The organism is Streptomyces sp. NPDC088246 (assembly GCF_044741025.1).
Classification (GTDB): Bacteria; Actinomycetota; Actinomycetes; order Streptomycetales; family Streptomycetaceae; genus Streptomyces.
On the sequence record NZ_JBIURV010000021.1, the window covers coordinates 55,182 to 111,323 of the forward strand.

Below are 56,142 nucleotides of genomic sequence, written 5' to 3' on the forward strand. Positions count from 1 at the left end.
GCCGCCCTCTACGGTGGAGAACCGAATGCCTACGCGGTGGCAGGGGAGAGGGGAGAGGTGTGCGCAGGGTTCCGCCGGAGATGTTCCGTTTCACCACGGGGGAGAGGTCCGACCTCTACGGTGCCGTGCTGGACGCCTTCGGCGCGGCCGGCGAGCACCTGGAGACGGCGCTGGGGCTCGACGACGTGCGCGGGCGGCTGCGGACGGTGGGGTGGCTGGCCGCGGTCGAGGACGAGGAACTGCACGACGTACTGAAGAAGCTCGTGGAGTGGAAGCTCCTGGACCGGGTCCACAACCATGCCGAGAACTACCGCACGGCCGAGGAGTACGAGCGGCGCAACCTGCACTACTCGCTGACCCGCCGGGGCGAGGCCGCGCTGGCCGGAGTGCGGCACGCGCTGGAGGTGCTCGCCTCGACAGGGGCGCTCCAGACGGCCGTACTGGAGGCGATTGCCGACCGGCTCGACGAGCTGTGCCTGCTTTCCGCTGAACCTGTCTCGGCCGATCGCCGGATCTTCACGACGCTGCGCGAGCTGGAAGGGCACCTGGAGGCTCTGGTGGAGAACACCAAGGCGTTCAACGCCGAGCTGCAGCGGCTGCTGCGCGCCGAGGGCGCCGATCTGGAGGTCTTCCGGGAGGTGAAGGCCGCCACCGTCGCGTATCTCCAGGAGTTCCTGGTCAACCTGGACCGGCGCGGGCAGGCCGTCGCAGCCGCCGTCGTCCGGGTGGAGGATCGCGGTGTCTTCCTCCTGCGCGAGCGGGCCCTGCGCGGCGCCGAGCTGCCACCGGTGGCCGGCGAGGACCCCGCGCCCGGCTGGCTGGAGAGCCGGCGGGCCCGCTGGGCCGGTCTGCGGGCGTGGTTCCTGCCGGACGACGCGGCCCGTCCTCGCATCGAGCAGCTGCACGACATCGCCCGTCGGGCCATCCTCTCCCTCCTGCAGGTCCTGGAGCGGATCAACGAGTCGCGGCGCCGCTCCTCCAGCGCTGTACAGGACTTCCGCGAGCTGGCGCGCTGGTTCGCCGCCGCCCCCGGAGAGGAGGACCTGCACCGGCTGTGGGCGGCAGCCTTCGGCCTGGGCTCGGCGCGCCACGCCCATCTCGCCCACTTTGACCCGGAACTGATTCCCCCGGCGCTGTCGTGGTCCCAAGCGCCGCCGGTCGAGGTGTCGGCGCTGCTGCGCACCAGTGGACGGACCGAGCGGTTCACCCGTACGGCCAAGGTGCGGGACGTTGCCGCTGTCAAGGCGGCGCGGGCCGAGCGGGCCCGTGCCCAACGGGCGGAGCTCGCGCTGGCCTGGCGGGACCTGGCGACAGACGGGCCCGTGCGGCTGTCCTCCTTCGGTGAACTGGATCCAGCGGTCTTCGAGCGGCTGCTTGAGCTGCTGGGCCGTGCCCTGTCCGTCGGCCCGGACACCACCGGGCTGCGGCGCGCGACCACCGGGGACGGCCGGGTGGAGATCACGCTCTCCCCGCCGCCCGACCACCGCACCGCCGTGCTGCGTACCGCGAAGGGCGTGCTGGCCGGGCCGGACTACGTCGTCCGTATCACGGCGGCGGACGGGGCCGGGGCATTCCCGGCCCCACGGAGCTCCGTGCGAGGGGAGGTGGCGGGATGAGTACGCTCGCCAACCAACTGGCGGCCGCCGAAAGGGAGGAGGTGGCCCGGGGCATCCGACTGCTGCTCGCCCGTCCGCTGCTCACCGAGGCGGCCGACCCGACGGGCTTCGAGCTCGTGCGCCGCCGCCGCGAGCCGCTGGCCAAATGGTTCGACTACACCTGCGGCTGGAACCTGGTGGTGGAGCCCAGGCGCGGATACGCACGCCTTGCCAAGATCCGAGCCCGCGCCGACGCCTCCCGTCCCGCCCGCAGGTCGCGTTCCGGCCGGGCTCCGTTCGACCGTCGGCGTTACGTCCTGCTGTGCGTGGTCGCGGCTGAGCTGCTGTCCATGCCGATGACGACCATTGGACTGCTCGCCGACCGTGTCGTCCAGGCCACGGCGGCCGATCAGGCACTGCCCGGGTTCGACCCGGTGCACCGGCCGGAGCGGATGGCATTCGTGGACGTCCTCAAATTGCTGGAGTCGTACGGCGTGCTTCGCGCGGTGGACGGTGCCACGGAGGCGTACGTCGAGTCGGCCGAGGCCAAGGTCCTCTACGGCGTGGACACCACCCTGCTGATGCGGCTGCCCGTCGCGCCCGTCGGCGCCTCTGGACTGGCCGTACCGCCGGACGAGGTGCCCGCCCGCTTCGAGGACCTCCTCACCGGCATCGTGCGGGAGCGGCGCTACGGCGGCGCGTCCGAGCCGGTCGGCGCGGCCGGTGGCGGGACGATCGAGGAGAAGGCGCCGAGCGCGACCGCCGCCACGGAACCCCAGCGCAATCTGTGGCTGCGCCACTCGGTGCTGCGCCGCCTGTTCGACGACCCCGTCGTGTACCGCGCGGACCTCACCGAGGACGAACTGGCCTACGTCACCTCCCTGACCGGCCGCCAGATCCTGCGCCGGTCGGTCGAACAGGCCGGTTTCTTCCTGGAGGAACGCGTCGAAGGTTTCCTGCTCGTCGACCCGGACGCGATCGCGACCGACGTCCGCTTCCCCGACGACACCTCCACCGCCCGGGTTGCCGCACTGCTCCTGCTCGAACCGGTCTGTGCCGCGCCCGCCGGGCTGTTCCCCGAACAACTCGCCGAGGCCGGCGCGGACCTGCTGCGCCGCTTCCCCCGCTGGGCGAAGGCGTACCAGTCCCAGGACGGCGCGGCCCGACTGGCCGACGACGCCGTGCGCGTACTGCGGGACACCGGGCTGATCCACCAGGTCGGGGGCCGCGTCGTCGCACGCCCGGCCGCTCACCGCTACCGCGTCGCCGAGGCCACGAGCGCGGACGCGGGCACGAGAGCAGGACAGAGGAAGAGCGTGAAACGGCGCGACGTGACGGACACCGCGGTCCCGCACGGCGGTCCGCACGAAGGAGACGAGCAGTGAGCGTGACAGAGCTTCCCGCGCCGCGACGCCACGAGCGTGCCGCACCCGCGGAGTCGGCGGAGGCGGCCGGCCCGGACGCACAAGCGCGACGGAGCCGCTGGCAGCCACACCGCGCCGGCATTCTCAACGTCTGGCGGTACTACGACGAAACCTTCACCTTCCACCAGGGCCGCCTGCTGCTGCGCGGCCAGAACGGCTCGGGCAAGTCCAAGGCCCTGGAACTCCTGCTGCCCTTCCTCTTCGACGCCAGCCTGCGCCCCAACCGCCTCTCCACGTTCGGCGGCTCGGAACGCACCATGCACTGGAACCTGCTGGGCGAGGGCGCCTCCGGCAAGACCCGGGTCGGATACGTGTGGCTGGAGTTCCGCCGTACCGGTGACGACGGCGAGGACCGCTGGTTCGGCTGCGGGGCGCGTCTGCAGGCGAGTGTCCACACCAGCGGCGTGCACACCGCCTACTTCACCACCGGCTCCCGGATCGCCCGCCCCGGCGGCCTGTCCCTCGTCAACGAGGCCGGACAGCCCCTGACCCGCGCCGCCCTCGCGGAGGCCCTGCGCGACCATGGTGACGTCCACGCCTCGGCCGCCGACTACCGCACAGCAGTCCGGCGCGAACTCTTCGCCGGCATGGGGGAACAGCGCTACGAATCACTCCTGTCCGCCCTTCTTCAGCTGCGCCAGCCCAAACTGTCCGAACGGCTCGACCCCTCCCTGCTCTCCACTCTTCTCTCCCGCGCCCTGCCCCCACTGGGCGAGGGCGAGATCGCCGAACTTGCCGAGGGCTTCGAGCGGCTGGACCGCCAGCGCGAGCACCTCAAGCGGCTCGACGACGAGGTGGCGGCGGCCGAGACCGTCGCGTCCCGGCAACGCGGTTACGCGCGCCGGGTCCTGCGCGCCGCCTCGGCCACGCTGATCTCGGCCACCACGGAGATGGACAACCTCACCCGCATCGCCCGTCTCAGCGCCGAGGAACACGCCAAGGCCCAGGAGGAGCGGGAAGTGGCCGAAGTGCGGCGCGAGGAGCAGGCCAGGCGCGCGCACGCCCTGGAGGAGACCATCGAGGGCCTGCGCGACAGTGACGCGTACCGGCACGGCGAGGAGCTCGACCGGCTCCGCCGCCGTGTCGAGGAGACGGCGGCCGACGCCCGACGGCAGCGCGCCACCGCCCGCACCGGACGGAACCGGGCGGAGGAGGACCGACGGCGTGCCGACGAGGCCGCGGGCCATGCCCATGCGCTCGACGAGCACGCCCGCGAAGCCGCCGAGGGGGCGCACAGGTCGGCACGGGCAGCGGGTCTGGAGTCCGTCCACCACGAAGCGAACGCGCTGCTCGACGCCGTACGCCCGCCGTCTGGTACGGCAGTTCCCAGAACGGGCACCGGCCCGTCCCAGGCCCTGCCCGCTTCCGGCGAAACGGGCGAGAACCGGGCCCGGCAGGCGCGCCGGCTGCTGCGGGGCGCGGTCACAGCCCGGCGGCAGCAGGTCGATCTCGTCATGGAGGCGATGGGCGGGCACGACCGGGCGGTCCGGGACCGGGTCGCCGCCGAGGAAGCGCTCGAACAGACCCGCGCCCGCCTCGCGGAGGCCATCGCAGGGCGCGACGAAGCGGTCCACGCCTGGGACGACGCCCTCTCCGTACAGGCGGGGCGGCTGCGCGTCTGGGCCGAGGGGTGCACGGAACTCCGGATCGCCGACCCGGAGGAGCTGTCGGCCCGCGCGGCGTCCGAGACGGAGGTGGCAGCTCTGGTGGAAGCCGGCGCGCGCCCGGTGGAGCAGGAGATCGCGGAACACGAGGCCACCGGCCGAGCCGCGCGACGAAACTTGCTGAACGAGCGCGACGGGCTGGCGAGGGAAACGGAACGGCTGCGTCAGGAGACCGACCTCCCGCCCTCGGCGCCGTTCACCCGCACCGCGGACCGCGCCGTGATGGCGGGCGCGCCGCTGTACCGGCTGGTCGCCTTCCGCGAGGACGTGCCGCTCGCCGTGCAGGCCGCAGTGGAGGCGGCGCTGGAGGCGTCGGGCCTGCTGGACGCCTGGGTCGGCCCGGACGGCGGACTCACGATGCCCGGCCACGACACCCGCGTCGAGGCCGCGCTGGCCCTGCCTGCCCCGGGGCCGAGCCTGCTGGAGGTACTGCGGCCCGAAGAAGGCATCCCGGTCCCGGCGGAGACGGTCACCCGCCTGCTCGCCGGCGTCGCCTACGGTGCGTGGCTTCCCGGCCGGCATCCGGCCGCCGTGTCCGCCGACGGTGCCTGGCGCCTCGCGTTCGCCACGGGTACCTGGAGCAAGCCGGAGCCCGCCCACATCGGCGCCCTCGCCCGGCAGCGCGCACGACACCGCCGGATCGGCGAACTGACCGACCGGATCGCCGGAACGCACGCCTCCCTCGCCGCCCTCGACGACCGGCTGCGCGCCCTCGCGGCCCGACGCGACCGGCTGGACGATGAGCGGGCGGCCCGCCCCGACCATCGCGAGCTCGATCAACGGCGCCGCGCCTGGGACCGCGCCGAGGACCAGGTGGCGGCCCGGGACGACGCCGTACGCGACGCGGCCGAGCGCCTGGAGCGGACCGAGACCGAGGTCGCGGCCGCGTTGCGCGTGCTCAGCCGCCGGGCGGCTGAGCACGGCCTGCCCACGGACAGCGGCCGACTGCGCGAACTGTCCCGCGCCATCGACACGTTCCGGGACACCGCCGATCTCTGGGTGGACGCCCGGCTGGGCGCGATGGCGGTCGCCGACCGGGCGCGTCAGCTCGCGGCGCAGGCGGACCGCTCGTACCGGGACGCCGAGGAGCAGAACACGGCCGCGACCGCCGCCGAGACCGAGGCCGAGGGGGTGAGGGTACGCCTGGAGGCGGTGGAGGCCACCGTCGGTGAGGACTACCGGCAGGTGGTCGCGCGCGTCGCTGAGGCACGGTCCGCACTGCACCGGTGCCGTGACGAGGCCGAGCGGACGGGCGAACTCCTGCTCCGTCTGGAGGGGCGTATCGGAGAACTGCGGGCCGTCAGCGAACGCGACGCCGAGGGGCGGGAGCATGCGGTCGACGCCCGGGACGGTGCGGCGCGCCGGTTCCGGCATCTGTGCCTGACCGGGCTTGCCGAGGACGCCGGCATCGTTCTGGAGCTCGGTGCCGAGGGCGGTGCGAAGGCCATACTGGAGGCGGCCCGTGCGGCCGCGGCCACCTGGTCCGGTGTTCCGCACGCACCGCGCAACCTGGGCGACGCCGCCACCCGTCTCTCCGAAGCGGTCCACGAGGCCCGTCGGCACCTCGGAGCCCGGGCCGACCTCGACCTGGAGCCGGACGAAGACATCCAGCTCTTCACCGCCACCCTGGACGGCGTACGCGTCGGGGCGACGGGCCTGTTCAGCGAGCTGACGCAGGAGCGGGACCGCAGCCGGGACGACATCACCGGCGCCGAGCGCCGCCTGTTCGACCAGATCCTCACCGGTGACATCCGCCGCCACCTTGCCGCCCGGATCCGCCAGGCCGGTGAACTCGTCGACCGTATGAACGGCCACTTGGAACGCGTCCGTACCGCCTCCCGCGTCGCCGTCCAGCTCGTGTGGCAGATCCGCCCGGATCTCCCCGAGGGCACCCGCACCGCCCGCGAGCTGCTACTCAAGGATCCGGGCCGGGTCACCGACACCGACCGGGAGGCCCTGCACGCCTTCTTCCGCGCGCGGATCGAGGAGGCCAAGAGCAGCGACACGGCCGCGAGCTGGGAGGAACAACTCGGCGAGGTGCTCGACTACACCGCCTGGCACCAGTTCACCGTCCGCCTGGACCGTGCGAACGGGGCCGGCTGGCAGCCGCTGACCAAGAAGCTGCACGGTGCGCTGTCCGGCGGCGAGAAGGCCATCGCCCTGCATCTGCCGCTGTTCGCCGCGGTCTCGGCCCACTATGAAGCCGTGCCCCAGGCGCCCCGGCCGATCCTGCTGGACGAGGTCTTCGTTGGCGTCGACACCGTCAACCGCGGCCAGGTCTTCGCGCTGCTCACCGCTCTCGACCTGGACCTCATGCTCACTTCCGACCACGAGTGGTGCACCTACGGAGAGCTACCCGGCATCGCCGTCCACCAACTTCTCACCGGCACGGACGACGACGCCGTCACCAGCGCCCGCTTCGTGTGGAACGGCATCGACCTGGAGGCGGAATGACACGTACGGGACCGACCCCGGGGGAGCGCACCCTGCGCCGCCCCGAGCTGCGCCCCCTGTGGCAGACGGTCCACGACCGCCTCTCCTCCGGCCGGCCCGTCACCCGCGTGCGCCTCGGACCGCTCGACGACGCCCAGCGTGAAGCTCTCGCCGACCTCCTCGGTCTGGGCCGCCTGCCGGATGTCCGGCCCTCCGTCGCCCTGGCCCGCCTGGAGGTGGCAGTCACCGAGCTCTGCGGCCGTACGGTACGCGAAACCGTCACCGACCTGGTGGGTCCGCTGGCCGACCGCGCGACCGAGCGGCGCCGTCAGGAAGACGAACGAGCCGGACTCTGGGCCTGGCTGGATGCCCACGACATCGTGCGGGCCCAGCCCGCGCTCGCCGACTGGGCCGCCTCCTGCCGGGCCGCCGGACTGGTTGGCGGCTCACCGGGACGCACACGCGCCTTGCTCACCGACACGCTTGCGGTACTGGCGGCGCTTCCCGCCCACGCGGAGCCGCTGCCGGTCTTCGCCGCACGGGTGGTGAGAGGTGATTCCCACGCGCTCGACGACGGCACCCGCCTGTCCTCCCTCGTCCTGCGCGCCCTGGCGGCCCTCCATGACACCGACCCGCCGCAGTCCGCCGCGGACCGGCGCGCCGGGTGGACCCGGGCGGGCGTTGCCGACGACGAACTGTCCGCCACCGTGCTCACCGCCGGACTGCTACCGGGCGGCGACGGGCCGCTCGCCCGAGTGGCACGCGTGTGCGCCGAGGCCGGTCAGGCCGCCAGTCTGACCCTGGCCCAGGTACGCGCCCCGGGCGGGCTCACGCTCGGCACCCGGCCCGCCGCCGTCGTCCACGTCGTGGAGAACCCCAGCGTCATGGCCCTCGCGCTGCGGCGGTTCGGACCGTCTTGCCCGCCCCTCGTCTGCACGTCCGGCTGGCCCAACAGCGCGGCCATCCATCTTCTCCGCCTGTTCGCGGACCACGGTGCGATCCTCCGCTACCACGGCGACTTCGACGGTGAGGGCATCCGCATCGCCGCCTATGTGCTCGACAAGACACCGGCCCAACCGTGGCGCATGACAGCGGCGGACTACCGCGCCGCCGTCGCCCGCCTGACTGGAGGACCTCCACCCGGCCGCCTCACCGAGGCGCCCTGGGATCCGGAGCTGACCGTGGCCATGGCCGGCCACGGCATCACCGTTGTCGAGGAACTGGTTGCGGACGTTCTTCTGGATGACCTGGAGGATGTCGGTCGTGCGGACATGGCCTGAGGGAAATGACCGCGAGCCGCGGATGTCATTGCCGGTGATGGTGTTGAGGTCGGTGCAGACGACCCCGTCGAAGCCGTACCGGCCGCGCAGCAGGCCGGTGATGACGTCCCGGTTGAAATTGGCGCCGTCCTCGGACAGGCCCGTCCCCGAGGGGATCGCGTACGCGGGCCTGATCTGCGCCGTTCCGGCCTCGAAGGGGCGCAGGTGGTGCTCGAACGAGCCGCCGGGGAAGTGCTTGGTCATGCAGGCGATGCTGTCCGGCCCGATCCGCTCCCCCTGGAGTCCTCGGATGTAGGCGGCGATCATCCGGCACGCGCGGTCGGCGTCCTTGCCGAAGGTGCCGCTGATACGGGCCCATCGCGGTTCGGTGGCGAGGTCGGCCATTGGGTGGATGGCGACCCGAATCCCGACGGCGCGCAGTTCCCGGCCGATCAGGGCGGCGTACTCCTCGACCAGCGCGGGATCGTCGGTCGCCGCGAGGCCGATCGGCTCGGGGCCCGCGCTGAAGCCGCCGCCGATGTGCGCGGTGGCGGGGTTGGCGGTGAAGCCGTGCCGGGGGTCGGAGGAGAGGGTGACGGGGATGCCGAGACGTTCGGCTGTGGCGAGGTCCTGGACGTGGTTGTTCCACTTGGCCATCGTGCGGGCGTCGGGGACGGCCATCATGGCGAAGGCGGTGAGGCCCCGTTCGATGATCGGTTCGGCGTCGGACAGGACCGTGGCACCGGACAGGGCCGGACGGGCGTTCCCGGCGAGCATCCGCCCGTGGCACATCAGGGCGGCCTTCTCGGCGAGGGTCATCCGGCTCACCAGGTCCTCGACACGCTCCTCGACCGGCAGCCGGGGGTCCTCGTAGGGCTCCATGGCGCCGTTGTGGTTGAGGTCGCGGAACGGTGTGCCGTCGTGGTGGCGGGGTGGCGCAGCGTCAACATACCCGTTGGGTTTGCCCGGTCTCTCGGGGGCGGTTTCAGGCGGCCCCTTCGACGCCGCACCATCAGGGGGCGCGCTCGGGCCGGAGAGCGCTCTTGTCCCGGCGCCGGCGTCGATGAGAAACGGGGCGTGGCGGACTGGCCGGCACGGGACGTTCGGCAGGAGGAGACAGGAGAGGTCAGCAGTCCCGCGATGACGGCGAGGTGGCGATTGAGCCAGTTGACGAAGGGCATTTGGACCAGATCCTCCGTCCCGGACCTGCGGATGGAGAAGGGAGAACCGCGGCCATCAGGATGAACGAGAGTGCCGCGCGCCGTCGGATAGTCGGGGATCCGCAGGAACTGCGTCTGGATGGCGTTTTCGATCACGGGCGTCGGTGGAGCCGAGGAGTTCGGCGTTCACGTGGTCACTGCAGGCAGGGACGAACGCCGGCAACGTGCCGGAAACCACGCCCGGCACAGCGGAAGGAGGTCTCGCGGGAAGGTTGTACTGAGCAGGACCAGCAGCCGGAGGGTCCGCCTCGACCGGCGCACTGATCAACGCCGCACGATGAGCGGCACGTGGCCTGTCTTCTTATCCGATCAGACGGCCTACTGTTAAAGAATGAGCAAAGTTGAGCATGAGACCGGTCCCCAGGGGCTGCTTGTGTGTCCAGTTTGCAAGCACCCCGTGGCCCCCACCATCACGAGGCGGCACAAGACTCTTGGAGTCTTCGTGCCCGTGCGGGGCCCGGGCCCCTGCCACAACCCCGGCTGCCCCGAATACCTGGAGGAGCCGGAGCGCAGTAACCCCCAGGACCACTGTGATCAAGACATGACATCCCCGACGGGCGACGTTCGCGACCCTGGAGAGTGACTCGCGGTGAGCGTCCGAATCCCGGACTCGTCATGCCGATGACCAACCTGACCCCGGGCAGGCCAAGAGAACGCGGAAGACGCGGTGACGGACCACCGGTGATCGGCTACCTCGTCTGGGTCTTGCATTTCAGCGCCATCTCGGGGTATCGCCGCGGGAAGCCCCAAAGGGGCTATGGGGTGATCTTGAAGCCCTGACCGCCCAGCCCCTCACCCGTTCGGCTCAACGTCGTCGGTAGTGATGTTGGACTGTCGTCTGGCCCTGGGGCGGGATCGTGACCTCGATCGAGCGAACCGCCTGTCCGTGGTTCAAGCGGCTGATCACCGCGTATGAGCTGCATCTGTTCTTTCGCCGACCCGAGGTCGCCTGGAAGTGCGTGGGAGAACTCCTCGCCGCGCCAGGGTCCCGCCACTACGGAGAAGTCGTCCGTCTCCTGCGTGATCCGGCAGCGCTCGCCGAGCGGGACGGCACCGTGAGCGCATTCACCGAGCGGTACGGCCAGTTCATCACCGTTCATCGGACGAGGAAGGCTCTGATGCGTGATCTCAGAGCCAGGGGACCGGTCACCGCCGCCTCATCGCCCTTACCGCCGCGCCGGACTGAGACCGCCTGCCCCGGCATCCAGTTGCCGGGCGGACGGTTCAGGACATCGCGGTGCGCCCCACCAGCGGCACGCCACTCGCGCCATCTCACAACACCCGCTCCGCATCGAGCACGCGGCGCACCATCTCCCGTGCGAGCGCTACCCGCCGCCACTGCGCTTCCCCTGCCTCCGCCATGGTCTGCAGATCGAGGCGTTCCAAGTCGTGGCCGCCGTCGGTGTCCATCAGCACCGCTGATGGCGTGCGCGCACCCGCTGCCGCTGCCGATCGCCGCGCCGTCCAACCGGGCGAAGTCGGCCTGGTCGTCGCGGTCTCACTGAGCGCGCGCATCGCACGGGTCTGCCGCTCAACCGCCTCCGTGATGGCCGGGGCCGGCCGACGGCCGCATGCGCTATAGTTGATCTTGGAAGTTCGCCGCAACTCACGGCGAATGACGCTGCGTTGGTGGTCCAAGGAAAGACGCCCCGCTTCCTGCGGGGAAATGCAGGTGCAAGGCCTGCCCAGCGCTCGTTCACGAAGCCCTTCCCTCCACCGGGGGAGGGGCTTCGTCACGTTCCCGCATGCTCTGGAGAACTTCCGCGCGGCCTTTACCCACAAAGACCCCACGACAGCAACCGCGAGGCGCGCGGCACCGTGATCTACCAGGTCCGGCAGGTCGAGGCCCACCGCGCCCTCGGCGACATCAACGCTGCTCTCGACCTGGGGCACCAGGTCATCGACACGATCGGCGGTGTCGACTCCGCCCGCACCACCAGCGCACTCGAAGAACTCCGTGGACAGTCGCCGACCACCGGTACACCCCTGTCGTGGCCGACTTCCTCGCCTGCGCAGCCTGACCCCACCTGTCCGGTGCGCCGGGCCTGGGCCCGTACTCGGCTCGGCCGCCCGGACCGTCGGCGCCGATCTCCGTGATCAGCATCGCTCCCGTCTCACGTTCCTCGTCCGTCCAGCCGGGCACGTCTACGAGCAGAGCGTCTGGTCCGGCAATATCTTCGAACCACCCGACCAGACGCCATAACGCCCGGCACCCAGACCACCGGGCCACCCGGCCACCCGGCCAAGGATCTCAAACACTCACTGCTGTCCGGGGCCGAGGTCGTCGTGGTCGGCGCCATAGACCCGGCGCCGCATCAACTCGTTCATGCCCGTGTCCGGCAGAACAACCTCGGCCGCCCCCTGCGCGCACGGGCCGGACGCGGCGATGTTGCCGACGGTTCCGTTCGGTGCGGGCACCGGGGCAGGTGAGACCACCCCAGTGCCGACAGCCCACCTCTGCCGCGGTGGCAGCGCGTCTCAGCGGACCGTCACGTTGAAGACCGGCGAGGCCGTGGTGCCACTGACGATGCGCAGGTCGTTCTTGCCCCTCAGCCCGAGCTTGACGCCGAGCGAGTAGGAGCCGTCCCGCGAGATGCTCGTGGACGCAGGCAGGCTGACCCACTTGCCATGCTGCTTCTGCTGAAGGGTCACCTTGCTGCCAGCCTTGAGACCGGTGGTCTGGCCCGTGACCCGGAACAGCTGCCAGGCGCGGACGGAGGACACCGACGGCTTGGCCGTGATGCCGGCCTTGGCGGGCACGGCTTTCTGCGCGATGGCGACAGGGGTTGCGGTGTGTGCGGCCGGGGTTGCTGCCATCGCGGTGCCCATAAGGGCGAGGGAAGCCGCGCCGAGGACACCGACGACGGCGATGCGCAGGGAGTGCTGCTTTGAGACCATCACAGATCTGTCCCTTTCTATGGTGAGAACAGCCTTTCGCGCCAAAGGGCACCTACGTGTCGATTGGCGTAGTCACTAGAAACGACGGCACAGCGGAGGCAGGCGTTCATCGGGACTTTGTCGCTGTCTTGTAACAGCCGAGCGGGGCAGGGGGTGATGGCGCCTGGAAAAGCTCGGCGGCGAGGTGGCAGCGGTCGGTACTCCACGACCTCGTCACGCCGGCGCTGGGCGACCCAAGCGGCCCGCACATCGCAAACTTGAACATCGGTCAGAGCTCCCGGGCGGACCTCTGTGCGCGCTCGACGCGTGAGCGATGCGGCCCGCCGCTTGGTGTCGCGCACCGCGCGTCGGGTGTCCCTGTTGCAATCGGGGCAGGTGACGTAGGACGGTTGCCGCGGCGAGTTCTTCTTGCGTTTCTGGGCCTTGAGCTTGCGTTCGTCCACGATCGTCCGCAGCCGCTCGTCGTGGGGGCTGACATCTAGTGCCTGATTCTTGCCTACTCATGTGCAGAGTTTTGTGCGGTGATCAGCACGTATCGGATCGGCGAGTTCGCGCAGCGTGTTGGCCGCTCCGCTTCCACCATTCGCCGGTGGGAGCACGAGGGTTGAGGTTCCCCCGAGATGCGGGGAAAGGGGAAAGGTGACAGCAGGTCAGATGGGTCTCATGAGAGGAGCCCAGACGATGCCTGCCCCGAGGAAATATCCGCTGGAGCTGCGTGAGCGTGCGGTGCGGATGTACCGGACCGCCGAGCCGAAGCCCGTCATCCGCCGCATGGCCGAGGAACTCGGCATGCATCACGAGGCCCTGCGCAACTGGATCCGCCAGGCCGAGGCCGACGCCGGCGAGCGGGACGACCTGCTCACCACCGAGGAGAAGGACGAGCTCGCCCAGCTGCGGCGCGAGGTGCGGGAACTTCGCCGGGCGAACGAGGTCCTGCGGACAGCCTCGGCTTTTTTCGCCGCACAGCTCGACCCGACCCGGCCCAGGTGACCGCGCTCGTCGACGAGCACCCGCACCTGGGGGTCGAGCCCGTACTCCGGGAACTCCACATCCCCTCCTCCACCTACTACCGCTGGCGCCAGGCCGGCTACCACCTGCCCACCCGAGCACTGGAGATGCAGGCCAAGCTTCACCGTTGGACGGTGGCCGATCCCGGCCGCCGGTTCGATGACCTGTTCAACTTCGTGCACGATCCGGCGACGCTGTTGGTGGCGTTCGACCGGGTCGCGGGCAACCGGGGAGGCCAGGCTCCCGGCGTCGATGGCCTGACGGCCACCGACGTCGAGGAGTCCATGGGTGTTCCCGGGTTCCTGAACGACCTGCGGGCCGCCGTCAGGGACGGTTGTTCCGACCCCTGCCGGTGCGGGAACGCAGTATCCCCAAGCCGGGAGGTTCGGGGAAGGTCCGCAAGCTCGGGATTCCGACGATTGCGGACCGGGTCGTTCAGGCGGCGCTGAAGCTGGTGCCGGAACCGATTTTCGAGGCCGACTTCAAGCCGTTCGACGTCATCCGCGACGTGTAACCTCACCTCCAGAAACAGCGTCAGGTCACCACCAGCGCGGTGATCCTGGAAATCGACCGCAAGTTCCTCTATCGCGTCTTCGTCGGCGGGGCGTGACGCCGACGCTGAATGACGGCGGCGGCGGTGGCGGCGCACTGCAGAGCAATGATGCCTCAACAGCGGGTCCGGGGCTCTCGGGCTGCTCCATGACGAAGCCCCCGAGCCGGCCCCGGCCGTGGCAGACCGGCAACCGGAGCGGGTGAGTTACAGACGGTGCACGGTGTGCAGGGTCCTCGCGTAGGTTCCTGTACCGTCCAGGAGCGAATTGCCTCCCAGATCGGACATGGTGGGCCCATTGCCGGTCTTGCGGCTCGACAGGAATCGACGCCCACCGCCGGCGTCCCTGCCGAGGTAGATGCCGACGTGGTCGACCGTCACTGTCGCTTCATCGTCACCGGAGTCGGCATTGAACAGCACGAGGTCACCGGGCTGCAGCTGCACCGCGGCCGGTGGAGCGGTGCCGTCGGTCCGGTCGACAAGAACACCAGGCGCGTAGTCGGCCATGTCCCGGGACTTGCGTGGGATCCGGGTCCTGGAGGTGTCCTGGCCCGCGGCCATCGGTACACCGCAGTGGAAGCCGTAGACCATGCGTGTGTAACCCGAGCAGTCCAGGTTCCCGACCTGCTTGCTGGAGGGGCCTGTGTAAGTGCCGTCGGGGAAGGTCCAGCCCAGATTCATGTACTCGTGGAAGTCGGCGCCTTCGTACCGATATCCGTGCGGGTCCAGATAACCGTATCCCGCCTCGCCAAGCACCTGCTTGCCCTGGACCGGGCCCGCCCCGCCCGTCACCGCGGGCGCGCCCGCGAGGAACATCGCCGCATGCGCCAGCACATCCGGAGCGGTGGAACCCGCCCACCCACGGATGATCTGCTCCGTTGCCGGGGTCCACGTGCCGTCGAAGGGCTGGGGCAGTACACGCACCCAGTCCGTGTGCGTGACACTCACCGGCTCCTGCCACGTGGCGGCGTCCACCTGGAACCGGCTGACGGTGAGCCGGACCGGCAGGCTGGTACAACCGGAGTTGGCCAGCGCACGCAGACCCACCCTGCCCGTGGCGAAGGTGGAGTCAGTGACATCGACGGCCCACGGCGACGGCTCGTCGAGAGCAGAGCGCCAGGCCTTGACCCGGATACGGGCACCCTCACGGCGCACCCGGATCGTCCAGTCCGCTTCCGCCGGCACGCCGGTGGCGAGCGTGAGCGCCGCGGTCAGCTGGGTCACGGTGTCGGAGACTTCCTTCTCGACCCGCAGCTCAACGTTGCCGGAGGTGAGGAACGACAGTCGCGCCCGGTAGTTGTTGTGGGTGTCCTGGTATCCGAAGGACAGCGCGTATGAACAGGCCTGACCAGTGGGTACCTTGTCGAAACGGGCGACGGAGCGCACATCGACATCAGTGATCCGGTCGTCGCGCAGGCTGGCGTGGCGGCTTGAGTTGTCTGTGGTCAGAGCAATGATCCCGGCGCCGGGGGTTACGGAGTAGTCCGTTTCGGCGGGCCCGAGTGTGGACCAGCTGCCGCCCCCGGGCGAGGTGCCCCAGTACTGGCGCTGCGTCATCGGTATGGTCACATCGGGCAGGCTGCGCCGGAAGTCGTCGACGAACGGCTTCTTGTTCTCGGCGAACGTCCTTTGCGGGCCTGGCAGTACAACGGTTCGCGCTCCGTGGGTCAGCAGCGCGACACGCCGACCGCCGGATGTGACCTCGGTCCTGGCAGGGCTTCCCGTCAGCACGGTGGCGGTCAGTGGATCACTGAGTGTCACCTGGGTGAAGTAGGAGGCGTCCAAAGGCGCTAGGGTGACCGAGGAACGAGCCGTGGTCAGACCCGCCGAGGCCGCCAGGGGCGCGACAGCGGGCGACGTCTCGGCGGCGTGGGACGGACCGGCGGCAAGACCGGTGAACGGAACGGACGCAGCAGACGCTGCGAACGCAGCAAGCAGGCTGCGTCGGGATGTGTGAGACATGCCTACCATGATCGCTCTCTTTCCCGGGTATCCCTGTCCATCGCCCCCCGCTTAGCTCAATACCGTTCAGTTAAATGCTTCTGGGTTATCTTGGGGGATGCCGCGTTCTGGTTGGGTGAAGCCGTCTTCTGATGTCCGGTTGTCGGATTTGGTGTCTGTGGGGTTGCTGACGCGGGTGTTTCCCGCAGATGTGGTTGACGCGGCGATCAAGGAGGCAGGGCGTACTGAGCGGCGTCACCGGTCCTTGCCCGCGCGGGTGATGGCCTACTTCTCGATGGGGACGGCGCTGTATTCGGATGGCTCCTACGAGGATGTGTTCGCACAGCTCACGGATGGGCTGTCGTGGGCGTCGGGGTGGTCGGAGTCGTTCACGCCGCCCTCGAAGTCGGCGATCTTCCAGGCCAGGGCCCGCCTGGGGTTCGAGCCGGTGCGGGATCTCTTCGTGCGGGTCGCGCGTCCGCTGGCGGGGCCGGACACGCCGGGGGCGTGGCTGGCCGGGCGTCGTCTGGTGGCGATCGACGGGACGTGCCTGGACGTGGCAGACACGGCAGCCAACGCAGAATTCTTCGGGCGGCCCGCTTCCAGCAGGGGGGAGCGGTCCGCTTTTCCGCAGGCCCGCCTGGTGGCATTGGCGGAATGCGGCACCCATGCCGTCTTCGATGCTGCCACCGGCCCGTGCAGCGTGTCGGAGATCGAGTTGTCCCGGCAGCTCGTCGGCCGGCTGGAGCTGGGCCAACTGGTCCTGGCCGACCGGGGCTTCTACGGGTTCACTCTCTGGCAGCAGGCCGCCGCCACGGGCGCGGATCTGCTCTGGCGAGTGAAAACGAATCTGCGGCCCCGGCATCTGGAAACACTGGCCGATGGGTCCTGGCTGGCCCGGATCGTCCCGACGTCGGGCACGAACCGGACCACGACAGAGCCGCTCACAGTCAGAGTGATCGACTACACGGTCGATGACGGCCGGGACAACCCCGAGGAATACCGGCTGCTGACCACGATCCTCGACCCGGCCGAGGTCAGCGCCGAGGACCTCGCAGCCGTCTATGCCCAACGATGGGAGATCGAGACAGCCTTCGACGAACTGAAGACCCATCAACGCGGGCCCCGCACGGTACTGCGCTCCAAAGCCCCCGACCTTGTCCAGCAAGAAATCTGGGGACACCTGTGCTGCCACTACGCCATCCGTACCCTGATGGCTGACACCGCCGCGCACACCGGCCAGGACCCCGACAGAGTCTCCTTCGTCAAGGCCCTCCGCATCGCCCGCCGTTCAGTCGCGCAGGGCGCATTTTCCCCCTCCGGGCGCTGACACGGCCGACGCGGCATGGTGTCACGCCATCCGATGGCTCACCCAACACCTCAACCCACCCCGCCGAAAACGCTCACACCCGCGAGTCGTCAAACGCAAGGTCCTGAAATGGGCCGCGAAACGCTCCCACCGCACACACTGGCCCAGCCCAAACACAGCCCCCACATCGCCATCGCGCCCACTAACTGAACGGTATTGCGCTTGGCCTTGATCCACCGATCTGATGGCTGGTTCCGGTGATGCGGCTGGCCGAACGGTGTGGGCTGCCGGACCTGGTGACGCAGAAGGTGAAGCTGAGCGGGACGACGAACGGCGCGGGTGCGTCGGCGGACGTCAATGTCAGCAGCATCGTGCCCGGCATGCCGGCGGGCGCGGACAGTATCGACGACCTCCATATCCTGCGGGACGGCGCGATGCTGACCCTGTTCCAGGGGGTCCGTGCGCCGTCCACGCTGGGCACCTTCCTCCGTTCGTTCACCCACGGTCACGCACTCCAACTCCAGGCTGTCCACCGCAGGTTCCTCGGTCAACTGGCCGCGCACGCCTCGCTGCTTCCCGGCTCCGACGAGAAGGCGTTCATTGATGTCGACTCCACCCACAAGCGGGTCTACGGCCGGGCCAAGCAGGGCGCCGAGTACGGCCGGTTCAAGGGCATCCGCACCCTGCACCCCCTGCTCGCCACGATCTGCACCCCGCATTCCCGGCCGGTGATCGCCACAGTACGGATGCGCCGCGGCAAGGCAGCCGATTCCCGTGGGGCCCCGGCGGGATCTACGGCTCGCCCCGCGTGCACGCCGACCTCAAGCGCGAGGGCGTCCACGTCGGCCGGAAACGGGTCGAGCGGCTCATGCGCGAAGCCGGTATCGCCGGCATCAGCCCCCGCAAGACACCCGCTCGCCTTCATCCCAGCCGATCCCGTGGGACCAGCGGCAGCAGAGCTCGCATCGTCTCCTCGGGGTCGGGGACGGAGATCGCCAGTCGGCTGAACGGTGCACCCCGGCGCAGTTCCACACACAGCACTGGCCTGCCGACCCGTACCAACGCGAAGTCCTGTCCCTCCTGGAGATGCCGGATACCCGCGCACAGCCGTCCGGGAATCCAGGTGCCCCGACCGCACTCACCGCGAAGCGCACGCCACCAGTCGGGCTCGACATAGAGCCGGCGCAGCGCCGACGCCGGAACCCGCACATCGCGGTGGCGTGCCGCCGCCTTCTCCCGCCAGGACAGGCCAACGACGATATCGGTGCCCTCGACTACCACCCGCGCCATGTTCTCTCCCTCTTTGTGGTGCTGCGAGGTTGGCGCGGCCTGGTGCCTGGCGATCTTCAGACCCGTTCCAGGTCTGCACCGCGCCATCAGATCTTCCTCAGCACGACACGCTGAGACAGTCACCCGATGCCGATGCCGATGCCGATGCCGATGCCGATGCCGATGCCGATTCCTGAAGACTGACCCCGTAGGCATCCGGGTTGCGTTGCCGGGCTCAGTCATGCACGGCCATGACACGTCGATCGGGCGTCGAGGGCTTTCTTCAGCCTCCGACTGCTCCGGGACAGTAGATCCCACCTCAGGCATATCCGACGGCTCCCATCCCGTCGTCCGCAGGGCCGGCCAGGACACGAAGGCCCGCTACGGCCGCACGGGCCCGTGCGGCCGTGGAACCGACCTCATCCATCACACTCCCGCAGATTTTTCACCGCAGTGCCCTGCCGACGATGGAGTCCTCTCGCCGCGGACTTGTCCGGGACGGGGCGTCTCGCGTCGGTGGGTTCGGCTGCGCTGCTCGGCCGCGGGATGCTGGGTTTGATGTCCTTGCAAGCTCCGCCCCGTACGTCGTGTCCCATCGGATCTCTGCTACGACCTGCTGCTGCAGCCGCTGTCCTGGGTCTCGGCGGAGTCTGCAGCCTCCGGAGTATCTGCTGCGAAGTCCAGGCCATCGCCGCTGGACAGACGCGTTCGTTTGGGTTTCGATGGATATCTGCTGTACTTGATGAGCGGTCATGCGGCAGAGGGCGGCCGGGTCCCCGGTCACATGTCGGCGCGTGGGGTCCGGCCCGCCGGTGCGGGGGGCCACGGGCACGGATGCCGTCACGGCCGGCCGAGCCGGAGCCTCGTTGTGGATGTGCATGAGAGCGGCATCCCTCCGCAACGCGGCAGGGTTTCCGTCACCGGTCATGGCTCTCGTCCTTGCGTTGTGCGCCACCGAACTTCTGGATGAACGCCGGGACGAAGCTTTCAGGCCAGGCGCGTCCGGCTTGTGATCAGGATATCCGGAGTGACATAGCGCATATCTGCATGCTCGGGTGTCTGCCCACTTACCGCCCGCGCCGAAGCGGTTACCCATCGAATACCACCAGCCGCTCAGCGCGGAACAGCCGCGACCTGCCCCGGGATGGAATCGACAGTGATCCAGCCGAACCCCTCGCGCCGCCCTGCGACTTCTTCAGTGGTCAGGACCAGAGGGTGCCCGGCCGGCCATGAGCGCAGACGGGTTGTTTCGAGAGGCGACCGGAGTCTTTAGAGGGGAACCTGGAACCACGGGCGGCTGTGCTGGACCCGGGAACGGGAAGTGGGGTGGACTTGGCCGTACGGGTCGCACAGTTGGGTGGAATGGTGACTGCCGTCTGCTCGACCAGTTGCTCGCGCGGCGCAAACGATTCTGTCCTGCCCGCGGCTCACAGGATGGCGGAGCTGGGGGTCGGATGTCCATCTGTGGTCAGGACGAGCGCCTGAAGTGAGTGCTCACTGACCGTGACATCGTGACCAAGATTCTGGCGGCCGACAAGGATCCCGTGGCACCCACTGCTGGTGAAGTGGCTCAGGGCCAAGCCGTCACCATCGGCGCGGACGACGAGGCATGGGAGGTCCTGCGCACGATGAGTACCCACAAGGTGCGTCGGCTGCCCGTCGTCGACGGCCATACCCTGGTCGGCATGGTTGCCCAGGCAGACGTCGCCCGCGTCTTGCCCGACCCGGCCGTCGGGGGACTTGCTTGAAGCGCTGTCCAAGGACTGACCGGGCGGATGCACACCCGACCGGCAAGGAGGTGTCCCCACCATGGACCGAGGAAGCAGCCGTCTCAGCCCCCACGAGGACGATCAGCGCAAGCATACACTGCAGGGGCTCCTGCGGTCCGGCCACACCACCCGCGCAAACGAGGCGTACGACCCCGAGCCTCCCGCCGACGACGACGTGCGCGTTGACCCGGGCGGTCCCGTCCCCCCACCTGGTGAGGAACGAGAGCGAGCGCGCGCCGAGGCCGAGGCCGAGGAACTCAGAGCTGAACTCGCGCGTCGCCTGAGCCGCGCGGTCTTCCCTGCGGACCGTGCGTCCCTCTTGCGCACTCTTTCCGGCGCGTACGCTCCGGACGCGCTGATGGACGCGGTGCGAGAACTTCCCGTGGACGACCGGTACGCGAACGCTGGAGAGATCACAAGGGCACTGGGATACCGGCCACGTGTCTGAACCTCGCCGGGGCAGGCAGTGCTGTCGCGCACGGACGAAGCGCTCATGCGTACGCCGCCCAGCGCCGAGACGCCGGACTGGTCACCCAGGGACCTGAGCCGACTCTTGGCGGGGCAATTCATGCGAGGTATATGGATTGACTGACTGCGGTGTGGATCCCGGCTGCCGGGGCACCCCGGTTGCCCAAGGCAGGGCATGGGTGACGGCCCTGGCCTCGACCTGCTGGCGATCACCCACTTCTTCGAGGTCTACACGGGCCTGAAGCCCGGCAAGTTCGTCGAGGGAACCCCCTGGGAAAGCCGCGACAAGGCGTAAGCGGAGATCGCGGCATCACGGGAAGGCGCCCACAGCCCAGCTCTCGGCAGGTCCGTGTGAGCTGCGACGGTCTTCCGTGCTTCCTCGTCTGGAGGAGAGCCGTGAGCATCTGCAAACGGGCCTGCCCCTCAAGGACAGGCTCAGGCCCGCGCGGCGGCTTCGTAGAGATCGAGCAGCCGACCGCGCGTCGCGTGCAGCCGTCGGGTGAGCACCATGCCGACCCATTGACTGATCGCGAATCCGAACTCGGGGTCCGACCGACACAGCGCCCGGACCTCGGGGGCGTCGAATTCGTAGGCGCGGACGGGGCTCAATGTCTCGGCGCCCAGTTCCCACTCGAAGGGCGGGAAGAGCCAGGACAGTCCGACCAGCTCGCCCGGCATCAGCGTTTCAATCTCCGCGCGACGACGATGAGGAAGCTGCGCATCGAGGGTCACCGCCCCGGTCTTCAGGATCCAGAAGCGGTCGGCGATGGTGTGTTCCTCGAAGAGCCGCCGTGCCGCGGGGAACAAGACGTTGTCGGCAAGGCTCAGGAGATGGTCACGGTGTGTGGGCGGCAGAGACGTGATCTTGAGTGTGGTGGTCATCGGAGTACTCCTCCGAGGAGTGGCTCTGTGTGGAGAGCGGAATCCCCATGTCGCCCAGTGGATGCGCTCACTGCTGCAGTACACGACTCCGTGGGAGGCGACACACGAGAAAACGCCCGGAGCGCGTCGGCTTGTGCGGTCACAAGGTTCTGGCGACCTCTCGTAGAGGAGTTGTTCCCCGCCACGGCAGAAGTACGCGAAAGACCGGACCGTGACGCCCCACCTGAGCCGGGTGTGGCGACGTGCCGGCCAAGCGACCACGGCCCGAACCCTGACCATGAACGCGCGGAGCAGGTCGCTGGTTCGCTGAGCTGAACAGACTGCTTCTGGAGGTGGCCGGGGGGAACGAAGAGCAGATGGCCGGCGTTGCGCTGCTGATAACGGAAGCCGGGAGTGTACGGCCCCGATGCGCGGGCCGGCTATGAGCCGCACATAAGCAATCGGGAACGGTGGGACTGGCGAGGAGCGACTCCTTCAGCCATCGGGCAGGACCGAGCGGTGATCCGACGGCCGAGTAGCGATACTGCCTTCGGGGCCCTCGTTCTCCTGCTGGAGGGCGGAGGTCTTGTGCTGTCCGACAGCCCTGTGATCGAGCATGCGAACGATTGTGTCTCGCGGCTGAGCTGCTCCGTTTCTCGGAGCGAGTCCGCGCGCGGGACCACGCATCGCTACCCGCCGCCGACGGAAAGAAGAGGGAGAGCGCCCGGCCGTGCCTGCCGCACATCAGCCCTCCACCCCGGACTGGGGTGGTCGAGCAGGTCGTCGTGAAGGCCGCCGAGCGATCATCGGCGTTCACCGAGGCTTCTGCCGGCCGTCTGGCGCATGGGTCAAGGCCAACACTCGCGATCAGGCCGCGAACCTGCTCTCCGAGGACAGACAGCGTCCTGGCCTGCAGGCCATGCCGTTCGGATGCTGCGCTCGACCTGCTGTGGTGCGTTGTGTCTCCATATGCGATCACACCCGCCTTGCGTGAGGATCGGATTACGGGCGGTGGTCCGGTTGCGCCCCGACCCCTGTGCGGGGTCGGCACCCTTCCCCGGTGCTCCGGTCCGCTTCCCGGCCCACACCGCCGGGGGCCGGTCGCGCCGGCGGCGGAAGAAAGGAATCCAGGCACCCCGGAACTGCTCGGCATTCCCTCCGCTGTTCCGGACTGCCACGATCACCTCAAGTGGCGGCAGATGGTGCTGGGCAGGAAACAGGCCTGTGGCGTACTCGTCGGGGTCGCGATCCAGGGCTGAGGCGTCGACCGTTCCGTCGCACACCATCAGCAGCGTCACCAGGTCGGCGGGCAGGCCCACCCCCTCCGCTCCGCACCGGCCTTCGAGGTGGTCAAGCCGATCCCGCAGGACGTTCTGCAGCCCATGGCCGAGGACGCCTTCGACACCGACGAGAAGCTGAAGCTGATGTCCGCCGTCCAGGATGTCGTCGAGCGGGACCACACCGACGGGATCCCGTTCAAGGACGTGGTCGAACTCGCCAAGTCCTATGTCGCCCACTACGAGCGTGACCACTGCCGCGCCTGGAAGACAGCCAAGCCACTGATCTCGAACGAATATCTGAGCCAAACGCGCACGAACCACTTCGCCCAGCTGGAGAAGGCGCTGAACGAGGCCGAGCCCAGCGGCGGATCCTGCGGTCTTTCCCGGCTGGTGCGGACGGTGACGCGCAGGGCGTGGCTGCCGGGTGGTGCCTGGGGCGCCGAAGCGCCCAAGGGTGGTGGCCGGCGCCGGTGCGGAGACCGGGAGGTACTGGGCGCGATCATCGTCATGGCGACCACGGGCTGCACCGGGTACGGTTCCCGCCGGTGTTCGGCCCGTCCGGAGCCACCGCGCACTGCTGGTTCGCGGAATGGTCGTGAGCCCGGATATGGGCGAAGCTGCAATATCTGGTTCTGGACGAGTTCGGCTCCGAGGCGAACTGGACTGGCCGAGGTGTGCGATCCAATCGGTCAACATGCGGGCCCTCAAGGGGGACCTGACGGGCCCGAAGCCTGGATCGGGGTCCAAGCGGTTGTCAACTCGTACAGCCGAAGTTCCAGCTCGGTCCCTGCCCGAGCGGAGCCAGGACAACGGACCGAGATTATTGACGTGCACACGCCTTGACTGGCGGTCGCAATCGCACGCACCGTTGCTGGGCCGATCTTTCCGAGGGGGGTACGTGAACAGCAAGCTGCTCGGCGCGTCTACGGTCCTGGCCCTCTTGGCTTTGGTGGGCGCCTTGCCGGTGCCTGCCTCCTCCGAGCCACGGCCGGCACGTACCCTGCCGCTGGGCGCCGTCGGCTTGACCGAGACCCGCAGCACGCGGACGCTGCAGCCCGGTGTCACCCTCACGCGGATCGTGCGCGGTGCCGACGCCCCGGCGCTTGCGTGGACGGTCGAGGTTTCCATACCCGGCGGTGCCACCTCGCCGGACCCCGACGCGCCGCCGACGGCGCTGAAGGACCGGGCGAGCGCCGACGAGCTGACTGCCGACGTTCAGGGGGACGGCTTCGACGCCCGGGTCGAGGAAGTCACGACTCCGGCCGTCGCCGACTACGCCGGTGGAACGCTTGGGTGGCGGGTGCGGGTCGGGCAGTTCGACTCGCAGTCCGCCGCCACGGCCGAGCTCACCCGGCTGAGAGGGGCCGGGTACGCCGGGTCCGTCGTGTACACCGGCTGGGACGGCAACCCCGAGGACCGTGGCCCGTGGCGGATCGACGTGCTCACCATCGACCCGGACCGGTTCCGCGGCGGGCTCAAGGCGTCGTACGGTCCCGATCTGGAGAACCGCGAGAAGACCAGTGAGCTGGCGGCCGCGGCCGGCGCGACCGCAGCGGTCAACGCCGGGTTCTTCGTCCTCGACCCGCGAGCCGGAGCACCGGGCGATCCGGCCGGCGTCGGCGTCTACGACGGCCGGCTGCTGAGCGAGCCGGTCAACGGGCGCCCCGGCCTGGTGATGCGCGACTCCGGCCGGCACAGCAGGATCACCCGCCTCACCTGGAAGGGGCGGGTCGTCGGCCGGGACGCGTCGCAGCCCCTGGACGGCATCGACCGCGTGCCGGGCTTGATCAGGAACTGCGGCGGCACCGCCGACGACACTCCGACCTCGCTGCCCCTGCACGACGTGACCTGCACCGACCGCGACGAGCTCGTCGCCTTCACGCCTGAATACGGTCGGCAGACGCCTCAGGGCGACGGCATCGAGGCCGTACTGGACACCCGCGGACGTGTCCTGGAGCTGCGCTCACCACGCGGCGGACCGCTGCCGGTCGGCGGCAGCTCCGTGCAGGCGACCGGCACCTGCGTCGCCGAGCTGGCCGCCCTGGCGCAGGTCGGCCGGCCCCTGCGCGTCGAGAGAACGTTGCGGGACGGCAGCGGCCGTAAGGTCTCCCCGTCACCGGCGACGAGCATCCTCAACGGCGGTCCCGAACTGGTCCGCGACGGACGCCTGCACGTCACGGCTGCGACCGACGGGATGGTGCAGCCCGGCAACGCGAGCTTCTACTACGGCTGGGTGCACAAGCGCAATCCACGCACGCTGGCCGGGGTGGACGCCGTCGGCAGGACCGTACTGGTCACGGCCGACGGACGCAGCACGAACGCGCTCGGGCTGAGCATCCCCGAGAGCGCCGCCGTCGCCCGGGCACTCGGCCTGCGCGACGCGGTCAATCTTGACGGTGGCGGGTCGACCACCATGGTGGTCGACGGAGAAGTGATCAACGACCCGTCCGACGCGGCCGGTGAACGCCCCGTCGGGGACGCACTGCTGATCCTGCCCGACCGGGGCTGACCCAGCCCGGTCCGAGAACGCCCGAGCCGGCGACCACCGACCGCCAGGAGCCGCCATGACCGCCATCCCGATCCGCCGAGCCCGCCTCCTGCTCGTCCTTGCCGCGCTGCTGCTCACCCTGGCGTCGACCCCGTCGGCGCCAGCCACCGCGTCGACGGTGTCACCTGCCGGGGGAGCGGGCGGGATCGGGCCTTCGTCCCGGGGTGCCGAGGTGGTCGCGGTCACCCAGGTCGCCGACCGGCAGGTCGACCTGTCGGTCCGTTCACCGGCCCTCGGCGGCCGGACGGTGAACGTGCGTCTGCTCACGCCCGATGGCTGGGATCCGGGCGACCGGAGCCGGCGCTGGCCGACCCTCTGGCTGCTGCACGGCTGCTGCGGGGACTACACGTCGTGGACCAGTCGGACCGACGTCGCGCGGACCGACAGCCTGCGCGACGTCCTCGTGGTCATGCCGGAGGCCGGCTGGAACGGCTGGTACAGCGACTGGTGGAACTACGGCCAGGGCGGTGACCCGGCGTGGGAGACCTTCCACACCAAGGAGCTGCGCCTCCTCCTTGAGCACGACTGGGGGGCGAGCAGGAACCGCGTCGTGGCGGGACTTTCGATGGGTGGCCAGGGTGCCCTGCTGTATGCCGCCCGGCACCCCGGGATGTTCAAGGCGGCCGCGGCGTACTCCGGCTCTGTGCACCCGCTGCTCAACGACGAGTCGGTGAACCGCATCATGGGATTCTTCGCCGGTCAGGGCGACGACCCGCTGAGGGTCTGGGGCGACCCGGTTGCGCAACGTGACATCTGGGCGGACCACGACCCATTCCACCTGGCCGAGCGCCTCAAGTCGATCCCCGTCTACCTGTCCTGCGGTGACGGCACCACCGGCCCCTTGGACCCGCCGGGCACCACGAGCGCGCTCGAGGCGGACTTCAACAGGCAGAACCAGGCCCTTGCGAGCGAGCTCGGACGCCAGGGCGCGAAGCACGTGACCACTCACTTCTACGGACCGGGGACCCACGGCTGGCCGTACTGGCAGCGTGAGTTGCACTCCTCGCTGCCGATGCTGCTCCACGCCCTGCGGGCCGACGGCTGAACGGCCATGTGCCGAGATCATCCGCCCGGGCATCCTCGCCGCGCCATGCCCGGCCGTGTCTGGGACGAGCCCCCGGCCGGGCAAGGGAGATCGTGGGATCGTCGCCGGTCACGGCGATCTCGTCTGCATGCTGTGCCAGTTCCACCACCGGCTCGGTCTGGGTGTCCCGCTCCCGAAACCGCACGTCGCCCCGCCTTCGCTGGAAAGATTCGGTCCATGAACGACAGCACCCCTGCCCAGAGGGCCCGCGAGCTGCTTACCCAGGCATCCCAGCACCCGGTTGCCAGTCCTCAGCGTGACGCGCTGGTGGTCGAAGCCGCCGTGTGGGCACGGCTGGAGCACGCAGCCGTCATGGAGCATCACGCAGCCGTCATGGAGCATCACACGGCCGCAGCGGTCGACATCGAGTCCGCCCTGGCCTCGTTCGCCGACCCCGTGCAGAAACTCGGCAGGGAGGTCGGCAACCTGACCGAGCACATCAAGCTCAGCCAGAAGTGAGCGAGCACGCGGAGGGAGGGCATCGCGGTGGTCACGTGCCGCGATGACGGTGAGGCGCTGGGGCAGGCCGCGCGGCGGGCTGCCCTTCGAGACCGCTGAACGCCGATTCGGGGAAGGCTCCGTCCTCGCGCGGTGCACCGACGGTCTCCTCCAGGCACCGGACCGGGACATGGGCGCCGAGCGCGACCAACTGCCCCGCACCATGGCCGGCCCCGTACGACCGCTCGAGCGGCTCTGCGGTGCCGTGGCGACCACCCGGCTGTCAGGTCCCCGATCCGGTGACGCGGCCCTGCTCCTTGCCCGCCCCCGCGTTCTGGAAGCAGGACGAGCCGTCCGCCGGGAGCTGCCGGTCGACCCCGCGCAGGTCGCCCGCGCCCGTACCCTCACCACCCGTCAGCTTGCCGACCGGGGGTGTGGAACCCCCCGTCCTCACCCCAGAGCTGATGGTCAGTCAGCTGGTTGGCCCATGAGGTCTCCGACGGCAGTCCCAGCGCCCCGCACCTGCGCTGCGCGCACCAGCGACGAGGGCGGCCGCGGACTGTTCCCGGTGGCCCGGCTCGCCTCCCGTTGGGGCGCCCACTCCGACCGCGACGGCAAGACCGTCCGGGCCGGGCAGCCCCTTGTTCCTGTCGGAGATCCTTTTGGAGTACCCGCTCCCGGCGATGTGAGGGCCGGAGCGATCGGGTTACTCTGTCCGTCGTACCGGACACGGGGTGCCCCATCCGAGGGCTGAGATCACACCCGTCGAACCTGAACCAGTTCGTACTGGCGGAGGGATGTCTTCCATGCCTTTGGCGCATGTATCCGGCGGTCTGCCCGCCGACGGCCGACAGGCCGTCTTCGACGGACGGATGCCGGCGGCCCCCGGCGACCTCCGTGTCGAAGCGCACGGTATAGAACCGGTCCCCGAGAGCAACCGATACGGCGGTCCCGGACGCCTGTTCACCGTATGGTTCGCTCCCAATCTGACCATGACCGGCGTGTTCACCGGAACCGTCGGCATCGCCCTCGGCCTGGACTTCGCATCCGCGCTCACCGCCGTCGTGCTGGGCACCGTCCTCGGCGCGGTGCCCACCGCCTACCTGGGCACCTGGGGGAGCCAGACCGGTGCCGGGCAGCTGCCGCTGGCCCGGCTCGCCTTCGGCCGCGGCGTGGCGGTGCCCGGCATCCTGCAGTGGCTGTCCTCGGTCGCCTGGGACGCGCTGATCGGGCTGTTCGGCGGGGACGCGCTCGCGCGGCTGTGCGGCTGGCCGTTCTGGCTCGGTGTCCTGGTCATGCTGGTGGCCCAGGGCGTTCTCGGCGTGCTGGGCTACGAGGCCATTCACCGGCTTCAGATCGTCATGACCTTCGTGCTCGCGGCCGCATTCGTGCTGATCGCCTGGCGGCTGCTCGACGGTGTCCACCCCGCCGGCAGCGGCACCGCGCACGGCGCCGACCAGGTCGGTGCGTTCGTCCTGACCAGCACCATCGCGCTGAGTCTGACCCTGTCCTGGGCCCCATACGCCAGCGACTTCAGCCGCTACCTGCCCCGCACCACCTCGCGCCCACGCATGTTCGGGTGCACGCTGCTCGGCCTTGTGGTGTCCTTCGTGGCCGTCCAGACACTCGGCCTGTGGGGTGCCTCGGTGCTGACCGACCAGACCGCCACGGGCGTGGACGAGCTGCTGGGCGGTGGGGCGCTGGGAGCGTTCGGGCTGCTCGCCGTGGCGCTGGCGGCCCTCAGCAGCAACGCCATGAACGACTACAGCGGTTCCTTGGCGCTGCAGACCGTGGGAGTGCGCCTTCCGCGCCCAGCGGCTGCCGCCCTCGCCGCCGTGCTCGGCTTCCCTCTGGTGCTGTGGATGCACGCTGCCGACACCACGGCCCGCTTCCAGAACGTGCTGCTGTTCGTCGGCTACTGGATTCCCGGTTTCGTGGCGATCGTCGTCGTCGACTGGCTCGCCCGGGCCCGGGCGAGGGGCGGCGCCGCGATCGACCTCGCCGCCGAGACCGCCCGGGCACAGCCCGGATGGCCCCCGTTGCTGGCGTTCGTCGTCGCCTTCGCCGCCGCCGTACCGTTCATGGACACCAGTCTGTACGTGGGCCCGCTGGCGGCTGCCCTGCACGGCGCCGACCTCTCGTACTACGTGGCGTTCCTCGTGGCCCTGGCGGTATACGGCCCGCTGCGGCTGCGTCACCGACCGCAGAACTGACCGCCGTCCCCGGCGTCTGGACACCATTTCCTCCCGCACGGAGCGAATCCGAATGCCCTCGACACCCGCCGATCACACCGTCTTCATCCCACAGGCCCTCGCACGCGTGCGGGCGGACTCCCCGCTGGTGCAGTGCCTGACCAACTCGGTGGTCACTGGGTTCACCGCCAACGTCCTGCTGGCGCTGGGCGCTTCACCGGCCATGGTCGACATTCCGGAAGAGGCCGGCCCGTTCGCCCGGATCGCCTCAGGCGTCCTGGTCAATCTCGGCACCCCGCACGCGGAGCAGCGCTCCGCCGTGGTCGAGGCCGCGCGGGCGGCGGCTTCGGCCGGTACGCCGTGGGTGCTCGACCCGGTGGCGGTCGGCGCCCTGCCGGTACGCACCGCGCTGGCACGAGAGCTCCTGGAGCTGCGGCCGGCTGTGATCCGGGGCAACGCGTCCGAGATCATCGCGCTCGCGGGCGCGGGCGATGGCGGTCGCGGCGTGGATTCCTCCCACGGCGTCGAGGCCGCCGAGGAGTCAGCACGCGCGCTGGCCCGTACAACCGACTGCGTGGTCGCCGTGTCGGGGCCTGTCGACTTCGTCACCGACAAGGTGCGCTGTGCCCGGATCGCCCATGGAGATGCCCTGTTGACCCGGGTGACAGGTGGCGGCTGTGCGCTGGGTGCGGTGATGGCGGCCTTCGCGGCGGTCGACGAGGACCGGTTCGCCGCGACGGTGGCCGCCGTGGCCGTGTACACGGTCGCCGCCGAATTCGCCGCGAAGGAGGCCTCCGGGCCCGGCAGTTTCGCTGTCTCGTTCCTGGACGCGCTTGCCGCGCTGGAGGAATCCGACCTCGCCGAGCCGGCGGTGCTCTCGTGACCGCGGCACCGGTGGATCTGTCGGTCTACCTGGTCACGGACGCAGCCCAGTGCGCGGCCCGCGGCCGGAGCGTGGCCGAGACCGTCGCCCTGGCGGTGGCCGGAGGCGTCACCGCCGTGCAGATCCGGGAGAAGCACGCCGCCGGTAGGGCGTTCCTGCGTACGGTTCTGGAGGTGGCCGCCGTCGTCCCCGAACGGGTGACGCTGATCGTCAACGACCGTGTGGACGTGTTCCTGGCGGCCCGGGCAGCCGGGGCGCGCGTCACCGGGGTCCACGTCGGCCAGTCGGATCTGCCGCCGGCCGCGGTACGCGAACTGATCGGTGAGCACGCGGTCCTGGGCCTGAGCGCCGCCACCCCCGACGAACTGCGCGCCGCCGCCGGGGATCCGGCACGCGTCCACCACATCGGCATCGGCGCGCTGCACGCGACCCGGACCAAGGCGGATGCCCCGGCCGCGCTTGGCCATGCCGGTTTCGCCCGCCTCGCCCGGCTCAGCGACCTGCCGGCCGTGGCCATCGGCGGCGTCACCCCGGCCGACCTGCCACGCCTGCGGGATGCCGGGGCGATGGGTGCCGCCGCCGTCTCCGGCATCTGCGCTGCCGAGGACCCCCGGGCAGCGGCCTGCGCATACGCCCGGGCATGGACCTGCAACCGAGAGGAGAGCCACGCATGACCGCGCCGCCCCGCGTGTTGACGATCGCCGGATCCGACTCCGGCGGAGGAGCCGGAATCCAGGCCGACCTGAAGACCATGCTGGCGCTCGGCGCCCACGGAATGAGCGTGCTCACGGCTGTCACGGCACAGAACTCCCTGGGCGTGCAGGGCGCATGGGAACTCCCCGTGGAGGCGGTGCGCGCGCAGTACCGCAGTGTCGTGGACGACATCGGTGTCCAGGCGGTCAAGACGGGGATGCTCTCCTCTCCCGAGCTGGTCACGGTGGTCGCCGAGCTCTTGTCGGACGTGGCGGCCCCGGTCGTCGTGGACCCGGTGAGCGTGTCCAAGCACGGCGACAAGCTGCTGGCCGATGACGCGCTGGATGCCGTGCGGACCGCGCTGCTGCCGGTCGCGACGGTGGCCACGCCGAATCTCGACGAGGTCGCGCAGCTCACCGGCATCACGGTGACGGACGAAGCAGGTATGCGCCGCGCCGCCGCGCGGCTGCTCACGTACGGGCCCCGCTGGGTGGTGGTGAAGGGCGGCCACCTGCCGGGCGAGGCGGCGGACCTGCTGACGGACGGCGAGGCGGAGCACTGGCTGCGCGCCCTGCGGCACGACAACCGCCACACCCACGGCACGGGCTGTACGCTCGCCTCGGCCATCGCGGTGGGCCTGGCACAGGGCCACCCGGTACCGGATGCGGTACGCCGGGCCAAGGACTACGTCACCGCGGCGATCGCGGCGGGGTTCGCGCTGGGGGCCGGCATCGGGCCGGTGGACCACGGGTGGCGGATCCACGGGCGCGCCTGACGCCAGTGGATGAGTCCCGCATCGCCGGGCGGTGCCTGTGTGGAGACGTTCCCGGCTGTTGTCCTGCTCCGCGCCGGATTCCTCGTCACGGAAGCGTCGGCATGAGGGCTGTCCGGCACGTCCGTTTCGGCTCCCTCTTCTTCGGGCCTTGCAGCGCTGCCTGTGCGGGGTCACCTCATGAAGCGCGGCGGGCTGCCGGTGCCGGCCGGGCATGAGGGTCGAACCGCCCGGGCGGGCAGCAGCGGCACCGGGCCGGGGTAACCCCACGAACCAGGCAGAACTGTCCGACCAGTACGGACGACGGTGCCGGCAGGCGCGGGGCCATACCCGCCGGGCTCGCATTCAGTGCAGGTCGGCCCGCGCGGGGGCGTCGTCGAGGAAGCCGCCCGACTGGTGCTGCCACAGCTTCGCGTAGGCGCCGTCCGACGCGAGCAGTTCCTGGTGCGTGCCCTGCTCGACAATCCGTCCGCGGTCGAGGACGACGAGCCGGTCCATGGTGGCGACCGTGCTCAGGCGGTGCGCCACCACGAGCGCAGTCCGCCCCTCCATGAGCCGCCACAGCGCCTCCTGGACGAGGATCTCGCTCTCGGAGTCCAGGGCGCTGGTCGCCTCGTCGAGCAGCAGGATCGGCGCGTCGCGAAGGATCGCCCTGGCGAGGGCGACCCGCTGACGCTGTCCGCCGGACAGCTTGACACCGCGCTCGCCCACCATGGTGTCGAAGCCGTCCGGCAGCGCGTCGGCGAACTCCGTGACGTGCGCCGTCTCGGCCGCGCGGCGGATCTCGGCGTCGGTGGCGTCCGGCCGGGCGAACGCGATGTTGTCCCGCAGCGTGCGGTGGAACATCGCCGGGTCCTGCGGCACGTAGGCGATCAGGCTGCGCAGGTCGGCCTGGCGCAGCGCACCGATGTCCTGACCCCCGATCAGGATCCGGCCGGCGTCGATGTCCGTCATCCGCAGCAACAGCCGGCTGAGCGTGGTCTTGCCCCCGCCGGACCGGCCGACGAGGCCGATTTTCGCCCCGCTGGGCACAGCCAGGTCGAGGCCCTCGAAGAGCGGCTCGGCGCCTGCGTGGGCGAAGGTCACGTGCTCGAAGTGGACGTCGGCGGCCCGGGACAGCAGCGGCTCCGGCGATGCCGGGTCGAGAACGGTCGGTGGCCTCAGCAGCAGTTCGGTGAACTGCGCGGCCTCCGTCATCGAGCTCTCCAGGCGGCGGTAGATCTGGTTGAACTCGAACATGATCCGCGTTGCGTTGGTGTAGTACGTGAAGGCGACCACGATCGCCTCCACGCCGTGCCCGTTCCCGCCGATCGCGACCGCGAGCAGCAGGCCCAGCGCGTTGGTCAGCACGGACATCGGTGCGACCAGTGTGTCGATGCGCAGGTTGCCGTAGTCCCACGACCGCAACGTGAGCCGCCGCGACACCGCGACGCGGGAACGGTGCTCGGCTGCCTCGCGCTCCTCGGCGGCGAATGCCCGGACCGTGTCCATGTTCATCAGGCTGTCGGCGACGTGGCCCGACACCCGGGCGATCGCCTCCTCACGCTGGTCGACGAGCGCCTGGCGGCGGCGGATGAGGGGCGTCACGCACAGCGCCGTCAGTGCGATCATCGCCAAGAGCCCGACAACGAGCAGCGGTTCGTAGTGCCAGAGCACCACCGACCCGAACACCAGGGGCACGAAGCTGCCCACGACCGAGAACGTCAGCGTGTCGACGAACTCCTCGAAGCGGGACGCGAAGCTCAGGACCCGCTTGGTCAGCGACCCGGCGAAGTTGTCGTGGAAGAACGTGGCGTCCTTGGCGAACAGCTCGTCCATGCCGATCACGTACAGGTGCTCGATGCCGAGGGCGTCAAGGCGGTTCAGGCAGTGCAGGCCGACGCGCCACAGCGTCTCCGCGAGCAGCAGGACGCCGGCGAAGCCGAGGATGTAGGGCAGCGTCGAGCCGATGGCGATTCCGGCGTCGCCGGCGATCCGGCCGACGAGCTTCGCGACGAGCAGCGGCGCGATGTAGTTGATGCCGATGTTGCCCAGCGCCGGCAGCAGCATCGCGGGCACCGTCAGCCGCCGGAGCCGGGCCAACTCCCGCCCGTAGTAACGAAGGGCGAGGAGCACCGAGCCCCCGCCGGGCGAAACCTCGCGCGATTCAGGCAATCCCATCCACCCCTGTGTTGTCGTGCGGCAGCTCGTCACGCGCTTCTCCGGGGGAGAAGCCGTTGCCCCATGTCCGTGCGGAGCTTCGGTTCGAGTGAGTGCCTTCGCCCGGGTCGTCTTCCGAAGGCGGGGCACGAGGGCGGAGCCCCCGCGCTGCTCGTGGCGACGCATCCGTGCGAGTACGGGGAGGCCAGGAATCGCAGTGTCCCCCGGGGGCGCCCGCGGTGTCCAAGCGTTTTTTCAGCCGACGGCGACCCGCAGCCGCTGCGCAGGCGCCGACGAGGCCGGCGCCCCGACGAGGCCGGCGCCCCGACGAGTGCCTTGCCGGAGAGCGGGCCCGGACCGGCCCGCGGCTCCAGCCGTTCTCCGCACCGAACCAAGGTGAACACCCAGGCGATCCCCGTTGCCGCGCCGCGCCTGGACGTGACCGACATCGTCGCCGCTGTCCACGCCCTTGAATTCGACTGCTTCGTCCAGGGCCCAGAGGTTGCCGCGGCGGAGGCGGACACAGTGCCAGGTCTGCAGCCCCGAGCCGGGGCCGGGTCCGCAGTAGGGGGCGGCGTGCACGGGTCATCGCTGCACAGACCCAACCCCGGGAGAACGCCGCGCGCCGATCCTTCATCTGTCTGTCGGCATTCAGCCGTGACGTGACCGTGCCACCGTCGCTCCCGCTCCGCGAGTTTCCGAAGAGTCCCGGGCCCATGTGGGAGAGTGCCGATTCCAGCAGCGCTCCGATGTGCGACAGGGTGGTGTCCTCCTTGCCGCACCAGCCCCGCATCGCCACGCCGCCGGCCGCGGCGAACACGGCGACCATCAACTGGGGGCGCACGTCAAAACCACCGGTGTGGATGCCTTTCCGTTCGGCGAGGACCTCGGCCAGCCGATTCTCACGACCGCAAGCGCGGTGCAGCAGTTCGGCGCTCAGGCTCGGCGTCCGGCCGATCAGCCGAAGCAGCGACGCATCGACACCGGATGCGCCGCCCTCCTGCAGAGTGCGGAGGACCGACCGCCCCGAACGCCGCGCGCATCGCGCGCATGGGACTTTCTTCCTCCGGCCGCGACCGAAGAGCCGTCACCAGAGCGTCCCCGCTCGCGTTCAGCGGGGCCAGCACCAGATCCTCCTTGGCGGGGAAATGGCGGAAGACCGTGCGCTGGGGGACCTCCGCCGCGTCCGCAATCTGGTCGACGGTGGTCCGTTCGTACCCCTGGGTGAGAAAGAGCCTGGCCGCCGTGCGCGCCATGTCCTCACGCGTACGCCGCATTTTGCGTGTCCGCAGATTCTGTCCGGGCACCGCGGTACTCCTCCTGGAGCTCGGTGGGCTCAGTGCGTCGGGGCAGCCTGCTCCTTTGCTGCGGCGGCGTTCTCCTCCGCGAGCCGCTCCATGCCGCTCTGCGTCTTGAGCGGCTTCTCCTTGATGAACAGCACCGCGATCAGGGCGAGAAACGCGAAGGGGGCTCCGATCAGGAAGATATCCGCGGTCGCGACCCCGTACGCGTGCTCGACCACCTGCCGGGCCGGTTCGGGAAGAGTGGTGAGGTCGGGGACGCCGTGTCCGGCGCCCCCGTTGTCCGCCGCCCCGCCGAAGCCCTTCTCCATCTCGCTCGCCACCCGGTGGCTGAGCACGGCGCCCAGCACGCTCGTGCCGATCGCCCCACCGAGGCTGCGGAAGAACGACAGCACAGAGGTCGCTGCGCCCAGCTCCGACGCGGGCACGTCGTTCTGAGCTGCCAGCACCAGGTTCTGCATCAGCATGCCGACGCCGACGCCGAGTACCACCATGTAGGTGCTGAGCAGCCCGAACGAGGAGTCCGCGCTGATCGTGGCCAGTAGGCCCATGCCCGCGGTCATGATGATGCCGCCCGCGATCAGGAAGCCCTTCCACTTGCCCCGGGCGGAGATGATCTGCCCGGCGACGGTCGTGGAAAGCATCAGACCGAGGATCATCGGCAGGCTCATCAGGCCCGCGACGGTCGGCGACTTGCCGAGCGAGATCTGGAAGTACTGGGAGAGGAACACCGTGCCGCCGAACATGGCCACGCCGACCAGCAGGCTCGCCACCGTCGTCAGCGTCACGGTGCGGTTGCGGAAGATGTCCAGCGGGATGATCGGTTCCTGAACCCTGGATTCGACCAGGACCGCGGCGACCAGCAGGACCACACCGGTGGTGACCAGGGCGACGGTCTGCCACGACGCCCAGTCGAACCGGTTGCCTGCGAGGGTCACCCACAGCAGCAGTGCGCTGACCCCGCTCATGATGAGGACGGCACCGAGATAGTCGATCTTCACCTCTCTGCGGACCATGGGCAGCTTCAGGGTCAGCTGGAGCAGCACGATCGCGAGCAGGGCGAACGGCACACCTATGAAGAAGCACCAGCGCCACCCCAGCCAGGAGGTGTCCACGAGCACGCCGCCGATGAGCGGTCCCGCGACGGTGCCGACGGCGAAGACGGCGCCGAAGATGCCGGAGTAGCGGCCGAGTTCACGCGGGGGAATGATCGCAGCCATCACGACCTGGGCGAGCGCGGTGAGACCGCCCGCGCCGATGCCCTGCACGACACGGCTCACGATGAGCAGGCCGACACTGTGCGAGAAGCCGGCGACGAGCGAGCCGACGATGAACATCGAAAGAGAGAGCTGGATGAGCAGCTTCTTGTCGTAGAGGTCGGACAGCTTGCCCCAGATCGGGACGGTCGCCGTCATCGCCAGAAGCTCGGCGGTGACCACCCAGGTGTATGAGGACTGGCTGCCGTGCAGATCGGCAATGATCCTGGGAAGGGCGTTGGAGACCACGGTGGAGGCCAGGATGGCCACGAACATGCCGGCCATCAGGCCCGACATGGCCTGGAGTATGTGACGACGCGTCATGACTGGTGCGGCCCCCTCGGGCGCACCGGCGGTACCGGTTTCGGGTGTGACGGCAGCGGTCATCGGCTGACGGTCCTCATTCTCTGGTGAAAGGCCCCCGGTGGGGGCTTCGGATGTGCTTCAGCCGCTCAGACCGGCGGCCAGCGAGGCGAACGCCTCGCGATAGATGCTCTGGAACGTGCGGGTACGGCCGGAGGCCACCCAGAGCTCGACGGCGGCGCGCACGGCAGCGATCGTCACGTGCGCGAGAAGCCGAGGGTAGAGATCGGACTCGGGATCCTGGCCGAGGCGCTCGGCCACGACAGCGACCAGCGCGCGTTCGTCCGCGCCCTGGGCGGCCAGGAATCCGGGCAGCAGCGAAGGACTCGTCCTGAGCACGGCCATCTGGAGCTCCCAGCGTTCGTGATCCTCCTCGATATGGGCGAGTTCCTGACCGATCGCCTCGCGCAGAGCAACGAGTGCCGTGAGTTCCTTCGGTGCGTTGAGCACCGCCCGACGGGCCCGCTCTGCGCTGTCCTGGTCGGGACGGGTGATCGCGTCTTCCAGGCACGGAAAGTAGTTGAAGAAGGTGCGCACAGAGACGCCGACCACATCGGTGACCGCTTCCACGGTCATGTTCTCGAATCCGCGGTCCGCGGCCATGCGCAGTGCCACGTCCGCGAGGGCGTCACGTGTCGCACGCTTCTTACGCTCGCGCAGCCCGAGCGGCATGTCGTCGGCACTCATAAAGGTGCATGGTATGCAATTTTGCGCGGTGTGCAAATTCTGTCGGTCGCCACGTGATCGTGGGCCGCATCAGGAGCCGTCGATCAGTCTTTGTACCTCGGGCGGGAGTTCTGAGCCGGAGTAAGCGGCGAAGAACGTGGCTTCTTCAGGTGTGTCCCCGACAGCGATAGCCACCTTGGAGGAGATGCCGTCCACCTTGTAGGCGGTCTCCGTCGTGGCCGGCTCCTCGTCCTTCTCTCGGCCGCCCGTGTCTTCGCAGGGTGGTTTGGTGGCGGCGCCGAGCTTCGTCCCGACCGTGAAGTCTACGTTCGCCACGTCCCGATACGATCGGTCCTGGTAGATGAACCGGTTGACGCAGGAAGCCGATTCTTTCCCGCCGCTGTTGCTGCCGGCGGTGCACGCGGCTGCTGACATCACCATGGCCGCGGCCAGTAGCATGCCTGTGTATCGTCCGGTCCGGCTCATGGGAGTCCCCCTCAGTAAATGCCGCGATGAGCGAGGATGTCTCCCTTGCCGAGAGTCCTTGCCTTCGTTGTGCATGTAAACGAGATCGTGCACATGATGAGGCTCTCGAGTCCCGAACCGACCTGCTCCAGCCCGGAGATGTGTCCGGCCTCGTGAGGGCTTGTGGTCCGCCGGGGCGGCCCCGGTGAGTGCCACATCCGGTCTGAGTAATGAGCACCTGCCCTGGCAAGTCGACAACCTCCGTGCCGAGTAGACGTCAGCAGCCCACATCAGGTTCCCTTGCGACGCCACCGCAGTCTGTCGAACGAACGGTGTACCACCGGAGTCCCTATCGCCGACGCGGAGATGGCGGCCCTGCCGCGGACCCGGCACGCATGCCACGGCGACTGGAACCATGCCCTGCACCCGCAGCCATGCCTGCCGTCCCGGCGTCCCGGGCTCCACAGGAGCCGGCCCCGCAGTGGGATCGCCCTGTCGGGGTTCCTCGCATCCGCGTAGTCGTGCTTGAGGGTCAGGCCGGCCTCCAGCAGGACGCGCCCGGCGTCGGCCTTGGCGAACTCCTTGTCCGGATCACGTCGGGGCGGATCGGGTCGAGGCTGACCCAGAACTTGTCCGGGGTCAGGGCGAGCCAGGTGAAGAAGGCGTCCGAGGCGAGCTGGAGCTTGGCGTCACCGCCGTAGCCGGGGTTCTCGTCCGGGTCCTTGACGTAGTCGGCCCTCATGGAATGGTAGAGGCCCCTGCCCTTGACAGGGGAGCCGACGTAGTTGATCTCCAAGGTGGAGATCCTGTTGTCCATACCGGGGGTGAGCCGGTCGGGGGTTCCGGAGGTAGGGCGGCATGGCCCCGCCAACTCGCTTTTTTCGGATCGGTACGGTCAGAACTCGTCGAACTCGCCGATCCAGGTGTCTTCCAGGTCGCCTGTGGTCCCTTCGGTGTGCCGGACGCGGAACACGGACAGTGTGCGGCCCTTGCGGAGCAGCGGGGTGACGCGCTGGAGGGCGAGCCGCGTAAGACCTTCCCAGGAGAAGGACCCGGGGTCGGCGTCCAGGTCGATGCCCTGTCGTTCCAGGGCATCGGGGCTGATACCGAACGCGCCAATGACGTCGTGCGGGGTGCCTTCGCGGTCCCAGTCCTCTTCTCCGCTCCAGCCTGCGGCGAACAGGCGTGCCCCGTCCGGGTGGTAGATCACGTGGGTGCCGTAGGCCACGTTGTGATCGATCCTCGCCGAGCCGATGATGACCGCTCCGGGGAAGCGCTCGGCCGCCACGCACGACGACTGCGCGGTGGTCTGCTGCTTCCATTCATGGGCGGCAACCATGTCAATGATGTGGTCAAGGCCGCAGCGACACAAAGGGGATCGTGAGCCAAGGAGCCGTCAGGGGATCGCGAGCCGGACCCGTTCCGTCACGACCGCCAGGTCCTCCTCGATCGCGGCAGCCGCCGCCGTGAGCGCGGGCAGCACCGCTTGCCGCACATCGTCCAGGGTGCCCCGGCTGGCGTGGGTGGAGACGTTCACGGCGGCTACCACCCGGCCGGTACGGTCGTGCATCGGGACCGCGATCGACCGCAGGCCCTCCTCCAGCTCCTGGTCCACCAGGGCGTGACCGTCCCGTCGCGCCTGCGCCACGGCCCCGGCGAGATCGGCGGCATCGACCCGGGTGAACGAGGTCAGCGGCCGCACCGAGGCGCGGGCCAGCCGCTCGGCCGCCTCCTGCTCGGGCAGACCGGCCAGCAGCACCCGGCCCATGGAGGTGGCGTACGCGGGGAAGCGGGTGCCGACCGTGATGTTGACGCTCATGATGCGTACGGTGTGCACCCGGGCGACGTACATGATGTCGTCGTCGGCCAGCACCGCGACGGACGCCGAGTCGTGCACCTGCTCCATCAGCCGGGCCAGATGGGGCTGCGCGATCTCCGCGAAGGTCAGCTGGGAGAGCCGGGCGTAGCCCAGTTCCAGCACCGTGGGCAGCAGCGTGAAGCGGCGCCCCTCGCCGGCAGGGGCCGCGTACCCCAGCTGCTGGAGGGAGAGCAGTGCCCGGCGGGCGGTGGCGCGGGCCAGGCCGGTGACCTCCGCAACGCCGGACAGGGTGAGCCCACCGGGTGTCGATCCCAGGGCGGTGAGCACGGCCAGTCCCCGGGTCAGCGACTGCAGGAATTCCGGACCCAGCTCTGCCTTCGTGGCGCGTGAGGTGTCCGGGCCGCCGGGTGCGTGCGGCGTGGCCGTCGGTGCGGGGGAGGCCAGTGCCGCTTCCATCCGCGCCGCGTACTCCCGCAGCCGGGGCAGGGCGTGCTCGGCCAGCGACCGAGCGCTGTGCCTGCTGGTGTGACTGACCACGCTGAGCGCACATACGGTGCTGCCGTCGGGCGCGTGGACGGGGACCGCGACGGCTACCAGGCCGGGCTCGATCAGCTGGTCGTCGGCGGCCCAGCCGGCGTCCCGGGCGTCGGCCACCCGCTGCCGGAAGGCCGACTCCACCTCGTCGGGGGCCGGTGGCGCCGGGCGGGGAGGAACGGCGGGGAAGCCGGCGTCGCGGGGGTCCTCGCGCAGCCGGGTACGCCAGGCCGCTTGCTGCTCGGGGCTCCAGTCGGCGGCGAAGAGGGCGCCCGGGGCGCAGCGCTCGACGGGCAGCAGGTCGCCGATCCGGAAGGCCAGCGCCATGGTGCGTCGCCGGGTGGACTGGCTGATGAACCGCACCCCGGTGCCGTCCGGTACCGCGAGGGAGACCGACTCGTCGAGCTCGTCGGCCAACGCGACGGCGAGCGGTTCCAGGGCGTCGGGGAGACCGGAGCAGGCGAGGTAGGCATTGCCCAGCTCCATCAGGCGCGGCGCGAGCAGCACGTCGCGGTCGTCCTCGATGCGCAGATATCCCAGGTGGGTGAGGGTGGTGACGATGCGGTCGACGGTGGAGCGGGCCAGGCCGGTGGCGCGGACCAGATCGCCGGGACGCATCCGTGGTCCGGGGCGGGCGGCCAGGGCGCGCAGCACGGCCAGACCGCGCTCCAGAGGTCCGACCGGGTCGCCGCCGGGTTCTGCGGCGTTCGCCTTGGATGCGGTCGCGGCATGCGGCATGCGGTCCTCCTCGTCGAGCCTCCGGGGTGTGCGGAAACCGTACCCGCCGGACCCTTCGGCCGCGCGAGGCGGTCGGGCCCTGCGCTCCCGCTTCGCCTGCGCCGACATGATGACCGGCGCCCGGTCTCCGGCAACGCCGGCGGTGCGTGGCCCTCTTCGGGCCCCGCACCGCCGCTGTGTCAGCAGGAGTTCAACCGATGTGAAGGCCCGCGTAGTTCTCGGCCAGCTCCGCGGCCGCGTGCCGGGACGACGAGACGCGGTCCAGCTGGGAGACCTGGAGCCGGGTCTCGAATGCGCTCTGACCCGGGTCGGTGTGCAAGGTCGTCGTCATGAAGTACGAGAAGTGCTCCGCGCGCCACACCCGGCGCAGACAGGTGTCCGAGTACTCGTCGAGCAGCTCGGCGGAGCCGCTGTCCTTCAGATGGGCGAAGGCCCGGGCGAGCACGACGACGTCGGACACAGCGAGGTTGAGCCCCTTGGCACCGGTGGGCGGCACGATGTGCGCGGCGTCACCGGCCAGGAAGATCCGGCCCCAGCGCATGGGCTCGGTGACGAAGCTGCGCATCGGCAGCACTGCCTTGGAGGTGATCGGGCCGCGTGCGAGCCGCCAGTCGCCGTCGGTCGCGAAACGGGCGTCGAGTTCGTCCCATATGCGGTCGTCCGGCCAGTCGGCCGGGTCGGTGCCGTTCGGGACCTGCAGATACAGCCGGCTGACCGTGGTCGAGCGCATGCTGTGCAGGGCGAAGCCGCGCGGCGAATGGGCGTAGATCAGCTCGTCGCAGGACGGCGGGACATCGGCCAGGATGCCGAACCACGAGTAGGGGTAGACCCGCTCGAAGGTGCTCATGACACCGTCCGGGACCGCCCCGCGGGTCACGCCGTGGAATCCGTCGCAGCCCACGACGTAGTCGCAGCTGAGCGTCCTGTCCTTGCCCTGGTGGGTGTAGTGGATGACGGGCCGGTCCGTGTCGGCTCCGGCGACCGCGTTCACCTGGGCCTGGAACAACAGCGGGGCGCCGTCCGCCACCTGAAGGGCGATCAGGTCCTTGACGACCTCGGTCTGGGCGTACACCCACACCTTGCGGCCGCCGGTGAGCGACGGGAAGTCGATGCGCTGTGACCGGCGGTCCCAGCGCAGCTCGATGCCGTCGTGGACCAGACCCTCGCGGTCCAGTCGCTCGCCCGCGCCGGACTTCCGCAGCACGTCGACCGTGCTCTGCTCGAGGATGCCTGCGCGCTGGCGCTGCTCGACGTAGGTGCGGTCCCAGCTCTCCAGAACGACGCAGGCGATGCCGGAGTTGTGCAGGAGCCGGGCGAGCAGCAGCCCCGCGGGGCCGCCGCCGATGATGCCGACGGTGGTGTGGTCCATGGCGGTCAGTTCTCCTCTTCGAGAATGCGGTTCGCGATGGCGAAAGCGGCGTTCGCCGCGGGCACGCCGCAGTAGACGGCCGACTGGAGCAGGACTTCCTGGATCTCCTCGGGGGTGAGACCGTTGCGCCGCGCGGCCCGCACATGCATGGCCAGTTCCTCGTGGTGGCCGTGGGCCACCAGCGCGGTGAGGGTGATGCAGCTGCGGGTTCTGCGGCTCAGTCCGGGCCGGGTCCAGATCTCGCCCCATGCGTAGCGGGTGATGAAGTCCTGGAAACCGGCGGTGAAGTCGGTGGTGCGGGTGATCGCCCGGTCGACGTGCTCGTCGCCGAGCACGGCGCGGCGCACGGCCATACCGGCGTCGTGCCGGGAGGCGTCGTCGGCAGGCGATGCGGCATCGGCCGCGAAGTGTCCCAGCAGTGCGGCCAGGACGGGCACCGGACGCTCGATGTTGGCGAGGTGCGCGGCGTGCGCGACCTCGGTCAGGGCCGCGCCGGGGATGCCGTCGGCCAGCTCGCGGGCGTGCGCGACGGGCGTCGCCAGGTCCTCGCGGCCCGCAACGACCAGGGTCGGCGCGGTGATACGAGGCAGCTCGGCGCGCAGGTCGAGGCCGGCGAGTGCCTGGCAGAGCCCGGCGTAGGCCCCGGGGTCGGCCGCGGACAAGTCGTCGGCCATCGCCCGGGCGGCCGGGGAGGCCGCGTAGGACGGGGTGAACCAGCGGGCGGGGGCGGTCTCCGCGACCGGGCCGGTGCCCTCGGCGCGTACCAGCGCCGCACGGTCGGACCAGCCCTCCGGCTGACCGAAGCGGGCCGAGGAGCAGAGGATCGCGAGCGAGCTGACCCGCTCGGGGTGGTGCACGGCGAGCCAGGTGCCGACGGCGCCGCCGAGCGAGATGCCGGCGTAACCGAACTCCTCGATGCCGAGCGCGTCGGCGAGGCCGAGGACCAGCTGTCCGAGGTCGGCGACGGTGCCGCCGTCGGGCAGCAGGCCCGCCGGGGAGCCGCCGTGGCCGGGCAGGTCCCAGCGCACCACTCGGTGGGTCCGGGCCAGCGACGGGGTCTGCGGGTCCCACACGGCCAGCGAGGTGCCGAGCGAGGGGCCCAGGATCAGCGGCGGGGCGGATTCCCGGCCGTCCACGCGGTGGTGCAGCAGATGCTGCGTGGGGGCAGAAGTGGTCATGCGGTCTCCTCGTGCTGAGTGTGCGGGGCCGCCCGGCGCCGTCGATATCTGACGCTGCATCAGGTCGGGTTCCGGGCGGCGCCGGTGCGGCGCAGGGCGCGGTCCACGAGGGCGCCCGCGGAGCCCGCGTACTGCGTCGGGTCGGTCAGTTCGCGCAGCCGGTCCTGCGGAAGGACACGGGCGATGTCGGGCTCCTCCCGGAGGGCCTCGTCGAGTTCCACGCCCTGCTCGACGGCGCGGCGGGAGGCCCGGGAGAGCGCCTGCCCGGCCTCGCCCCGGCCGATCAGCGCCGCCAGCACCGCGGCGAGCCGCTCGCTGATGATCAGGCCGTCGGTGGCGTCGAGGTTGTCCCGCATCCGGCGCGGATGGACGCGCAGGCCTTCGGCCAGTTCGGCGGCGTCACGGGCGGCTCCGCCGACGAGACGCAGGGCCTGCCGCAGGGGCTGCCACTCGGCGTGCCAGGCGCCGGCCGGGCGCTCGTCCTCGGCGGCGAGCCCGGCGTAGAGCACGGACACGAGGGCGGGGACCTGTCGGGCCGTGGCGGCGATCAGCGTGGCGCGGACCGGGTTGGCCTTGTGCGGCATGGCGGAGGATCCGCCGCCGCTGCCCTCGCCGAGTTCGCCGATCTCCGTACGGGACAGCAGCAGGACGTCGGCGGCGAACTTGCCGAGTGCCCCGGCGGTGAAGGCGAGGGCGCCGCCCAGGTCGGCGACGGGGGTGCGCAGGGTGTGCCAGGGCAGCATGGGCTCGGCCAGTCCGGTCTCGGCGGCGTAGCCGGCGAGCAGCCGCAATCCCAGGTCCGGGCCGAGGTCCGGGCCGACGGCCTCGGCGAACGTGTGGAAGGCCGCCAGGGTGCCGGCCGCTCCGCCGAGTTGTGCGGGCAGCGCTGCCCGCACAGCCGCGAGGCGTTCGTGGGCATCGAGCACCAGCGAGCGCCAGCCGGCGGCCTTGAGGCCAAAGGTGGTGGGCACGGCGTGCTGGGTGAGGGTGCGTCCGGCGATCGGTGTGTCGCGGTGCTCGGCGGCGAGCCGCGCCAGGACGTCGGCCGCGCGTCCGAGGTCGGCGAGAACGGGCTCCAGGGCGCGGGCGGCGACCAGCATGGCGGCCGTGTCCAGGATGTCCTGGCTGGTGGCGCCGCGGTGCACATGGGCGGCGGCCTGCCGGTCGCGCTCGGCGACGGCAGTGGTCAGGTCGGCGACGAGCGGGATGACGGGGTTGCCGCCGGAGCGGGCGCGCAGCGCGAGATCCCGGACGTCGTAGCGGGCGGTCTCGGCGGCCGCCGCCGTGACGGCCTGCGCCGCCGCGGCGGGCGCGAGGCCCAGCGCGGCCTGGGCGCGGGTCAGCGCGGCTTCGGCATCAAGCATCGCGCGGACGTAGGCGGCGTCGCCGGTGGCGGTTTCGACCGGTGATCCGGCCTGCCCCGGGGAGAGCAGACCGAGGTCCTCGGCGGGGTCAGTCGAAGGCAAGGAAGACCGTCTCCTCGTGCTCACCGTCACCCTGCAGCCGGATGTCGAAGCGGTGAAGTCGCTCCCCGTGGGCGACGGCGAGGAGTGTGGCGCGGCGCGCGGGCTCCAGGCCGGCCAGCAGCGGGTCGGCCGCGGTGTCGGTCAGGCCGGGCAGGTAGATCCGGGTGTGCAGATGGTGCAGCAGACCACGGGCGAAGACGATCACGGAGAGGTAGGGGACGCCGCCGGGCGGCAGCGTACGCAGCTCGTAGTGGCCGTCCGCGTCGGTCCCGACGCGGCCGAAGCCGGTGAAGCCGACGTCGGTCCGGCCGATGACCGCTCCGGTGACGGGGTCGCGGCGCAGCGAGCCGGGCTCGCCGCGGCGTGAGCCGTCGGGTGCGGGCTGCCAGATCTCGATGAGGGCGTCGGGGACGGGAGCCCCGCCGCCGTCGTGGACGTAGCCGTGGACGGTAAGGGCATCAGGGTGTCCGGCGGGCGCGATCTCGCCGCCCTTGGCGAAGGGCAGCGCGTAGCCGTAGAACGGGCCCACGGTCTGCGACGGGGTGGTGGACATCAGCGGCCCTCCTCGATCCAGGTGGCGGCCGGACCGTCGAGGACGATGTCCCAGCGGTAGCCGAGCGACCATTCGGGGGTGGACAGGTCGTGGTCGTACGTCGCGACGAGCCGCCGACGCGCGGAGTCGTCGGTGACGGACTGGAGGATGGGGTCGTAGGCGAAGAGCGGGTCCCCCGGAAAGTACATCTGGGTGATCAGCCGTTGGGTGAAGGCGTTGCCGAAGAGCGAGAAGTGGATGTGGGCAGGACGCCAGGCGTTGACGTGGTTGCGCCAGGGGTAGGCGCCCGGCTTGACGGTGACGAACTCGTACGCGCCCTGATCGTCGGTCAGGCAGCGACCGACGCCGGTGAAGTTGGGGTCGAGCGGGGCGGGGTGGTCGTCGCGCTGATGCGCGTAGCGGCCCGAGGCGTTGGCCTGCCAGACCTCGACCAGCTGGCCGCGCACCGGGCGGCCGTCGCGGTCCAGGACCCGGCCGGTGACCCTGATCCGCTCGCCGAGCGGATCGCCCCGGTGCCGACGGGTCAGGTCGTGGTCGAGGGCGGTGACATCGGTGACACCGAAGACCGGGCCGGAGAGCTCCACGGCCTCGGGGTCGTGCAGGGCGACCAGCGGCTTGCCGGGGTGGCGCAGGACGCTGCTGCGGTACGGGGCGTAACCGCGGTCGGGGTGGCTGCGCTCGGGCGCGCCGGCGGCCACGGCCTTGGCGTAGGCCTCGCGCCGCTCGGCTATCTCCGCGGAGATCCGACCTTGGGTCAGAGGGGTGGTCATACGGGTGTTTCCTACCTTTCCAGGACCAGGGCGAGGCCCTGTCCGACGCCGATGCACAGGGCGGCGAGGCCGGTTCCGGAGCCCGCGGCGGCGAGCTGGTGGGCGACGGCTCCGGCGATACGGGCACCGGAGGCACCGAGCGGGTGGCCGATGGCGATGGCTCCGCCGCGCGGGTTGACGACCGCGGGGTCGAGACCGGGCCATTCGGCCAGACAGCCCAGGGACTGGGCGGCGAAGGCCTCGTTGAGTTCGAACGTGGTCAGGTCGCCGAAGCCGCGGCCGGCCCTGGTCAGGGCCTTCCTGACGGCCTCGACGGGGCCGAGGCCGAAGTGCTGCGGCTCAACGGCGGTGACGCCCGAGGCGCGGACGCGTGCCAGCGGCTCACGGCCGGTGGCCTTCAGACCCTCCTCGTCCACGAGCAGCAGCGCGGCGGCGCCGTCGTTGAGCGGCGAGGCGTTGCCGGCGGTGACCGTACCGTCCGGGCGGAAGACGGGCTTCAGCCCGGCCAGCGACTGTGGCGAGGTGTTGTCCCGAATGGTCTCGTCGCGGGTGAGGCCGACGCCCTCGACAGGCACGACCTCGCCGTCGTACAGGCCGTTCCTCCAGGCGCGGGCGGCCTTCTCGTGGCTCGCCACGGCGAAGGCGTCCTGCTGCTCGCGGGTGATGCCGTACCGGTCGGCGATCAGTTCGGCGCCCTCACCGAGCGGGACGGTCCACTGCGGCTCCAGACGCTTGTTGACCATGCGCCAGCCGATCGTGGTGGAGAACAGCTCCTGATGGCCGGCCGGGAAGGCACGCGAGGGTTTGGGCAGCACCCAGGGGGCGCGGCTCATCGACTCCACGCCGCCCGCGACGGCGACCGAGGCGTCGCCGACCGCGACGGCGCGGGCGGCCTGGATCACGGCTTCGAGACCGGAGGCGCACAGCCGGTTGACGGTGCTGCCCGGCACGGTGACGGGCAGTCCGGCGAGCAGCACGGCCATCCGGGCGACATTGCGGTTCTCCTCACCGGCGCCGTTGGCATTGCCGAAGATGACGTCGTCGATCCTGGCCGGGTCCAGGTCCGGCGTACGGGCCAGCAGGGACCGCAGCACTTCGGCGGCGAGGTCGTCCGGGCGCACGTCGGACAGGGCGCCCCCGTACTTGCCGACCGGGGTACGGACGGCGTCGACGATGTAGACATCGCGCAGCTGACGGGTCATCGTGCGCTCCCTTCGACGGCCGCGGCGATCCGGACCGGGGCGGCGGTCAGGCGCTGGATCTCCTCGGTGGTGACGCCCGGGGCACTCTCCACCAGGACGAGGCCGTCGTCGGTGACGTCCAGGACGCCGAGGTCGGTGATGACGCGGTCGACGCAGCTCCGGCCGGTGAGCGGCAGTGTGCACTCCTCGACGATCTTCGGGCTGCCGTCCTTGGCGGTGTGAGTCATCGTCACGATGACCCGCCGGGCCCCGTGCACCAGGTCCATGGCCCCGCCGATGCCGGTGACCAGCTTGCCGGGAACGGCCCAGTTGGCGAGGTCGCCACGGGCGGAGACCTGCATGGCGCCCAGCACGGCGGTGTCGATGTGGCCGCCGCGGATCATCCCGAAGGAGAGCGCCGAGTCGAAGAAAGAGGCACCGGGCAGGACGGTGACGGTCTCCTTGCCGGCGTTGATCAGGTCCGGGTCGACCTCGTTCTCGTAGGGGAACGGGCCGGTGCCGAGGATGCCGTTCTCCGACTCCAGGACGACCTGGACATCGGTGGGGAGGTGGTTGGGGATCAGCGTGGGCAGCCCGATGCCGAGGTTCACGTACTCGCCGTCGCCCAGCTCGCGGGCCGCGCGGGCGGCCATCTCGTCTCGCGTCCAGGCCATCAGGCCGACACCTTCCGGGTCGTGCGCTTCTCGATCTTCTTGTCCACGGCCTGTCCGGCAGTGAGCTCCACCACCCGCTGGACGAAGATGCCCGGCAGATGGACCTGGTCCGGGTCGATCTCGCCCGGCTCGACCAGTTCCTCGACCTCGGCGATCGTGATCCGGCCCGCCATGGCTGCCAGCGGATTGAAGTTGCGGGACGACTTGTTGAAGACCAGGTTGCCGTGCCGGTCCCCCCTGGCTGCCCGGACCAGTGCGAAGTCGGTGGTGATACCCCGCTCCAGCACGTACTCGACACCGTCGAACACGCGGGTCTCCTTGCGCGGCGATGCCACCGAGACCCCGCCCGTGCCGTCATAGCGCCAGGGCAGTCCGCCGTCGGCGACCTGGGTGCCGACGCCGGCCGGCGTGAAGAAGGCGGGGATGCCGCAACCGCCGGCGCGCAGCCGCTCGGCCAGGGTGCCCTGGGGGATGAGCTCGACCTCCAGCTCACCGGCGAGGTACTGCCGCGCGAATTCTTTGTTCGCGCCGATATAGCTGCCCGTGACCCGGGCGATCCGGCCCGCCGAAAGCAGGACCGCGAGACCGGAGTCCATCGCGCCGCAGTTGTTGGAAACCACGCCCAGTCCGCCGACTCCGGTGTCGAACACCGCCTGGATCAGCGTGTTCGGTACGCCGCTGAGGCCGAAGCCACCGACCGCGAACGACGCGCCGTCGTGGACATCTGCCACGGCCTCTGCGGCCGAGGCGACCACCTTGTCCATCCGCCCGCCTTTTCGTGTTCGCCAGATGAACTTAAGTTCATATTGCTCCTTCATTCTGATCCTCCGGCACCCGGTTCGTCAACGGCTCCGGACATCGCGGTTTCCAGGCAGGCGCACCCGCCGCATCGAACGGACGCGCCCGCGGGACGCCCGGCGTCGGCTGGGGTTCCACGAGCGCGTCCGATCGCGTCACTCGCGAGGTGGGGAGGGGTGGGGCGTCAGCCGATCGCACCGGACAGCGCCGAGGACTGCCGCAGCAGACCCGCGCCGGGTGCGACGCGCCATCGGCACCAGGCAGATCGCGACCGCGCCCAGCACGGCGGTGACGGCGGAGGCGGTGAATCCGCAGGCCGGCGTTGCCGCCCTCGATGACGGCGCCGCCGAGCCAGGGGCCGACGACCGCGCCGGTGCGGCCGATGCCGGTGACCCGGCCGAGGCCGGTGGCCCGCTGGGCGGGTGCGTACACGGTGGAGGTGGCCGAATACGCCATGGCCTGGGTACTGAAGAGCCACGCTGTCCTGCGGCGCGCAGCCCGGTGTCGCAGACCGGGACGGGCACCGGTCTGCCGGAATCCCGTGTTGAATGCGGCGGGCCGACCATGATCCGCCGCTACATCATCTAATGGGCACTGAAGCGGACGCAGCGCCCAGCAGGGCGAACGTTGCCCGACGCGGCAGTCTTCGAGGTCGTCACGCGTTGAAACGAGGCTTCTCAGCCCCTGCGACAGCATGACGGGCACGAGCTGTCGGGATGAGGGTCTGGGCGTCGTGCGTCCACCAGCGTCTGCGTTGCCGACGGCTGCCCAAGGATCAGAGACCAGCCGACGGCGGGCCGAGGTGGTCGTGCAGTGCCCGGTGGCCGGTGGCGGTTACGGCGAGCGCGCGTGTCGTGCCGATCCGCGTGATCCAACCGACGGTGAGTGCGTGGCCGCACAGGGCGGCACCCACGGCGCCGGCCAGGTGGGGGCGGCGCTCGGTCCAGTCCAGGCACGCACGCACCAGCGGCCGGCGCGAGCCGCTCGGCACGGTGATACGGACCTCGGCCAGCCAGGCCGCACCCCCACCGGTCAGACCCGGCTCGGGCCCCCACTCCAGTAGCCCGCGCCCGACCATCGCGTCGGTGATCGCCAGCGCGACGGCGCCGGCCAGATGGTCGTAACACAGCCGTGCACGGGCGAGTGCCTGCTGACGGCCGGAGGCTGACAGCGAAGGTGGTCGGGCAGCCTGCTGTGGGGCCAGCGCGGCGAGGCTCTCGATCAGCTCGACCACCCTGTGGTCGGCCACCCGCAGGTAACGGTGGCGTCCGTGCCGCTCCTGCTCACCCGCATGCAGAAGGGCACGCACCCCGGGGCGACCTGGGCACGGTGGCTGGTCACGGTCGGTAGGGGCTGTCAGTACGCGTTCATCGTGAGGACCAGGAGTCGACGTAGAACGGACGGCGGGAATGGCGCCGCCCGGTCGATCAACCCCGCATAGAACTCCAACCACTTGGACTGGTTGAAGGCGACTGCGGCGGTGATGCGCCCGCGGTAGCCGTAGGCGGCGACGAACCTGCGCTGGGCCACCGATCCCTGGGCGATGACGAGCTGGTCGGCATAGGTCGGAACGCCGACCGACTTGATCTCGGTGCCGAACTGAGTCGACCAGAACTCCGGCAGTGCCAGGTGCGGCCATCGTTCGCCCTCGGCGCTGATCATGTTGTGTGCGGCGATCTGCGCCTGCGCGACGGCGTTGCCCCAGTGCTCCAGGGAGAGGTACTGGTAGTCGTAGACGGGGTGCGGGCAGCGGGCCACGTCGCCCGCGACGAACACATCGTCGGTGACGACGCCGTTGACGTCGACAGCGCGGCAGCCCGCATCGCACGCCACACCCCATACACCTGCCGCCAGTCCCGAGCCTTCCAGCCATTCGACGTTGCGGACGCTGCCGAGCGCGACCACCACCACATCGACGTCCAGGACGCTGCCGTCGGACAGGCGGGCCTGCCGCAGCCGCCCGGCCCCGTCGCCTTCCAGCGCCTCGATCTGAACCCCGCACCGCAGATCGACCCCGTGGTCACGCTGCATCTGCGCCGCGACGCCGCCGATCACCGCGCCCAGCGCCCCAACCAGCGGGGTCAGGCCCCGCTCCGCGACAGTCACCGGCACATCCAGCTCGCGGCAGGCGGAGGCGACCTCACAGCCGGTGAAGCCGCCACCGATGACCAGCACCCGGCCGGGTCGTGCTGCCAGCCGCTGCCGCAGCCCTTCCGCGTCGGCCGGGGTGCGCAACACGAACAGCCCGTCGAGCCCGGCCTCTGCCTCATTCGGCCACGGGCGGGCCCGCACCCCGGTGGCTATGAGCAACCGGTCGAACCCCATCCTTTCGCCGTCGGCCAGGACCACCTGCTTGCCGCCCAGGTCAAGCCCCGTGGCCGCGACCCCCAACCGCCAGTGTGCGTCGAACTCCTCGCGGCGGGGAAGCGCGGTCCGACGCGCATCAACCTGCCCCATGAGGGCCTGCTTGGACAGCGGCGGCCGGTCATAAGGGGGATCAGGCTCGTCCCCGATCACGGTCAGCGGGCCAGTGAAGCCGTCCCGGCGCAGTACCAGTCCAGCCCGCAGCCCAGCCAGAGACGCCCCGACAATGACGATTCTGCCGGTCCGCTTGCACGCCTCCTCAGAGCGTGGGGCGGCCACCTGCGCCCCGGGCCCGGGCTGTCGGTGCCCGGCGTCCTCACGGTCGAGGAAGATGGCCTGGACCGGGCAGGCCGCCGCTGCTCGCGCGATCTTCTCCCGCTGCGTGTGATCCGGATCCGGGTCGTACAGCAGCGCCTCGTCCCCGCGTATCGCGAACACATCAGGCGCCGCAAAAGCACACTGGGCGTATCCCTGGCACCGCGTAAGATCCACAACAATCTTCATGTGGACGCCCCTTCCGACACCCTACGGGTCGGCTGTTTCGTCCCACGCCCTCGCACGGACACCACCACGTCTGCTCTTTCAGTGGATCACGGCACACCCGAGACCGCATCCGGCCGCAGACCAGCAGTCACGTCTCGTAGTCGTTGCGCACCGCATCCCGAACTTGCGCGTCCAGTGCGCATCGACCGCCGACAACGCGCGTCAGATCGCGGACCCTGCAGCGGGTCCACCGGCCCCGGGCGGCAGCTGTCCCATCAGCAGGTCCGCGAATGGCGAATTCACCTTTGACACACCGCAGTACGACAGCGGCGGGGGACGGCCCCTATAGCAAGGCCCAGATCTGGTGTCGGTACCTGAGGGCCGAGCCGATGCCCGAAGTGTGGGGATGCCGCAGGGCATCCCCTGGGGCAAGTCATGTTGTCGTACTCGAATCATCCGTCGAACTAGGTCGCTCACCTGGGAATTCGCTGGACGCAGGGGCAGACTTCGTCTGATCACGCGCTCCGGCCAAGGTGCGCGACCCAGCGCCGCGGATGAGCTTGGACGAGAGCTGATCCGCGGCGGGTGTTCTGCAAGGTGCATCAAGCACTTCCGCCATGCTCGCGCATCGCGATCCGGGCCAGCTTCGTCAGCATCATGCCGTTGCGGACCGCGACGATGTAATCCACGGGGAGTCCGTGCATCCGAGTGCCGGGGCCCCGGAGGGGGTGCCAGTCGAGAACGAAGAGGGTGTTCTCGCCCCAGGGGATCAAATTCATGGCGATGCGGGCTGCGCCGAGAGGATCTGCCTTGGCTTCCAGTTCGAGGCGGTGTTGCGGTTCGCAGATGCGGACGACGCAAGTGTCGTCGAGGGTCAGGGGGCCGGCACCGACTCGGACTTTCAGGCGGGCGCCTACTTCTGGCCAATGCGGGTCCGCGGCGAGGACCTGCTGGGTTCCCGTCACCCACTCCCCGTAGCGCTGGCCGTTGGACAGCAGGCCCCAGACCTCGGACGGCGAGCTCAGGATCAGACGGCAGTTCCGGGCCACGCTGATCACGTTCTTTCTGGAGGATGAGGGATAAGGGAGATGCTGCCGGTCATGGCTCCTCCGGGATGAGGCCGTCCGGCACAGCAGGCGCCGGGCAGCCCTGAAGCCGGCGCGAACCTGGCGATGGGTCAGCCGGTATGCGCAGATCGCCTGGCGGGCCGCTTCATGGCCGCTAGTGTGGGGTGACCAGTCGGGCGTGCCGTGGAACTGCGGGAAATCCTCAACGGTTTCCGCTTTCGCCACACCATGGATGAACTCCGCCCTTCGCACGGCCCAGCGAATGGTTGCTTCGATGAGTCCGAGCCGTCGACTCCGACAACGATGACCCCTGGCTTCTCAGGCTGGTCAGCCGTGGTCATCCTCGGCTCGACGGCTGGGCGCCGCGGCCGCACCGGGTTCCTGGTCCGGCCGCCCACGGGCTTGGCCTCCAGCCTCATGCCGACCGCACCACCTGCACAATCGGACAGGTCCATACGGGGCTGAGCCGAACCGGATTCCGTAGCAGTTCTGAAGTCGGGCGTGATCGCCTCAGCAGATGGGAAGCGCACGTCTGATGCCCGCCCCGGAAGTATCCCGACGAACTGCGTGAGCGAGTCGTCGTCGTCCGGGCTGGCCGGTCTTCGGGCGGCGAACCTGGGTCCTGGCGCCGTCGATCCGCTGGGCCGCACGGGCCCATTGAGACGACACATCCGATGAACTCGTGCGGTCCGCTTCAGCTCACGGGCCACGGGTGCATCCGCTCGGTCTGCGGCCGGCAGAGGTAGAACAGCTCGGGGTCGCCCTCGTCGAGGCCGTGGAGAAGGCCGACCGGGCTCCATCCGGCTCGTTGGAGCAGTCGCTGCATCGGCTGGTTGGAGATGTTGGTCGAGGTGAAGAGCTTCGGGGTCGTGCACGAGGCAGCCACGGAGTCCAGCAACCGATGACCAACGCCTCTGCCGCGGGCCGATGGGGCCACCATCAGCATCGGGACGAAGCCCTGTTCGAAGAACGTGTACTCAACCACGCAGTAGCCAAGCAGGCCAGACGCGTCCTCCGCTACGACCACCAGGCCCTGCTGGCACCACCTTCGGATGCTCGCCTGTCGCCCGACGTCACCGTCGACCGCGACCGCGTCGATCCCAACCAGCGCCTCCGACTCCGACTCACTCGCGCGGCGCACAACGAACTCGCCGAGGTCCACCGCATCGTCCATCCCTGAACAGCCCGCGCCGGGCACCGGCCCTCCCGCCCACGGGCAGCGTCGCCGGCACCGGCTGCCACGGCGCGGGACTCACCGCCTTACTGGTGACCGCCGGCGAGCAGGCCGTCGAGGTCTGCCGCCGCAAGCGGCCACCGGTCCGCGGAGTCCGCAAGGCGGACAGGCACGACGCCATCCGAGGATTTCGATGAGGCGCATGGTTCATCCGACGGTGTGCTTGCGCACTACCGGTTCGCCGTAAACATCTGTGGAGCCTCTGCCCGAGAGGTCGGACGTGGCTAATCGAGGCGGGAGACCTGGTAGTGGCTGATGTGCCAGCCCTCCTCCGCGCGCTGTACAAGCACAACGAGCTTGACACCCAGTGTGGGCCGGTCGGTGAACGAGAAGTCGACACTCAGGTAGCCGAGCACGAAGTTGTCGGCGGGCTGCCTGGTTTCGAGAATCCGATACGCGACTGTCATCCCGAGAGGCTGGGAATCGTAGTAGTCGGCGATGCCCTGTCTCCCGACGCTGTAAGGGCGCAGCCCCTGGAAAATCGCGTCCTCGGTGAAGCAGGAGGCGACCTCTTGCGGCTCGTGCCCGTCAACGGCTGCTTTCCACCGGTCGAGGACGCCGTGCAGGATCGCTTTGCTGTCTGTCGTGCTGTTCATCAGGGTTTCTCCCGTCGAGTGGAATCGGGGTGCACAACTGCTGGGCCAGGCCGGTCACGATGGCGGCCGCCAGTGCGGCCGTCCCGCGCCGGAATTGCGTGCCGGCCGACCGGTCTTTCTCCGGCATCGGATGTGGCGGCGGGCTCATCGAGGAGCCGGTGCCGGCGATGACCGATGCGCCACCAGGTCGCCCAGCGTCGCGGCCGGGTCCTGGCCGGCGCTGTCGATGCGTTCGGGGGCACCCGTCTCCTCGGCGAGCTGCTCCTTCTCGGGGACGCGGGCGATGGCGGCGACACGGTGGCCGAGTCTGTGGGCGTATTGCAGGGCCAGGTGGCCCAGTCCGCAGATACCCCCGCATGGCCTCCAGGGCGCCGTCTCGTGTGGCCACCTGATGAAGGGCATGAAAGCCGTCAGGCCCGCGCACTGCAGCGGCGCGGCTTCGACGGCGGTCAGGCCGCCGTGTATGTGCACGAGTTCGTCGGCCCACGAGGGGGCGACTTCGGAGTAGCCGCCCTCGGTGGTGGTCCCCGTCTGCTGCCTGCGGTATCAGTGACCGGCGCTCATTCCGCCGTCGACGTGGAGAATCTCGCCGGTGACGAACGGGGCGTTCTCCAGGTAGACCACCGCGTCGACGATGTCGCTCACCTCACCCATCCGGCCGACCGGGTGCAGGGCGGCGAGGGCCTGGTGGGTCTCGTCGGGGTGCATGGGGGTCTTGATGGTCCCAGGGGAGACGGCGTTGGTGCGGATGCCACGGGTGGCGTACTCGATGGCGAGGGACTTGGTGGCGGACTGCAGACCGCCCTTGGTCAGCGAGGCCAGCACGGAGGGGACGTTGGAGTCGGCGTTGTCGACCAGGCTGGTGGTGATGTTGACGATATGGCCGCCGCCCTGGGCGAGCATGTGCGGGATGGCCAGCTGGGTGATGCGGAAGAACCCGGTCAGGTTCACGCCGGTAACGGAGGCGAACTCGTCCTGGGTGTATTCGGTGAAGGGCTTGGCGACGAAGAGTCCCGCGTTGTTGACGAGAGTGTCGATCCGGCCGAAGCGCTCGACGCCCGCCGCGATCACGTGTTCGGCGGTGGCGGGGTCGGCGATGTCGCCCTGCACGGTCACGATGTCGGCGTCGTCTGCGGGGGCGATCGTGCGCGAGGTGGCGACGACGGCGTATCCGAGCTGCCGGTAGGCATTGACCAGACCGGCGCCGATGCCCTGCGACGCGCCGGTGATGACTGCGACCTTCTGGCCTTGAGAGCTCATGATGACCTTCTCCGAAACGAGGTTGAGGATTTCGTCGACCGATCACTAGCCGACCGGTCGCCTATTTGGAAGCTATGTGTCGGACGGGACGAAGTCAAAGATCAACGGAGTCGATTCCAGGACCGGCTTGCTCATAGCTGGCAGGCGTGACCTCCCGGCCCGCGTCAGCAGGCGTCGGCGCAGTGAATTCCCCGGCCTCGTCCGGTGGGGGAGCGGGGTTGCCTGGCGCCGGTGCGGGGCGCCGTCGGGCAACCAGGCGCCCGGGGCATGGATGCCGAAGTCACCGCCGCCGTCGCAGAGGGCGTCGACG

General features: G+C 70.2%; 51 protein-coding genes, 6 pseudogenes and 1 riboswitch (1 of these 58 cut by a window edge). Of the genes and pseudogenes, 22 read left to right on the forward strand and 35 right to left on the reverse strand.

Features of this window, described 5'->3' with window-relative positions; genetic code table 11:
• Nucleotides 1-80 precede the first annotated feature (80 nt).
• From ACIPEK_RS26915 to ACIPEK_RS26930, 4 genes are read left to right on the forward strand one after another with little or no spacing between them, the layout of a single operon-like run.
• Complete coding sequence (locus tag ACIPEK_RS26915) at nt 81-1,616, forward strand: TIGR02677 family protein (RefSeq protein ID WP_402001125.1); 1,536 nt, start codon at nt 81-83, stop codon at nt 1,614-1,616.
• Entirely contained in the window at nt 1,613-2,980 is a 1,368-nt protein-coding gene (locus ACIPEK_RS26920; protein WP_402000885.1) for a TIGR02678 family protein, read from the forward strand. The genes ACIPEK_RS26915 and ACIPEK_RS26920 overlap by 4 nt, the downstream gene beginning before the upstream one ends.
• A complete protein-coding gene (locus tag ACIPEK_RS26925) occupies nt 2,977-7,137 on the forward strand; it encodes a TIGR02680 family protein (protein WP_402000888.1) in 4,161 nt (1,386 codons plus the stop codon). The genes ACIPEK_RS26920 and ACIPEK_RS26925 overlap by 4 nt, the downstream gene beginning before the upstream one ends.
• The gene (locus ACIPEK_RS26930; RefSeq protein ID WP_402000891.1) at nt 7,134-8,396 is read left to right on the forward strand and encodes a TIGR02679 family protein; all 1,263 of its coding nucleotides are present in this window, start codon (nt 7,134-7,136) and stop codon (nt 8,394-8,396) included. The genes ACIPEK_RS26925 and ACIPEK_RS26930 overlap by 4 nt, the downstream gene beginning before the upstream one ends.
• A gap of 231 nt (nt 8,397-8,627) precedes the next feature.
• On the opposite strand, the pseudogene ACIPEK_RS26935 reads toward ACIPEK_RS26930, so the two are convergent.
• The 3 genes and pseudogenes from ACIPEK_RS26935 to ACIPEK_RS26945 all read right to left on the reverse strand — a co-directional run.
• A pseudogene (locus ACIPEK_RS26935) lies at nt 8,628-9,257 on the reverse strand (glycoside hydrolase family 3 N-terminal domain-containing protein); the annotation flags it as partial.
• Nucleotides 9,258-9,559: 302 nt separating this feature from the next.
• Nucleotides 9,560-9,791 (reverse strand): annotated as a pseudogene (locus ACIPEK_RS26940) (ABC transporter permease); the annotation flags it as partial.
• A gap of 1,076 nt (nt 9,792-10,867) precedes the next feature.
• The gene (locus tag ACIPEK_RS26945) at nt 10,868-11,011 is read right to left on the reverse strand and encodes a hypothetical protein (protein WP_402000894.1); all 144 of its coding nucleotides are present in this window, start codon (nt 11,009-11,011) and stop codon (nt 10,868-10,870) included.
• A 402-nt stretch (nt 11,012-11,413) separates the two neighbouring features.
• On the opposite strand from ACIPEK_RS26945, the gene ACIPEK_RS26950 reads away from it, so the two are divergent.
• The gene (locus ACIPEK_RS26950; RefSeq protein WP_402000897.1) at nt 11,414-11,692 is read left to right on the forward strand and encodes a hypothetical protein; all 279 of its coding nucleotides are present in this window, start codon (nt 11,414-11,416) and stop codon (nt 11,690-11,692) included.
• Nucleotides 11,693-11,854: 162 nt separating this feature from the next.
• On the opposite strand, the gene ACIPEK_RS26955 is transcribed toward ACIPEK_RS26950, so the two are convergent.
• Together ACIPEK_RS26955 and ACIPEK_RS26960 are read right to left on the reverse strand one after the other, a co-directional pair.
• Nucleotides 11,855-12,013 (reverse strand): hypothetical protein, encoded by a 159-nt coding sequence (locus ACIPEK_RS26955; RefSeq protein ID WP_383071961.1) that lies wholly within the window; start codon nt 12,011-12,013, stop codon nt 11,855-11,857.
• A 60-nt stretch (nt 12,014-12,073) separates the two neighbouring features.
• Complete coding sequence (locus tag ACIPEK_RS26960; RefSeq protein WP_402000900.1) at nt 12,074-12,493, reverse strand: hypothetical protein; 420 nt, start codon at nt 12,491-12,493, stop codon at nt 12,074-12,076.
• A gap of 521 nt (nt 12,494-13,014) precedes the next feature.
• Here ACIPEK_RS26960 and ACIPEK_RS26965 point away from each other — a divergent pair.
• From ACIPEK_RS26965 to ACIPEK_RS26975, 3 genes and pseudogenes are all read left to right on the forward strand, one after another.
• Complete coding sequence (locus tag ACIPEK_RS26965; RefSeq protein WP_402001128.1) at nt 13,015-13,101, forward strand: MerR family transcriptional regulator; 87 nt, start codon at nt 13,015-13,017, stop codon at nt 13,099-13,101.
• Nucleotides 13,102-13,174: 73 nt separating this feature from the next.
• Nucleotides 13,175-13,483: a transposase gene (locus tag ACIPEK_RS26970; protein ID WP_402000903.1), complete on the forward strand. Its 309-nt coding sequence runs from the start codon at nt 13,175-13,177 to the stop codon at nt 13,481-13,483.
• 125 nt (nt 13,484-13,608) lie between these two features.
• A pseudogene (locus ACIPEK_RS26975) lies at nt 13,609-13,991 on the forward strand (group II intron reverse transcriptase/maturase); the annotation flags it as partial.
• A gap of 267 nt (nt 13,992-14,258) precedes the next feature.
• Here ACIPEK_RS26975 and ACIPEK_RS26980 read toward each other — a convergent pair.
• Nucleotides 14,259-16,013: an NlpC/P60 family protein gene (locus tag ACIPEK_RS26980; RefSeq protein ID WP_402000906.1), complete on the reverse strand. Its 1,755-nt coding sequence runs from the start codon at nt 16,011-16,013 to the stop codon at nt 14,259-14,261.
• Nucleotides 16,014-16,110: 97 nt separating this feature from the next.
• On the opposite strand from ACIPEK_RS26980, the gene ACIPEK_RS26985 reads away from it, so the two are divergent.
• A complete protein-coding gene (locus ACIPEK_RS26985; RefSeq protein ID WP_402000909.1) occupies nt 16,111-17,322 on the forward strand; it encodes an IS4 family transposase in 1,212 nt (403 codons plus the stop codon).
• Between the two features lie 766 nt (nt 17,323-18,088).
• Nucleotides 18,089-18,208: pseudogene (locus tag ACIPEK_RS26990) on the forward strand (IS3 family transposase); the annotation flags it as partial.
• Nucleotides 18,209-18,222: 14 nt separating this feature from the next.
• On the opposite strand, the gene ACIPEK_RS26995 reads toward ACIPEK_RS26990, so the two are convergent.
• Nucleotides 18,223-18,591 carry a hypothetical protein gene (locus ACIPEK_RS26995; protein WP_402000912.1) on the reverse strand — a complete coding sequence of 123 codons (369 nt, stop codon included), beginning with the start codon at nt 18,589-18,591 and terminating at the stop codon, nt 18,223-18,225.
• Nucleotides 18,592-20,081: 1,490 nt separating this feature from the next.
• On the opposite strand from ACIPEK_RS26995, the gene ACIPEK_RS27000 reads away from it, so the two are divergent.
• Together ACIPEK_RS27000 and ACIPEK_RS27005 are read left to right on the forward strand one after the other, a co-directional pair.
• Nucleotides 20,082-20,318, forward strand: coding sequence for a CBS domain-containing protein (locus ACIPEK_RS27000; RefSeq protein ID WP_402000915.1), 237 nt, complete (start codon nt 20,082-20,084; stop codon nt 20,316-20,318).
• A gap of 61 nt (nt 20,319-20,379) precedes the next feature.
• On the forward strand, nt 20,380-20,787 hold the full coding sequence (locus ACIPEK_RS27005; RefSeq protein WP_402000918.1) for a DUF2795 domain-containing protein: 408 nt from the start codon (nt 20,380-20,382) through the stop codon (nt 20,785-20,787).
• 455 nt (nt 20,788-21,242) lie between these two features.
• On the opposite strand, the gene ACIPEK_RS27010 is transcribed toward ACIPEK_RS27005, so the two are convergent.
• Both ACIPEK_RS27010 and ACIPEK_RS27015 read right to left on the reverse strand, forming a co-directional pair.
• Nucleotides 21,243-21,689 (reverse strand): Crp/Fnr family transcriptional regulator, encoded by a 447-nt coding sequence (locus ACIPEK_RS27010; protein ID WP_402000921.1) that lies wholly within the window; start codon nt 21,687-21,689, stop codon nt 21,243-21,245.
• A 474-nt stretch (nt 21,690-22,163) separates the two neighbouring features.
• Nucleotides 22,164-22,286, reverse strand: a complete 123-nt coding sequence (locus ACIPEK_RS27015) for a hypothetical protein (protein WP_402000924.1) — start codon at nt 22,284-22,286, stop codon at nt 22,164-22,166.
• Nucleotides 22,287-23,372: 1,086 nt separating this feature from the next.
• Here ACIPEK_RS27015 and ACIPEK_RS27020 point away from each other — a divergent pair.
• The 4 genes and pseudogenes from ACIPEK_RS27020 to ACIPEK_RS27035 all read left to right on the forward strand — a co-directional run.
• Nucleotides 23,373-23,741: pseudogene (locus ACIPEK_RS27020) on the forward strand (transposase); the annotation flags it as partial.
• 105 nt (nt 23,742-23,846) lie between these two features.
• Entirely contained in the window at nt 23,847-25,457 is a 1,611-nt protein-coding gene (locus ACIPEK_RS27025) for a phosphodiester glycosidase family protein (protein WP_402001131.1), read from the forward strand.
• Nucleotides 25,458-25,512: 55 nt separating this feature from the next.
• A complete protein-coding gene (locus ACIPEK_RS27030) occupies nt 25,513-26,541 on the forward strand; it encodes an alpha/beta hydrolase (protein ID WP_402000927.1) in 1,029 nt (342 codons plus the stop codon).
• A gap of 216 nt (nt 26,542-26,757) precedes the next feature.
• Nucleotides 26,758-27,039 (forward strand): hypothetical protein, encoded by a 282-nt coding sequence (locus tag ACIPEK_RS27035; protein WP_383071948.1) that lies wholly within the window; start codon nt 26,758-26,760, stop codon nt 27,037-27,039.
• 262 nt (nt 27,040-27,301) lie between these two features.
• Here ACIPEK_RS27035 and ACIPEK_RS27040 read toward each other — a convergent pair whose 3' ends face one another.
• The gene (locus ACIPEK_RS27040; RefSeq protein ID WP_402000930.1) at nt 27,302-27,472 is read right to left on the reverse strand and encodes a hypothetical protein; all 171 of its coding nucleotides are present in this window, start codon (nt 27,470-27,472) and stop codon (nt 27,302-27,304) included.
• Between the two features lie 266 nt (nt 27,473-27,738).
• Nucleotides 27,739-27,833, forward strand: a riboswitch (TPP riboswitch).
• Here ACIPEK_RS27040 and ACIPEK_RS27045 point away from each other — a divergent pair.
• The 4 genes from ACIPEK_RS27045 to thiD all read left to right on the forward strand — a co-directional run bounded on the left by ACIPEK_RS27045 (nt 27,825) and on the right by thiD (nt 31,561).
• Entirely contained in the window at nt 27,825-29,231 is a 1,407-nt protein-coding gene (locus ACIPEK_RS27045) for a purine-cytosine permease family protein (RefSeq protein WP_402000933.1), read from the forward strand. It overlaps the preceding riboswitch by 9 nt.
• A 52-nt stretch (nt 29,232-29,283) precedes the next feature.
• Nucleotides 29,284-30,093 carry a hydroxyethylthiazole kinase gene (gene thiM / locus ACIPEK_RS27050; protein ID WP_402000936.1) on the forward strand — a complete coding sequence of 270 codons (810 nt, stop codon included), beginning with the start codon at nt 29,284-29,286 and terminating at the stop codon, nt 30,091-30,093.
• Nucleotides 30,090-30,767 carry a thiamine phosphate synthase gene (gene thiE / locus ACIPEK_RS27055; protein WP_402000939.1) on the forward strand — a complete coding sequence of 226 codons (678 nt, stop codon included), beginning with the start codon at nt 30,090-30,092 and terminating at the stop codon, nt 30,765-30,767. The genes thiM and thiE overlap by 4 nt, the downstream gene beginning before the upstream one ends.
• Entirely contained in the window at nt 30,764-31,561 is a 798-nt protein-coding gene (gene thiD, locus ACIPEK_RS27060; protein WP_402000942.1) for a bifunctional hydroxymethylpyrimidine kinase/phosphomethylpyrimidine kinase, read from the forward strand. The genes thiE and thiD overlap by 4 nt, the downstream gene beginning before the upstream one ends.
• Nucleotides 31,562-31,903: 342 nt before the next feature.
• Here the strand turns inward: thiD and ACIPEK_RS27065 are convergent, their stop codons facing one another.
• The 17 genes from ACIPEK_RS27065 to ACIPEK_RS27145 form a co-directional block, all read right to left on the reverse strand.
• Nucleotides 31,904-33,718 carry an ABC transporter ATP-binding protein gene (locus tag ACIPEK_RS27065; RefSeq protein ID WP_402000945.1) on the reverse strand — a complete coding sequence of 605 codons (1,815 nt, stop codon included), beginning with the start codon at nt 33,716-33,718 and terminating at the stop codon, nt 31,904-31,906.
• Entirely contained in the window at nt 33,705-34,703 is a 999-nt protein-coding gene (locus tag ACIPEK_RS27070) for a hypothetical protein (RefSeq protein WP_402001134.1), read from the reverse strand. Before ACIPEK_RS27070 ends, ACIPEK_RS27065 begins: the two co-directional genes overlap by 14 nt.
• Nucleotides 34,600-34,974, reverse strand: coding sequence for a TetR/AcrR family transcriptional regulator (locus ACIPEK_RS27075; protein WP_402001137.1), 375 nt, complete (start codon nt 34,972-34,974; stop codon nt 34,600-34,602). Before ACIPEK_RS27075 ends, ACIPEK_RS27070 begins: the two co-directional genes overlap by 104 nt.
• A 59-nt stretch (nt 34,975-35,033) precedes the next feature.
• Nucleotides 35,034-36,641 carry an MDR family MFS transporter gene (locus ACIPEK_RS27080; RefSeq protein ID WP_402000948.1) on the reverse strand — a complete coding sequence of 536 codons (1,608 nt, stop codon included), beginning with the start codon at nt 36,639-36,641 and terminating at the stop codon, nt 35,034-35,036.
• Between the two features lie 57 nt (nt 36,642-36,698).
• Nucleotides 36,699-37,304 (reverse strand): TetR family transcriptional regulator, encoded by a 606-nt coding sequence (locus tag ACIPEK_RS27085; RefSeq protein ID WP_402000951.1) that lies wholly within the window; start codon nt 37,302-37,304, stop codon nt 36,699-36,701.
• Between the two features lie 69 nt (nt 37,305-37,373).
• The gene (locus ACIPEK_RS27090; RefSeq protein WP_402000954.1) at nt 37,374-37,769 is read right to left on the reverse strand and encodes a DUF6281 family protein; all 396 of its coding nucleotides are present in this window, start codon (nt 37,767-37,769) and stop codon (nt 37,374-37,376) included.
• 511 nt (nt 37,770-38,280) lie between these two features.
• Nucleotides 38,281-38,565: a hypothetical protein gene (locus ACIPEK_RS27095; RefSeq protein ID WP_402000957.1), complete on the reverse strand. Its 285-nt coding sequence runs from the start codon at nt 38,563-38,565 to the stop codon at nt 38,281-38,283.
• Between the two features lie 78 nt (nt 38,566-38,643).
• Nucleotides 38,644-39,087 carry a DUF6333 family protein gene (locus ACIPEK_RS27100; RefSeq protein WP_402000960.1) on the reverse strand — a complete coding sequence of 148 codons (444 nt, stop codon included), beginning with the start codon at nt 39,085-39,087 and terminating at the stop codon, nt 38,644-38,646.
• A 57-nt stretch (nt 39,088-39,144) separates the two neighbouring features.
• A complete protein-coding gene (locus ACIPEK_RS27105) occupies nt 39,145-40,839 on the reverse strand; it encodes an IclR family transcriptional regulator C-terminal domain-containing protein (RefSeq protein WP_402000963.1) in 1,695 nt (564 codons plus the stop codon).
• A 190-nt stretch (nt 40,840-41,029) separates the two neighbouring features.
• Nucleotides 41,030-42,208 carry a 4-hydroxybenzoate 3-monooxygenase gene (locus ACIPEK_RS27110; RefSeq protein WP_402000966.1) on the reverse strand — a complete coding sequence of 393 codons (1,179 nt, stop codon included), beginning with the start codon at nt 42,206-42,208 and terminating at the stop codon, nt 41,030-41,032.
• Nucleotides 42,209-42,213: 5 nt separating this feature from the next.
• The gene (gene pcaD, locus ACIPEK_RS27115) at nt 42,214-43,386 is read right to left on the reverse strand and encodes a 3-oxoadipate enol-lactonase (RefSeq protein ID WP_402000968.1); all 1,173 of its coding nucleotides are present in this window, start codon (nt 43,384-43,386) and stop codon (nt 42,214-42,216) included.
• Nucleotides 43,387-43,445: 59 nt separating this feature from the next.
• On the reverse strand, nt 43,446-44,852 hold the full coding sequence (pcaB, locus tag ACIPEK_RS27120; protein ID WP_402000971.1) for a 3-carboxy-cis,cis-muconate cycloisomerase: 1,407 nt from the start codon (nt 44,850-44,852) through the stop codon (nt 43,446-43,448).
• Entirely contained in the window at nt 44,839-45,405 is a 567-nt protein-coding gene (gene pcaG, locus ACIPEK_RS27125; protein ID WP_402000974.1) for a protocatechuate 3,4-dioxygenase subunit alpha, read from the reverse strand. The genes pcaB and pcaG overlap by 14 nt, the downstream gene beginning before the upstream one ends.
• The gene (gene pcaH / locus ACIPEK_RS27130; RefSeq protein ID WP_402000977.1) at nt 45,405-46,175 is read right to left on the reverse strand and encodes a protocatechuate 3,4-dioxygenase subunit beta; all 771 of its coding nucleotides are present in this window, start codon (nt 46,173-46,175) and stop codon (nt 45,405-45,407) included. Before pcaH ends, pcaG begins: the two co-directional genes overlap by 1 nt.
• A gap of 11 nt (nt 46,176-46,186) precedes the next feature.
• Nucleotides 46,187-47,377, reverse strand: coding sequence for a thiolase family protein (locus ACIPEK_RS27135; RefSeq protein ID WP_402000980.1), 1,191 nt, complete (start codon nt 47,375-47,377; stop codon nt 46,187-46,189).
• Complete coding sequence (locus ACIPEK_RS27140) at nt 47,374-48,030, reverse strand: CoA transferase subunit B (protein WP_402000983.1); 657 nt, start codon at nt 48,028-48,030, stop codon at nt 47,374-47,376. The genes ACIPEK_RS27135 and ACIPEK_RS27140 overlap by 4 nt, the downstream gene beginning before the upstream one ends.
• Nucleotides 48,030-48,794: a CoA transferase subunit A gene (locus tag ACIPEK_RS27145; RefSeq protein WP_402000986.1), complete on the reverse strand. Its 765-nt coding sequence runs from the start codon at nt 48,792-48,794 to the stop codon at nt 48,030-48,032. The genes ACIPEK_RS27140 and ACIPEK_RS27145 overlap by 1 nt, the downstream gene beginning before the upstream one ends.
• Before the next feature lie 271 nt (nt 48,795-49,065).
• Here ACIPEK_RS27145 and ACIPEK_RS27150 point away from each other — a divergent pair, with 271 nt between their 5' ends.
• On the forward strand, nt 49,066-49,416 hold the full coding sequence (locus tag ACIPEK_RS27150; RefSeq protein ID WP_402000989.1) for a hypothetical protein: 351 nt from the start codon (nt 49,066-49,068) through the stop codon (nt 49,414-49,416).
• 187 nt (nt 49,417-49,603) lie between these two features.
• Here the strand turns inward: ACIPEK_RS27150 and ACIPEK_RS27155 are convergent, their stop codons facing one another.
• The 4 genes from ACIPEK_RS27155 to ACIPEK_RS27170 all read right to left on the reverse strand — a co-directional run bounded on the left by ACIPEK_RS27155 (nt 49,604) and on the right by ACIPEK_RS27170 (nt 53,742).
• Nucleotides 49,604-50,137 carry a transcriptional regulator gene (locus ACIPEK_RS27155; RefSeq protein WP_402000992.1) on the reverse strand — a complete coding sequence of 178 codons (534 nt, stop codon included), beginning with the start codon at nt 50,135-50,137 and terminating at the stop codon, nt 49,604-49,606.
• Nucleotides 50,138-50,184: 47 nt separating this feature from the next.
• The gene (locus ACIPEK_RS27160) at nt 50,185-51,696 is read right to left on the reverse strand and encodes an FAD-dependent oxidoreductase (RefSeq protein WP_402000995.1); all 1,512 of its coding nucleotides are present in this window, start codon (nt 51,694-51,696) and stop codon (nt 50,185-50,187) included.
• 581 nt (nt 51,697-52,277) lie between these two features.
• Nucleotides 52,278-52,724, reverse strand: a complete 447-nt coding sequence (locus ACIPEK_RS27165; protein WP_383071931.1) for an SRPBCC family protein — start codon at nt 52,722-52,724, stop codon at nt 52,278-52,280.
• A gap of 712 nt (nt 52,725-53,436) precedes the next feature.
• A complete protein-coding gene (locus ACIPEK_RS27170; RefSeq protein WP_402001140.1) occupies nt 53,437-53,742 on the reverse strand; it encodes a GNAT family N-acetyltransferase in 306 nt (101 codons plus the stop codon).
• Here ACIPEK_RS27170 and ACIPEK_RS27175 point away from each other — a divergent pair.
• Nucleotides 53,644-53,922: a hypothetical protein gene (locus tag ACIPEK_RS27175; RefSeq protein WP_402001146.1), complete on the forward strand. Its 279-nt coding sequence runs from the start codon at nt 53,644-53,646 to the stop codon at nt 53,920-53,922. The two genes, ACIPEK_RS27170 and ACIPEK_RS27175, sit on opposite strands and share 99 nt — an antisense overlap.
• A 278-nt stretch (nt 53,923-54,200) precedes the next feature.
• Here the strand turns inward: ACIPEK_RS27175 and ACIPEK_RS27180 are convergent, their stop codons facing one another.
• The 4 genes and pseudogenes from ACIPEK_RS27180 to ACIPEK_RS27195 form a co-directional block, all read right to left on the reverse strand.
• Complete coding sequence (locus ACIPEK_RS27180; protein ID WP_402000998.1) at nt 54,201-54,572, reverse strand: YybH family protein; 372 nt, start codon at nt 54,570-54,572, stop codon at nt 54,201-54,203.
• Between the two features lie 144 nt (nt 54,573-54,716).
• Nucleotides 54,717-55,043, reverse strand: coding sequence for a hypothetical protein (locus ACIPEK_RS27185; protein WP_402001001.1), 327 nt, complete (start codon nt 55,041-55,043; stop codon nt 54,717-54,719).
• Nucleotides 55,044-55,118: 75 nt separating this feature from the next.
• Nucleotides 55,119-55,832: an SDR family NAD(P)-dependent oxidoreductase gene (locus ACIPEK_RS27190; protein WP_402001004.1), complete on the reverse strand. Its 714-nt coding sequence runs from the start codon at nt 55,830-55,832 to the stop codon at nt 55,119-55,121.
• Nucleotides 55,833-56,057: 225 nt separating this feature from the next.
• Nucleotides 56,058-56,142 (reverse strand): annotated as a pseudogene (locus ACIPEK_RS27195) (LysR family transcriptional regulator) (its annotated part continues 188 nt past the right edge of the window); the annotation flags it as partial.

Coding starts and splice junctions, on each gene's coding strand:
- ACIPEK_RS27010 (WP_402000921.1), bottom strand. CDS start 21,689: ATGACCACCACACTCAAGATCACGTCTCTGCCGCCCACACACCGTGAC.
- ACIPEK_RS27035 (WP_383071948.1), top strand. CDS start 26,758: ATGAACGACAGCACCCCTGCCCAGAGGGCCCGCGAGCTGCTTACCCAG.
- ACIPEK_RS27100 (WP_402000960.1), bottom strand. CDS start 39,087: ATGGTTGCCGCCCATGAATGGAAGCAGCAGACCACCGCGCAGTCGTCG.
- ACIPEK_RS26920 (WP_402000885.1), top strand. CDS start 1,613: ATGAGTACGCTCGCCAACCAACTGGCGGCCGCCGAAAGGGAGGAGGTG.
- ACIPEK_RS26970 (WP_402000903.1), top strand. CDS start 13,175: ATGCCTGCCCCGAGGAAATATCCGCTGGAGCTGCGTGAGCGTGCGGTG.
- ACIPEK_RS27005 (WP_402000918.1), top strand. CDS start 20,380: ATGGACCGAGGAAGCAGCCGTCTCAGCCCCCACGAGGACGATCAGCGC.
- ACIPEK_RS27105 (WP_402000963.1), bottom strand. CDS start 40,839: ATGCCGCATGCCGCGACCGCATCCAAGGCGAACGCCGCAGAACCCGGC.
- ACIPEK_RS26915 (WP_402001125.1), top strand. CDS start 81: ATGTTCCGTTTCACCACGGGGGAGAGGTCCGACCTCTACGGTGCCGTG.
- ACIPEK_RS26985 (WP_402000909.1), top strand. CDS start 16,111: ATGCCGCGTTCTGGTTGGGTGAAGCCGTCTTCTGATGTCCGGTTGTCG.
- ACIPEK_RS27075 (WP_402001137.1), bottom strand. CDS start 34,974: ATGCGGCGTACGCGTGAGGACATGGCGCGCACGGCGGCCAGGCTCTTT.
- ACIPEK_RS27085 (WP_402000951.1), bottom strand. CDS start 37,304: ATGAGTGCCGACGACATGCCGCTCGGGCTGCGCGAGCGTAAGAAGCGT.
- pcaD (WP_402000968.1), bottom strand. CDS start 43,386: ATGACCACTTCTGCCCCCACGCAGCATCTGCTGCACCACCGCGTGGAC.
- ACIPEK_RS27175 (WP_402001146.1), top strand. CDS start 53,644: ATGACCAACGCCTCTGCCGCGGGCCGATGGGGCCACCATCAGCATCGG.
- pcaG (WP_402000974.1), bottom strand. CDS start 45,405: ATGTCCACCACCCCGTCGCAGACCGTGGGCCCGTTCTACGGCTACGCG.
- pcaH (WP_402000977.1), bottom strand. CDS start 46,175: ATGACCACCCCTCTGACCCAAGGTCGGATCTCCGCGGAGATAGCCGAG.
- ACIPEK_RS27140 (WP_402000983.1), bottom strand. CDS start 48,030: ATGGCCTGGACGCGAGACGAGATGGCCGCCCGCGCGGCCCGCGAGCTG.
- ACIPEK_RS27030 (WP_402000927.1), top strand. CDS start 25,513: ATGACCGCCATCCCGATCCGCCGAGCCCGCCTCCTGCTCGTCCTTGCC.
- thiD (WP_402000942.1), top strand. CDS start 30,764: ATGACCGCGCCGCCCCGCGTGTTGACGATCGCCGGATCCGACTCCGGC.
- ACIPEK_RS27080 (WP_402000948.1), bottom strand. CDS start 36,641: ATGACCGCTGCCGTCACACCCGAAACCGGTACCGCCGGTGCGCCCGAG.
- ACIPEK_RS27065 (WP_402000945.1), bottom strand. CDS start 33,718: ATGGGATTGCCTGAATCGCGCGAGGTTTCGCCCGGCGGGGGCTCGGTG.
- ACIPEK_RS27095 (WP_402000957.1), bottom strand. CDS start 38,565: ATGGACAACAGGATCTCCACCTTGGAGATCAACTACGTCGGCTCCCCT.
- ACIPEK_RS26960 (WP_402000900.1), bottom strand. CDS start 12,493: ATGGTCTCAAAGCAGCACTCCCTGCGCATCGCCGTCGTCGGTGTCCTC.
- ACIPEK_RS27145 (WP_402000986.1), bottom strand. CDS start 48,794: ATGGACAAGGTGGTCGCCTCGGCCGCAGAGGCCGTGGCAGATGTCCAC.
- ACIPEK_RS27180 (WP_402000998.1), bottom strand. CDS start 54,572: ATGAACAGCACGACAGACAGCAAAGCGATCCTGCACGGCGTCCTCGAC.
- ACIPEK_RS27160 (WP_402000995.1), bottom strand. CDS start 51,696: ATGAAGATTGTTGTGGATCTTACGCGGTGCCAGGGATACGCCCAGTGT.
- ACIPEK_RS27015 (WP_402000924.1), bottom strand. CDS start 22,286: ATGCTCGATCACAGGGCTGTCGGACAGCACAAGACCTCCGCCCTCCAG.
- ACIPEK_RS27045 (WP_402000933.1), top strand. CDS start 27,825: ATGCCTTTGGCGCATGTATCCGGCGGTCTGCCCGCCGACGGCCGACAG.
- ACIPEK_RS27135 (WP_402000980.1), bottom strand. CDS start 47,377: ATGACCCGTCAGCTGCGCGATGTCTACATCGTCGACGCCGTCCGTACC.
- thiM (WP_402000936.1), top strand. CDS start 29,284: ATGCCCTCGACACCCGCCGATCACACCGTCTTCATCCCACAGGCCCTC.
- ACIPEK_RS26995 (WP_402000912.1), bottom strand. CDS start 18,591: ATGGCGCGGGTGGTAGTCGAGGGCACCGATATCGTCGTTGGCCTGTCC.
- ACIPEK_RS26980 (WP_402000906.1), bottom strand. CDS start 16,013: ATGTCTCACACATCCCGACGCAGCCTGCTTGCTGCGTTCGCAGCGTCT.
- ACIPEK_RS26930 (WP_402000891.1), top strand. CDS start 7,134: ATGACACGTACGGGACCGACCCCGGGGGAGCGCACCCTGCGCCGCCCC.
- ACIPEK_RS27190 (WP_402001004.1), bottom strand. CDS start 55,832: ATGAGCTCTCAAGGCCAGAAGGTCGCAGTCATCACCGGCGCGTCGCAG.
- ACIPEK_RS27090 (WP_402000954.1), bottom strand. CDS start 37,769: ATGAGCCGGACCGGACGATACACAGGCATGCTACTGGCCGCGGCCATG.
- ACIPEK_RS27110 (WP_402000966.1), bottom strand. CDS start 42,208: ATGGACCACACCACCGTCGGCATCATCGGCGGCGGCCCCGCGGGGCTG.